The sequence below is a fragment of the Pseudomonas sp. JUb42 genome, from assembly GCF_024807945.1.
GTDB lineage: Bacteria > Pseudomonadota > Gammaproteobacteria > Pseudomonadales > Pseudomonadaceae > Aquipseudomonas.
Genome location: NZ_JANUFD010000001.1, coordinates 633,170 through 690,641, shown reverse-complemented (window position 1 = coordinate 690,641; position 57,472 = coordinate 633,170). Strand labels below are relative to the sequence as shown.

The 57,472-nt window shown below is 60.3% G+C and carries 51 protein-coding genes and 4 tRNA genes (2 of these 55 cut by a window edge); 23 read left to right on the top strand and 32 right to left on the bottom strand.

Going from position 1 to position 57,472, the window contains the following annotated elements; translation table 11 throughout:
* From M2401_RS03255 to M2401_RS03225, 7 genes are all read right to left on the bottom strand, one after another.
* Window positions 1-830, bottom strand: the 5' portion of a protein-coding gene (locus M2401_RS03255) for a type II and III secretion system protein family protein (protein ID WP_259099514.1). It extends 493 nt beyond the left edge of the window; only the first 830 of its 1,323 coding nucleotides appear in the window; it begins with the start codon at window positions 828-830; the stop codon falls past the left edge of the window.
* Window positions 827-2,962, bottom strand: coding sequence for a type III secretion system export apparatus subunit SctV (gene sctV / locus M2401_RS03250; protein WP_259099512.1), 2,136 nt, complete (start codon window positions 2,960-2,962; stop codon window positions 827-829). Before sctV ends, M2401_RS03255 begins: the two co-directional genes overlap by 4 nt.
* Window positions 2,959-3,297: a M48 family metallopeptidase gene (locus M2401_RS03245; RefSeq protein WP_259099510.1), complete on the bottom strand. Its 339-nt coding sequence runs from the start codon at window positions 3,295-3,297 to the stop codon at window positions 2,959-2,961. Before M2401_RS03245 ends, sctV begins: the two co-directional genes overlap by 4 nt.
* Complete coding sequence (locus M2401_RS03240; protein WP_259099508.1) at window positions 3,294-3,488, bottom strand: hypothetical protein; 195 nt, start codon at window positions 3,486-3,488, stop codon at window positions 3,294-3,296. Before M2401_RS03240 ends, M2401_RS03245 begins: the two co-directional genes overlap by 4 nt.
* Window positions 3,485-3,844, bottom strand: coding sequence for a hypothetical protein (locus M2401_RS03235; RefSeq protein WP_259099507.1), 360 nt, complete (start codon window positions 3,842-3,844; stop codon window positions 3,485-3,487). Before M2401_RS03235 ends, M2401_RS03240 begins: the two co-directional genes overlap by 4 nt.
* Window positions 3,845-3,918: 74 nt before the next feature.
* Window positions 3,919-4,851, bottom strand: coding sequence for an FHA domain-containing protein (locus tag M2401_RS03230; RefSeq protein ID WP_259099505.1), 933 nt, complete (start codon window positions 4,849-4,851; stop codon window positions 3,919-3,921).
* Window positions 4,852-4,938: 87 nt separating this feature from the next.
* Complete coding sequence (locus M2401_RS03225; protein WP_259099503.1) at window positions 4,939-5,100, bottom strand: hypothetical protein; 162 nt, start codon at window positions 5,098-5,100, stop codon at window positions 4,939-4,941.
* A gap of 596 nt (window positions 5,101-5,696) precedes the next feature.
* On the opposite strand from M2401_RS03225, the gene M2401_RS03220 reads away from it, so the two are divergent.
* Window positions 5,697-9,134 (top strand): hypothetical protein, encoded by a 3,438-nt coding sequence (locus tag M2401_RS03220; RefSeq protein ID WP_259099500.1) that lies wholly within the window; start codon window positions 5,697-5,699, stop codon window positions 9,132-9,134.
* 328 nt (window positions 9,135-9,462) lie between these two features.
* Here the strand turns inward: M2401_RS03220 and M2401_RS03215 are convergent, their stop codons facing one another.
* The 6 genes from M2401_RS03215 to M2401_RS03190 form a co-directional block, all read right to left on the bottom strand.
* Entirely contained in the window at window positions 9,463-10,347 is an 885-nt protein-coding gene (locus M2401_RS03215) for a hypothetical protein (protein WP_259099498.1), read from the bottom strand.
* An 86-nt stretch (window positions 10,348-10,433) separates the two neighbouring features.
* Window positions 10,434-10,709: a bacteriocin immunity protein gene (locus tag M2401_RS03210; RefSeq protein WP_259099899.1), complete on the bottom strand. Its 276-nt coding sequence runs from the start codon at window positions 10,707-10,709 to the stop codon at window positions 10,434-10,436.
* 2 nt (window positions 10,710-10,711) lie between these two features.
* Window positions 10,712-12,640 (bottom strand): S-type pyocin domain-containing protein, encoded by a 1,929-nt coding sequence (locus tag M2401_RS03205; protein ID WP_259099495.1) that lies wholly within the window; start codon window positions 12,638-12,640, stop codon window positions 10,712-10,714.
* A 389-nt stretch (window positions 12,641-13,029) separates the two neighbouring features.
* Window positions 13,030-14,010 (bottom strand): ABC transporter substrate-binding protein, encoded by a 981-nt coding sequence (locus M2401_RS03200; protein WP_259099493.1) that lies wholly within the window; start codon window positions 14,008-14,010, stop codon window positions 13,030-13,032.
* 26 nt (window positions 14,011-14,036) lie between these two features.
* On the bottom strand, window positions 14,037-14,861 hold the full coding sequence (locus tag M2401_RS03195) for an ABC transporter ATP-binding protein (RefSeq protein ID WP_259099489.1): 825 nt from the start codon (window positions 14,859-14,861) through the stop codon (window positions 14,037-14,039).
* A 2-nt stretch (window positions 14,862-14,863) separates the two neighbouring features.
* Entirely contained in the window at window positions 14,864-15,724 is an 861-nt protein-coding gene (locus M2401_RS03190; protein WP_259099487.1) for an ABC transporter permease, read from the bottom strand.
* A 246-nt stretch (window positions 15,725-15,970) separates the two neighbouring features.
* Between M2401_RS03190 and M2401_RS03185 the strand changes: the two genes are divergently transcribed.
* The gene (locus M2401_RS03185) at window positions 15,971-17,059 is read left to right on the top strand and encodes an LLM class flavin-dependent oxidoreductase (RefSeq protein WP_259099485.1); all 1,089 of its coding nucleotides are present in this window, start codon (window positions 15,971-15,973) and stop codon (window positions 17,057-17,059) included.
* 205 nt (window positions 17,060-17,264) lie between these two features.
* On the opposite strand, the gene M2401_RS03180 is transcribed toward M2401_RS03185, so the two are convergent.
* On the bottom strand, window positions 17,265-18,170 hold the full coding sequence (locus tag M2401_RS03180; RefSeq protein ID WP_259099484.1) for a LysR family transcriptional regulator: 906 nt from the start codon (window positions 18,168-18,170) through the stop codon (window positions 17,265-17,267).
* A gap of 233 nt (window positions 18,171-18,403) precedes the next feature.
* Between M2401_RS03180 and M2401_RS03175 the strand changes: the two genes are divergently transcribed.
* The 10 genes from M2401_RS03175 to M2401_RS03130 all read left to right on the top strand — a co-directional run bounded on the left by M2401_RS03175 (window position 18,404) and on the right by M2401_RS03130 (window position 30,846).
* On the top strand, window positions 18,404-19,012 hold the full coding sequence (locus M2401_RS03175; protein ID WP_259099482.1) for a cysteine dioxygenase: 609 nt from the start codon (window positions 18,404-18,406) through the stop codon (window positions 19,010-19,012).
* The gene (locus M2401_RS03170; protein WP_259099481.1) at window positions 19,009-20,592 is read left to right on the top strand and encodes a rhodanese-related sulfurtransferase; all 1,584 of its coding nucleotides are present in this window, start codon (window positions 19,009-19,011) and stop codon (window positions 20,590-20,592) included. The genes M2401_RS03175 and M2401_RS03170 overlap by 4 nt, the downstream gene beginning before the upstream one ends.
* A gap of 112 nt (window positions 20,593-20,704) precedes the next feature.
* A complete protein-coding gene (locus M2401_RS03165) occupies window positions 20,705-21,586 on the top strand; it encodes a TauD/TfdA family dioxygenase (RefSeq protein ID WP_259099479.1) in 882 nt (293 codons plus the stop codon).
* Window positions 21,587-21,727: 141 nt separating this feature from the next.
* Entirely contained in the window at window positions 21,728-24,199 is a 2,472-nt protein-coding gene (locus tag M2401_RS03160) for a TonB-dependent siderophore receptor (protein ID WP_259099477.1), read from the top strand.
* Window positions 24,200-24,489: 290 nt separating this feature from the next.
* Window positions 24,490-25,467: an ABC transporter substrate-binding protein gene (locus M2401_RS03155; RefSeq protein ID WP_259099475.1), complete on the top strand. Its 978-nt coding sequence runs from the start codon at window positions 24,490-24,492 to the stop codon at window positions 25,465-25,467.
* 43 nt (window positions 25,468-25,510) lie between these two features.
* Entirely contained in the window at window positions 25,511-26,863 is a 1,353-nt protein-coding gene (locus M2401_RS03150) for an LLM class flavin-dependent oxidoreductase (RefSeq protein ID WP_259099473.1), read from the top strand.
* Window positions 26,860-27,546 (top strand): peroxiredoxin-like family protein, encoded by a 687-nt coding sequence (locus tag M2401_RS03145; protein ID WP_259099469.1) that lies wholly within the window; start codon window positions 26,860-26,862, stop codon window positions 27,544-27,546. The genes M2401_RS03150 and M2401_RS03145 overlap by 4 nt, the downstream gene beginning before the upstream one ends.
* Window positions 27,547-27,738: 192 nt before the next feature.
* On the top strand, window positions 27,739-28,902 hold the full coding sequence (locus tag M2401_RS03140; RefSeq protein ID WP_259099466.1) for an acyl-CoA dehydrogenase family protein: 1,164 nt from the start codon (window positions 27,739-27,741) through the stop codon (window positions 28,900-28,902).
* A 279-nt stretch (window positions 28,903-29,181) separates the two neighbouring features.
* Window positions 29,182-29,997: a protein-glutamate O-methyltransferase CheR gene (locus M2401_RS03135; protein ID WP_259099464.1), complete on the top strand. Its 816-nt coding sequence runs from the start codon at window positions 29,182-29,184 to the stop codon at window positions 29,995-29,997.
* A 186-nt stretch (window positions 29,998-30,183) separates the two neighbouring features.
* Entirely contained in the window at window positions 30,184-30,846 is a 663-nt protein-coding gene (locus M2401_RS03130; RefSeq protein WP_259099463.1) for a response regulator transcription factor, read from the top strand.
* Between the two features lie 33 nt (window positions 30,847-30,879).
* On the opposite strand, the gene M2401_RS03125 is transcribed toward M2401_RS03130, so the two are convergent.
* The 6 genes from M2401_RS03125 to M2401_RS03100 all read right to left on the bottom strand — a co-directional run bounded on the left by M2401_RS03125 (window position 30,880) and on the right by M2401_RS03100 (window position 34,822).
* Window positions 30,880-33,156 (bottom strand): molybdopterin guanine dinucleotide-containing S/N-oxide reductase, encoded by a 2,277-nt coding sequence (locus M2401_RS03125; protein WP_259099462.1) that lies wholly within the window; start codon window positions 33,154-33,156, stop codon window positions 30,880-30,882.
* Window positions 33,157-33,181: 25 nt separating this feature from the next.
* Window positions 33,182-34,153 carry an ABC transporter substrate-binding protein gene (locus M2401_RS03120; RefSeq protein WP_259099460.1) on the bottom strand — a complete coding sequence of 324 codons (972 nt, stop codon included), beginning with the start codon at window positions 34,151-34,153 and terminating at the stop codon, window positions 33,182-33,184.
* A 258-nt stretch (window positions 34,154-34,411) separates the two neighbouring features.
* Window positions 34,412-34,487 (bottom strand) — tRNA-Gly (locus M2401_RS03115).
* A 3-nt stretch (window positions 34,488-34,490) separates the two neighbouring features.
* Window positions 34,491-34,566 (bottom strand) — tRNA-Glu (locus tag M2401_RS03110).
* Window positions 34,567-34,666: 100 nt separating this feature from the next.
* Window positions 34,667-34,742, bottom strand: a tRNA-Gly gene (locus M2401_RS03105).
* A gap of 4 nt (window positions 34,743-34,746) precedes the next feature.
* Window positions 34,747-34,822: transfer RNA gene (locus tag M2401_RS03100), tRNA-Glu, on the bottom strand.
* Window positions 34,823-35,121: 299 nt separating this feature from the next.
* On the opposite strand from M2401_RS03100, the gene M2401_RS03095 reads away from it, so the two are divergent.
* A complete protein-coding gene (locus M2401_RS03095) occupies window positions 35,122-35,880 on the top strand; it encodes a hypothetical protein (RefSeq protein ID WP_259099459.1) in 759 nt (252 codons plus the stop codon).
* Window positions 35,881-35,932: 52 nt separating this feature from the next.
* Here M2401_RS03095 and M2401_RS03090 read toward each other — a convergent pair whose 3' ends face one another.
* Both M2401_RS03090 and M2401_RS03085 read right to left on the bottom strand, forming a co-directional pair.
* Complete coding sequence (locus M2401_RS03090) at window positions 35,933-36,415, bottom strand: GAF domain-containing protein (RefSeq protein WP_259099457.1); 483 nt, start codon at window positions 36,413-36,415, stop codon at window positions 35,933-35,935.
* A complete protein-coding gene (locus tag M2401_RS03085) occupies window positions 36,412-37,302 on the bottom strand; it encodes an ATP-binding protein (protein WP_259099455.1) in 891 nt (296 codons plus the stop codon). The genes M2401_RS03090 and M2401_RS03085 overlap by 4 nt, the downstream gene beginning before the upstream one ends.
* An 85-nt stretch (window positions 37,303-37,387) precedes the next feature.
* Here M2401_RS03085 and M2401_RS03080 point away from each other — a divergent pair, with 85 nt between their 5' ends.
* Window positions 37,388-39,724 carry an ATP-binding protein gene (locus M2401_RS03080; protein ID WP_259099454.1) on the top strand — a complete coding sequence of 779 codons (2,337 nt, stop codon included), beginning with the start codon at window positions 37,388-37,390 and terminating at the stop codon, window positions 39,722-39,724.
* 101 nt (window positions 39,725-39,825) lie between these two features.
* Here the strand turns inward: M2401_RS03080 and M2401_RS03075 are convergent, their stop codons facing one another.
* Together M2401_RS03075 and msrB are read right to left on the bottom strand one after the other, a co-directional pair.
* On the bottom strand, window positions 39,826-40,308 hold the full coding sequence (locus M2401_RS03075) for a glutathione peroxidase (RefSeq protein ID WP_259099452.1): 483 nt from the start codon (window positions 40,306-40,308) through the stop codon (window positions 39,826-39,828).
* A gap of 114 nt (window positions 40,309-40,422) precedes the next feature.
* Window positions 40,423-40,818, bottom strand: a complete 396-nt coding sequence (msrB, locus tag M2401_RS03070) for a peptide-methionine (R)-S-oxide reductase MsrB (RefSeq protein ID WP_259099451.1) — start codon at window positions 40,816-40,818, stop codon at window positions 40,423-40,425.
* Between the two features lie 192 nt (window positions 40,819-41,010).
* On the opposite strand from msrB, the gene M2401_RS03065 reads away from it, so the two are divergent.
* Entirely contained in the window at window positions 41,011-42,222 is a 1,212-nt protein-coding gene (locus tag M2401_RS03065; protein WP_259099449.1) for a pyridoxal phosphate-dependent aminotransferase, read from the top strand.
* 237 nt (window positions 42,223-42,459) lie between these two features.
* Window positions 42,460-43,347, top strand: coding sequence for a protease HtpX (gene htpX, locus M2401_RS03060; RefSeq protein WP_259099448.1), 888 nt, complete (start codon window positions 42,460-42,462; stop codon window positions 43,345-43,347).
* A 102-nt stretch (window positions 43,348-43,449) separates the two neighbouring features.
* On the opposite strand, the gene M2401_RS03055 is transcribed toward htpX, so the two are convergent.
* Window positions 43,450-44,115, bottom strand: coding sequence for a thiopurine S-methyltransferase (locus M2401_RS03055; protein ID WP_259099446.1), 666 nt, complete (start codon window positions 44,113-44,115; stop codon window positions 43,450-43,452).
* 103 nt (window positions 44,116-44,218) lie between these two features.
* Between M2401_RS03055 and M2401_RS03050 the strand changes: the two genes are divergently transcribed.
* Window positions 44,219-44,986 (top strand): class III extradiol ring-cleavage dioxygenase, encoded by a 768-nt coding sequence (locus M2401_RS03050; protein ID WP_259099444.1) that lies wholly within the window; start codon window positions 44,219-44,221, stop codon window positions 44,984-44,986.
* 92 nt (window positions 44,987-45,078) lie between these two features.
* On the opposite strand, the gene M2401_RS03045 is transcribed toward M2401_RS03050, so the two are convergent.
* A complete protein-coding gene (locus M2401_RS03045) occupies window positions 45,079-46,791 on the bottom strand; it encodes a DEAD/DEAH box helicase (RefSeq protein ID WP_259099443.1) in 1,713 nt (570 codons plus the stop codon).
* A gap of 381 nt (window positions 46,792-47,172) precedes the next feature.
* Between M2401_RS03045 and M2401_RS03040 the strand changes: the two genes are divergently transcribed.
* Window positions 47,173-47,964 carry a crotonase/enoyl-CoA hydratase family protein gene (locus M2401_RS03040; RefSeq protein WP_259099441.1) on the top strand — a complete coding sequence of 264 codons (792 nt, stop codon included), beginning with the start codon at window positions 47,173-47,175 and terminating at the stop codon, window positions 47,962-47,964.
* Here the strand turns inward: M2401_RS03040 and M2401_RS03035 are convergent.
* Window positions 47,961-48,716 (bottom strand): spermidine synthase, encoded by a 756-nt coding sequence (locus tag M2401_RS03035; RefSeq protein WP_259099440.1) that lies wholly within the window; start codon window positions 48,714-48,716, stop codon window positions 47,961-47,963. The genes M2401_RS03040 and M2401_RS03035 overlap by 4 nt on opposite strands.
* Window positions 48,717-48,988: 272 nt before the next feature.
* Between M2401_RS03035 and M2401_RS03030 the strand changes: the two genes are divergently transcribed.
* The gene (locus M2401_RS03030) at window positions 48,989-50,335 is read left to right on the top strand and encodes a class II 3-deoxy-7-phosphoheptulonate synthase (protein WP_259099438.1); all 1,347 of its coding nucleotides are present in this window, start codon (window positions 48,989-48,991) and stop codon (window positions 50,333-50,335) included.
* Window positions 50,336-50,406: 71 nt separating this feature from the next.
* Here M2401_RS03030 and M2401_RS03025 read toward each other — a convergent pair whose 3' ends face one another.
* Both M2401_RS03025 and M2401_RS03020 read right to left on the bottom strand, forming a co-directional pair.
* Complete coding sequence (locus tag M2401_RS03025) at window positions 50,407-51,612, bottom strand: winged helix-turn-helix domain-containing protein (RefSeq protein WP_259099436.1); 1,206 nt, start codon at window positions 51,610-51,612, stop codon at window positions 50,407-50,409.
* Window positions 51,613-51,660: 48 nt separating this feature from the next.
* Complete coding sequence (locus M2401_RS03020; protein WP_409033875.1) at window positions 51,661-51,894, bottom strand: DUF1127 domain-containing protein; 234 nt, start codon at window positions 51,892-51,894, stop codon at window positions 51,661-51,663.
* A gap of 97 nt (window positions 51,895-51,991) precedes the next feature.
* Between M2401_RS03020 and M2401_RS03015 the strand changes: the two genes are divergently transcribed.
* A complete protein-coding gene (locus M2401_RS03015) occupies window positions 51,992-52,846 on the top strand; it encodes a LysR substrate-binding domain-containing protein (protein ID WP_259099433.1) in 855 nt (284 codons plus the stop codon).
* A gap of 4 nt (window positions 52,847-52,850) precedes the next feature.
* Here M2401_RS03015 and M2401_RS03010 read toward each other — a convergent pair whose 3' ends face one another.
* Window positions 52,851-53,597 (bottom strand): sulfite exporter TauE/SafE family protein, encoded by a 747-nt coding sequence (locus M2401_RS03010; protein ID WP_259099431.1) that lies wholly within the window; start codon window positions 53,595-53,597, stop codon window positions 52,851-52,853.
* 213 nt (window positions 53,598-53,810) lie between these two features.
* On the opposite strand from M2401_RS03010, the gene M2401_RS03005 reads away from it, so the two are divergent.
* The 3 genes from M2401_RS03005 (at window position 53,811) to M2401_RS02995 (ending at window position 56,105) form a co-directional block, all read left to right on the top strand.
* Window positions 53,811-54,284: a MarR family winged helix-turn-helix transcriptional regulator gene (locus M2401_RS03005; protein ID WP_259099430.1), complete on the top strand. Its 474-nt coding sequence runs from the start codon at window positions 53,811-53,813 to the stop codon at window positions 54,282-54,284.
* A 357-nt stretch (window positions 54,285-54,641) separates the two neighbouring features.
* Window positions 54,642-55,061 carry an organic hydroperoxide resistance protein gene (locus M2401_RS03000; protein WP_259099428.1) on the top strand — a complete coding sequence of 140 codons (420 nt, stop codon included), beginning with the start codon at window positions 54,642-54,644 and terminating at the stop codon, window positions 55,059-55,061.
* 24 nt (window positions 55,062-55,085) lie between these two features.
* Window positions 55,086-56,105, top strand: a complete 1,020-nt coding sequence (locus M2401_RS02995; protein ID WP_259099427.1) for an alpha/beta hydrolase — start codon at window positions 55,086-55,088, stop codon at window positions 56,103-56,105.
* A gap of 265 nt (window positions 56,106-56,370) precedes the next feature.
* Here M2401_RS02995 and M2401_RS02990 read toward each other — a convergent pair whose 3' ends face one another.
* Together M2401_RS02990 and earP are read right to left on the bottom strand one after the other, a co-directional pair.
* Window positions 56,371-56,940 (bottom strand): elongation factor P, encoded by a 570-nt coding sequence (locus M2401_RS02990; RefSeq protein ID WP_259099425.1) that lies wholly within the window; start codon window positions 56,938-56,940, stop codon window positions 56,371-56,373.
* A gap of 88 nt (window positions 56,941-57,028) precedes the next feature.
* Window positions 57,029-57,472: the 3' portion of an elongation factor P maturation arginine rhamnosyltransferase EarP gene (earP, locus tag M2401_RS02985; RefSeq protein WP_259099424.1), read on the bottom strand. The gene runs 690 nt beyond the window's last position; 444 of the gene's 1,134 nt are visible here — the last part of the coding sequence; its start codon lies beyond the right edge, outside the window — the gene reads right to left on this strand; the stop codon is at window positions 57,029-57,031.

Sequence of the window (57,472 nt, the reverse complement as noted above, 5' to 3'; positions counted from 1 at the left end):
ACCGGCACGGCGACTTCGCCACCGGCAAGGAAGCTTGCGGTCTGGCCGGTCATGGCGGTGATATTGGGTTCGGCGAGAATCTCCAGGATGCCGTTACTTTGCAGGGCTTCGAGCATCGCATCGATATTCAGGTTGCCCGAGGCCAGCCCGGCGCTCACCACGTTCGATGCGCCGCTGGCGGCATCGGCCGCCAGGGCACCACCGGTCAGCAGGCCGAACGAGAAGGTGCCGTTATTGAACAGGGCATTCCAGTTCACCCCGTAGCGCAGCAGCTCCGAGCGCGAGACTTCGGCAAAGCGCACACGGATGTTGACCTGGGCCGAGCCGCTGTATTCGGTGCTGTTCAGGGCCGGTTGCATGCCCTGCCCCTGTACGCTGAGCAAGGCATTGAGATCGGTGGCTTCGCCGACATCCTGCACCGTGCCCTTGGCCACCAGACGATTAACGGCGGCGCTGATATGGGCGCTGCTGTCCGGGTGCAGATCCTTGAGCGGGCGGCTGACGCCCTGACTGCTGCTGTTCACCGCCAGATTCAGCGAGGCGACCTGCTGGCCATCGCTGCCCAAGGCGATCAGGCTGGTCTGGCCCGGCGCCTTGCCGAAGATATAAATCACGCCGGGGGACACCACTTGCAGGTCGGCCACCCCTGGCTCGGCCACCAGTACCGACTCTACCGGCGCCTTGAAATGCAGGATGCGCCCCTCGCCGGAGGCTAGATCCAGCGTGGCATTACTGCCTTTGGCGATGTCCTGGGCAACGGCCAGCAGCGGCAAAAAAGTCGCCAGCAGACCCAGATAACGGATGACGCGCACGGCGGAAAAACAGGTCATGAAGCATTCGCCAGAGAAGAAGGAGTCGGAGTAGCGGAACGCTGCGGTGCATCACTGAGGCTGACGGTGCCAACGGCCTGCAGGTTGTATTCCCCCGCCAGCTCGCGGAACGACAGCACCGCCAGCTCGATCTCGCCGCGCACGATCAGGCGGCGCAGGGCGCGGCGCAGTTCCGGGTGAGCCAGCAGTACGGTGCGGCGGTCATCGGGCAGGCGCTCGCAGATATGCCGCAGCTGCACGAGTACGGCGCGGCTGGTCTGCTCCGGGATCGAGTCGCGGCTACCGTCCTGACGGCGCAGGCTGGAGCGCAGTTGTTCTTCCAGAGCGGGCGCCAGGACAAAGGCGCTGATCACCCGATTGCGATCGGCATACTGATGACTGATCTGCCGTGCCAGAGCGGCGCGCAAGTGTTCGGCCAGGCGCGCGGCATCCACTTCGCGGCCGCCCCACTCAACCATGGCTTCGAGCAACGCACGCTGATTGCGGATCGACACACCTTCAGCGACCAGGCAACGCAAGGCTTCGGCCACCCGTTGCAAAGGCACGCTGCGCAACACTTCCTTGACCAGTTCGCCGTAGTTGCCTTCCATGCGCTCGAGCAACGCACGGGTCTCCTGAATGCCAAGGAAGTCGGCGGCATAGCGGCGCAAGGTACGCTCGAGCACGGCGCGCAGGATCTCGTCGGGGAACAGAAAGCCGACCCCGGCCTCTTCCAGGCGCGCTTGATGATGCCTTTCGATCCACTGCCCCGGCCGCTGGCTCAGGGGTGAGTCGGCTTCCAGCGCCGGGATATCCAGCAACTGCGCGTGCACCGGGTCGTCCTTGAGCAACAGGCAATCCACCGGCAGCTCGCCTTCGCAGACCGGCACGCCTTCCAGCTCGATAACAAAGCGCTGGGCTGCGGCCTTGCGCTCGGTATAGATCTCGGCCTCGGGCACCTCAATACCCAGGTCGCCGCGAATCTCGTGGCACAGGGCCTCGATGCGTTGGCGCAGAGGCTGCTCCGGTGCCGATGCGGCCAGCCCCGGTCCGAGGATCAGCAGCAGGCGGCAGTCCAGAGGCTTAATCAGCAGCGGTGCCGATTCGACCGTTTCGTATTCGTGCACCTCGCCCGGCGCCTCTTCCACCACGGCTTGCAGCGGTTGCACCCTCTGCCGCCGCCACATGAAAAACGCCGAGGCACCGAGGATCGCCGCCAGGCCGATAAAAACCAGCGCCGGGAAGCCAGGCAGCAGGGCGACACCCAGCAGGATAAGTGCAGTCAGGCTCAGGGCGCGATGACTGGCGCCCAGTTGGGCCAGGATCTCAGTGCCGAGGTTGCCTTCGGTGTTATCGCTGTTGACCCGGGTCACCACGGTGCCCGCCGCCACGGAAATCAGCAGCGCCGGAATCTGTGCGATCAGGCCATCGCCCACGGTCAGTAGCGAATAGGTATGTACCGCCACGCCGAAGGGCATGTCCCGCTCAAGCATGCCGATCAGCATGCCGCCAAGCAGGTTGACCGCGAGGATCACCAGACCGGCGATGGCATCGCCCTTGACGAATTTCATGGCGCCGTCCATCGCGCCGAACATCTGGCTTTCCCGCTCCAGCCGCGAACGCCGACGCCGCGCTTCCGGCTGATCGATATCGCCGTTGCGCAGGTCGTTGTCGATGCTCATCTGCTTGCCGGGCATGGCGTCCAGAGTGAAACGTGCCGCCACTTCCGCGACTCGCTCGGCACCCTTGGTGATCACCACGAACTGCGCCACGGTGATGATCAGGAACACCACCAGCCCCACCACTACCTGCCCGGCAATCACAAAATCACCGAACGCCTTGACGATATGCCCGGCGTTGCCGTCGAGCAGGATCAGGCGCGTGGTGGTGATGGACAGGGACAGACGAAACAACGTGCTGAGCAGAATCAGCGGCGGCAGCGCCGAGAACTCCACCGAGTGGGAGATGTAGAAGGCGACGATAAGGATCAGAATGCTCAGCGCGATGTTCAGGCCGATGAGCATGTCGACCAGATAAGTCGGCAGCGGGATGATCATCATGACGATGGCCATCAGCATAAAGGCGACGATAATCACGTCGGTGCGCTGTGCGGCTATGCGAGCCAGGCCGTTGAGCCGGTTCATCAGGTTCATGCCGCCGCCCTCCGCGCCGCCAGATAGCGCTTGAAGCACTGCCGCGCCTCTTCCGTGCGTGCGCCGCGCCACAGGGCCCGGCTGCGCAGCAACAACAGGCTGCTGGACTCGCCTTCCTGTTCGGCCAGACGGTCCAGCGCATTAAGGGCGCGTTCGGCATCACCGCTGTCGGTAAAGGTCATGGCCAGGGTGCGCAGCAGTGTGCTGTCCTCGGGGGCCATTTGCACGGCGATCAACAGCATCACCAGGGCACGCTGGGCCTGGCCGCTGCGGCGATACAGATCGCCCATGCCCTTGAGCAGTTCGATGCAGTCCTGATCGTCACGCGCGGTCATTGCAGAACCCCTTGTGGCAGCAAAAAAAACAGATAGCCCTCTGAAATAAATGGTTTTTTGTGGGAGTGAATTCCTTCGCGAATGGGGTAGTACAGTCGATACATCGCTGTCGCCTGAAATACCGCTTTGGCGAATGAAGTCACTCCCCCCTGCCAAGTGTTCGCGGCTCCTGTGCCGAAGAAGATGCTCATACCTGCACCTCGGCACGCTGCTGTTCCAGACTCTGGCGCATATGAATTTCCTCGCGAATCAGGTCTTCAGCCAGGGTCTTGATCTCAGGCTCGGCATCCAGCCCGGGCAGGACTTCGTCCAGCAAATAGTTGAGAATTTCCAGTGAGCGCGTGCTGCCGAACAGCTCCGGGCTGACGCCTTCGCTGCTGCCCGCCTGCTCGACATCGCCGCGCAACGAGCGCCGCGCCACGCCCTCGCGCTTGCTCAGCACCGCCTCGAAGCGCGCGCTCTGGCGCGCAACCACCGGACGAATGCTCTCGACCGCGGCCGTCTTGTCGGTAGGCGTGGGCAGTAAGGGGCGCGGATCGACTCTCATCAGGCAAGGCTCAGCTATTTGGATTCACAAAATGTGGACCTGCCCGTAGGAGCGGCGTGCCGGTTCCACAGTCATCACAGGGTCAACGTAAACCGCTCTTCACCCCTGGCCAAAATCACCTGGTTGTTTTCGATGCGCTCCAGCATCCAACCATCGGCCAGGGCCGCGCCGGGGTACAGGCGGCGGCCGCTGTCGTTGATCACGTACGGATTGGTGCCGAACCACACTGCCTGGAACCGCACCCGCGGCTTGGCGATTTCGCTGTGCTGGGTGACGTTGGCCTGGAGCAGCACCTGCTGGCCGAACTGTTGGTCATAGGCCTGTTGCAGGGCGATCCAGCGCGATTTTTGTGTTGGGTCGTAGGCGCCTTCGGCGATCAACTGGCCGCCCGCCTCGCTGACCCGGATACCCTTGAGGTCGGCGGCAGAGAGTTGCTGATCAAGCCAGATATGCGCCTGGGCTGGCGTGTTGACCGGCACCTGAGGCACGCGGGTCGGGGCGCTGACAACCAGTGCCGCCGGGGCGATCGGTTCGCTGCGAAAGGCAAAGGCGCCCACGCACAACACCATCAGCACCAAGGCCAACAGCCAGTGCAATTTGCTGCGCCAGATCGAGGCCTGTGCCGCAGCGGGCGCGCGCTCGGGCGAGCTGCTGTCCAGACGCAGGCGCGCGTCGCCCAGGCCGATTTGCAGCGGCAGGCGGGCACGATGGCCATTACCTTTGGGGATGCGGGTTTGCTGCCCGTGCAGGTCGACGACAATCAGGTCGCCACCCAAGGCTTCGACGGCCACGCGGCCATCGACGAAGCGCAGCACCATATGCCGTTCGGCGATACCGGCGTCGCTGAGAATGAGATCGGCGCTGGAGGCGCTGCCGACAATGTAAACGGCACTGTCCAGAGTCAGATTGACGCCTTGGTGCAGGCCATGGGTGATGCTGAGCACGGGTGCGCTCTCGCCTGATGCCGAGGAACGGGGCACCGAGGTCAAGGAAATAAGGGCTGTCATGGGCGGATTACCATCAAGGGGTCCACAGGCATCGCCAACTCAGCGGCAGGATATGCGGGCCGCAATGGCGCAGCCCGCATGACAACATCAGTTCTGCGGACGTTGTTTGGTTGCATCGAGCTCAGCTTTCTTGGCTGTGGTCAGCTCGGTGATCTTTGCTGACTTCTCGATTGCCATGTTGAAAGTGGCTTCCATTTTGGCGATGGCTGCATCGGCGCCGCCGGAGCTTACTGGAGGAACATCACTCATTTTGGAACTCCTTGATGGGGATGGGGGTGAAGGTATGAAAACTTCAAACGCCACAGCGCAGCGCATTGAAAAGTTGTGCGAGCAACGAATATCGATGAATAACCTGGCATGGCTGACATCGCTGTTTTGCACGGATCAATAGTAGGCAGGGGCAATTGTTTGATGCTGTGAAAACTTGTGAAACCTTATGAGCAGGCTGGGAACACGGGATTAACAAGTTTTCCAACACAGACAAGAATACTTCGCAGACGAGACTTTTTATTCTGTGCCATTGAACTTTTTGTCTATTTCTTAAACCACACAAGCCATATGACCTGCACACCGCCCTTCAACGCTACAAGCCTTATAAATCAAGGATTGCATGATAGGCACAAGGTCTGTTTCGCAGTTGTGAAATGTTGCGAAAACTCAGCAGGGCCATGTGTTTTTTCCCTGCCGGACTGATAGTGTCCGGCAAGTTCCGGCACCTTCGTGAACAGCCGAATCAATAAAAACGTGCGACACATCACACTATTAAATAAAGACGCCGACAGCAATAACGACGTCATAAAACAACTACGCCCCTGCCCCAATGGTTACATCAGGAGTTCAATCGTATGTCGACCCGCCCCTTGACCAACACGCCCGACACCCAACCGTTGACCCGGGCGGCGGTGATACCGAAAACCCTGTTCACTACCTTACTCAAGAGCAGCGTAGAGAAAGCCGATCAGTACCGACCGGCCACGGCCGACGAGAAATCCCCGGCCTTGAAGGATCTCAAGTCCATCGAAAAACCGGGCACCGTGGCCGCCGATACCGTGCGCTATGTCACCGAGGACGGCGACCATGTGATGGTCAGCAAATCCACCAACCCCAAACTGTATCAGCAGATCGTCGACGCTCAGCCGGCCCTGCAAGGCATCAAGGACAGCGTCGGCGAAGGCTATGAATTGACCGCCCCGGATGCCACGGCGCCAGAGACACTGGGGGCTTACAAGTTTATCGGCCCGCCGGACGAGAAAGGTCCGGGGCTGATCCGTTATGTGACCGAGGACGGCAAGTCGTTCATCGTTTCCGAGCAGGAAAATCCCGAGCTGTTCAAGCAGGTGTCGGCGGACTTCAAAGCCCTGTCCGGGATCAACGCCAGCGAAGCCGACGGCTACGTGCGGGTCGGTGCCGATCAGCAGGCGCCGGAAAAACTCGGCGATTACCAGGCGGTTGGCCCGGCCGAAGAAATGGGTCCGGGGGTGGTCCGTTACGTCACCCAGGACGGGCAGAAATACGTGGTCTCCGAGCGCGACAACCCCGAGCTGTATCAGCAGGTGACCGGCGCTTACGACAGCCTTTCCGGCCTGACCAGCAGCGAAGCCGATGGCTATCGCCGTGCCGGTGACAACGAAGTCTGGCCGCCCTACAGCGGCATCACCGTCGGCCCGGTGGACGAAGTCGGCCCTGGCCTGATCCGCTATGAGACCGGCGACGGCGAAAAAGTCGTGGTGGCCAAGGACGACAATCCAAAACTGTTCGAATACCTCGCTGGCCTGCACGAGGTCATCACCGACCCGGCCAAGTCCGGCGATATCAATACCGCCCTGAATAACGGCGCGACCCTGGCCGACGCCAACACGCCGATTCCGACCCTCAACGACTTCAAGAACTTCAACTGGACCATCGGCCAGGAAGGCAACACCCTGACCTATGAAACCCACGACGGGCAGAAAGTGGTGGTGTCCAAGGACCTCGCGCCGGAGCTGTTCAAGGCCGCGACCACCGCCAACGACACCTGGTCGAAGATCCACAGCAGCGAGGCCGAAGGCTACAAGCTGGCCGGGCCGGATGATTTCCTGAAGAACAAGGACATGACCTTCGGCTCACCGGACGAGCTGGGCGACGGCCTGATTCGCTATGAAACCGACGAAGGCAAGGTGATCGTCTCCAAGGAACTCAGCCCGCAACTCTATGACGATGTCGTGGCCAAGTGGGAAGCCTCCACCGAAGGCGCCGTCGACGACACCCGCAGCAAACACGATCTGCCGCCTGCGGACGAACTGGACGTGCTTAACCTCAAGACCGGAGTCAAGGCCGACGACAAAGACGACTCGTCACCGGAATTGACCGTCAGCGAATTGGCCACCAAGGAGCTGCTGGACACTTACCGTGAAGGCGTCAAGGACGGTTCCATCGCCAAGGACGATCCGCGGGCCAAGCTGGTCCGCGCCCTGGAAGCCCAGGCGGCCTACCAGAACGGTCGCGGCCTGACCGGCTACGAAGAAGAGCCCGGCGCATTCGGCGGCACCTGGCGGGTGTTCGATGACAAGCAGACCGAGCTGTCTTCGGCCGACATGCACGACATCATCGACGGCGGCAAACTCCAGGAGCAGATCACCACGCTGTTCTCCGATCCCACGGTGCAGGCCGATTACAAGGGCAAGATGGACGATGCGATCAACCGTATCCCCAATAAAGACGAGGTCAAGCAGAAGCTCCTCGACCTGACCAATAACCCTGAATACGTGGCTTATCTCAAGGACCTGCAAAACCAGGGCAAGGCTCACGAAGCTCAGGAAGACCTGAGCAATACCCTGACGTCGCTGTCGATGTTTGACCAGGACGCCGCGACCAAGGCCGCCCAGTCGATCCAGGCCGACGGCCTGACCAGCGACCTCAACGACCTGATCGGCGACCCGAGCAAGATCAGCGACGAGAACAAGGAACTGGCGACCAAAGACCTGTTCGGCCTGCTCAAGGGCGTGCTCAAGGGCGAGCTGTTGGACATGCCGCGGCGCACCCAGGAAGTCATCGAGAAATTCCTCGAAGAAGGCATGCAGGGCAAGGAGAAATCCTCGGCCGTGACCAAGGCCCTGGAAGAACTGGGCGAGGTCTACAAGACCAATGGCAGTATCAGCGAGGCCGACCTCAAGACTGCTCTGTCCAAACCCTACATTCCGATTGCCGATCGCGGGGCCCTCGGCGAAGTGTTCAGTGCGCTCAATACCAAGGGCATCCTCGGCTCGCTGGGCGCGGGCGTCACCCTGTTCTCGGGGATTTACCAACTGGTCGGCGACGGCGGCAAACTCGGTGAAACACCGCTGCAACGCCTGTCCATCGCCAAGGACTTCCTCAGCTTTGCCGGGTCAGGCAGCCACTTTGTCCGCCTCGGCGACAAGATCGGCGAGCTGATGGGCAAAGGCGGCATGGTCGACTTCCTCGGCCTGGACAAGACCCTGCCGGAAATCTGGGGCAAAAACGGCGTGCAGGGCGACAAGTTCGAACTCAAGGTCAGCGATCTGCCGGAAGCGACCAAGGCCAAGATCAGTACAGCCCTGGACTCAGTACCCGGCGCCAAGCTCGGCGACCTCTCGGATATTCTTGGCGATGGTGCCGGTAACGCGGACGCAGCTAATAAGGTCTACGGCGGCATCACCCAGCGCCTGGACGACGCGGTATCCAGCGCCAGTGGCGCCAAGCTGGCAGCGGGCAAGGCTGGCAAGATCGCCGGTTCGGTGATCAAGGTCCTCGGCCCGGCCACGGATATCGTCGGCGGCTTTGCCGATATCGTTCTCGGTGCCTTCACCATCAAGAGCGGCATCGAGTCCGGCGACCCCCTGGCCAAGGCCGCAGGCGGCCTGCAGATTGCCGGTGGCGCCTTCGGTGCCTCGGCGGGCGTACTCGGCGCCGCAGCACTGGTCGGCGCCGGTTCCGCCGCCGCCCTCACCGGGCCGTTCTTCCTGGTCGGCGTGGTGCTGGCGGTGGTGGGCGGGATCATCGGCTACTTCGTCGATCACAACAAAAAACAGAAGGCCAGCGAGAAGGAAAACGACTGGTACCGCGACCTCGCCGCCGACGGCCTGCTGCAATCGGATTGGGCCGACAAGGTCGAATACGCCCACTACTCGATCCACAGCTACGGCGACCGCGAAGCCCCGGACGACGACAGCCTGTTCCGCTTCCAGAGCGCCGAATGGCAACACTTCGACGAGACACCGCAGAAAGGCGGCTCATCGAGTAATCGCCTGGATGAGGATCTGCATGTGGATTACGACAAGAAATAGCGGGTGACGGAGACAGCCCCGTGAGAGCGAACGCGGTGTATCCGATGCACCGCGTCGAGGCCTTCGCGGGCAAGCCCGGCTCCAACCAAACCACCCAAACCTGTGGGAGCGAGGCCTGGCCGCGAAGAATATGACGCGGTGTATCAGATGCACCGCGTCGAGGTCTTCGCGGGCAAGCCCGGCTCCAACGAAACCACGCAAACCTGTGGGAGCGAGGCTTGCCCGCGAAGAATATGACGCGGTGTATCAGTTGCGCCGCGTCAACCGCTCCATCACCAACAAGTTGGCTCCTACATGTGAGGTGGTGCGCCTGATACACCGCCTCTCATCAAGCGCCGGTATAGCGCAGTTCAGCCAATACAGCCGGGTTCGAAGCCCCCGCCTGAGCACTCAACACGCCGGCAAACGCCAGAACAGCTCGCTCGATATCCTTTTGCAGCTCAAGCACAGCCTTTTCGACTTCCGCGCTCATTTTGGGCCCTGCCACCACGTGAACAACCGACCTCGTATCGCCACGACCCTCAACGGAGGTCTCTGCCGATGGCAACGAATCAGTGGGCCCAGCTTCGACAGCCGTTTCGCCCACCGCCTGCTCCAGCGCCTCACGGGCTGCCTGCAGCGCCTGCTCCTCAGCCTTGCGTTGAGCCAACGCCCTGGCGGCTTCCTCGATCTGCCGCTGAGCCAGTTGCAGGGCGGCTTCTTCTGCACGTCGGCGAGCCGCCGCTGCCTCTTCGGCCTGACGTTGCGCCAACTGACGTACCGCTTCCTCGGCCTGAAGCCGGGCTCGCTCGCGCGCAGCCTCCTGCTCAGCTCGACGCCGGGCCTCCTGACGCTCCTGCTCTTCCAGCCGAGGCTGAAGGCCAGCCATTGCATCGCGGAACTGGGTCAGGAAGCGGATGCACTGCAAAAAGAAGTTGGCATTGACCGTCATCGAGTAGAAATCTGTCGCGCCATGCCCCGGCAGGCTGCGCAGTTGCATCATGTTTTCGACGTCGGCCTTGCTGGACTGAACATTGCCCCACATGAACTGCACGTTTGCCACATGGGCAGGATCAAGCCCGGCATGCTTGGCGCCAATCAGGTGATTGGCCATCGCCCAATAACGCGCGACAATTTGAACCGGGGAGATTCCTTGGGTCGAACCCACATAAGCGTGGAGTTCGCCCTGCAGGAAATTAGGTAGTTGGTGCAGATGGTGATTGAATTCTTCCATGATGGATAACTCTCTTGAAAATTTAGTGTGATGGTATTATGGCCTGCCGGCTTTACACTTAGTCAGGCAGGCCTTATTAAGATAATTCAGGAAGCTTTAAACCCGGGTTTGCCATTTTGTGCTCGCCACTCTTTTACTTCTTTGAGGATGCCTTCAGGGCTGTCCTCCTGGCCTTCGCGGGGGTAGAAAATCACATCGGACTTCGCAGGATGTTCTGTAATCGCCACAAAATACTTTACAAACTCTATAGTAGATTTCTCGTGCTCCTTCCCTTCCAAATGGTTTCTGCCGTAAGAAAAATGATTGAGAAGTTCAAGAAACTCAAACTCAGTGTAATCAGTTATTTTTTTGCTGAAATCAATATTCAAGGTCGTTCTCCAGGCTTATGTGTATCAATATGTTGCTTGGGCGCCAACACAACAATATTATCCATATCGTAGACAGCCCCGCCGTTTTTAATCCAGTGTTGGTGATGAATTTCGAATTTAACTCGATTACCCACTTGATCAACCATTGGCGCAAAAGGAGCGTTACCCTTGCTCATTTCATCCAGATTATATCTGTCGAACTGCCTACTCAACTCTGGATCTCTAGCGACGGCACGCCAAATAGCCTCGCGCTGTCGATCAAACGTGCTAAATCTCTGCCCTCGCAACTGATCGGCGATTTGAGATGGAATAGCGGCGCCCTCCTTTGAAAGATTGTCGCCCAACCAGGTACCCGAAACTGGCTTCCCATAACCACTGGCAATACCCGGTGTATTCCGTGGAGTATTGAACAGTAAATAACTGTTCGGCAATCCAGAGCCAGGAGGAGAGATAAGAATATAGTCATCAAAACCCCGAACAACCTCCGGATAGACCTCCAGCTCCGGTACAACAGGTGATACGGATACCCCCGGATCCACTGGCAACTGCGGCGCCTGGGTCGGCGTACTGGTCGAGCTGTCCTGGGGTCTGGCAATCGGCGTCCAGACTAGAGCGGGCTCGGTTTCGCCATCACGAATGAATTCGTAAGTATTATTTTCAGCGTTCCAGGTAAACGACCTGACGCGGACCTTGCTACCGACCTCGACGCCGTCGGCAGCGACCCATTGCGCGACGCCGTCTTCTGCCAGGTGCAATCGATGGGGAACATTGACCGAGCCATTTCGGCTGGCGACAAACTCAAGATCCAGGCCATCCGTGAGATCGAGCTGGCTAAGCGGAACACCCAACACCGGCGGGGGTAATTCGCCGTTACCCAGCTTGGGCGAGTAAGCGGCCAGCATCAGCGGGCTGCGACTCAGCGCACGCGTTGCAGAACGCAGGAACTGCTGCCTGGCAATCTGTGAGGCCTGTCCCCAGACACTTCCCATTCCTGCCGTTGCCGGAGCGGCGGCAGGGGGTGCGATGACGGCCCAAAGACGCGAGGCATCCGCTGCCGGTCGTTGCGGCGGGATCGAAGAGATACCCTCTTCGGCCATCTTTTCGGCCAACTGCGCATGCTGTGCGGACAGCTCGGCAGACTGGCTTTCCAGTAGCGCTATCGCTTCGGCAAGCAGCTTCGCTTCATGGGCATGGGTCGCAGACTCCAGCCACGATTGATGCAGTTGCTGGGCAGTGTTGGAGTCGACGTTACTGCGCGCTTCAAGATGGTTTTTATACTGTTCCGCTGATTGCAGGACAGGCTCCCCGCCATTGAACGCCTGGACAATACTGTTGCTTTTTCGAAGTTCGTCTCGCTTGGAATTAACCAGATAATTGATATGCGCTTTTTGCCGGACAATGTGCGTCAGCCGCTCTTGACCGCTTACAGGTGTATTTAAGGGATCGACAGCAAGATTGATTTCAGACTGAATCGCACGAGACAAATCTGCAGACTTTTCTGCATAACGCTGTTCCAGCTCACTCTTTTGCGTTTGATAACTACGGGTCAGACTTTCGACCCGTTGCCCATGCCTGATAATCGCTTGTTCTCGTTCAGCCTGAGCGCGGGCTGCCGCTTCTGCACGAGCTTGAGCTTCAGCCCTTGCACGCGCCTCGGCATCCGCTCTGGCTTGTGCTTGTGCCTGTTCACGTGCAGCTTGTTCTGCTTGCTCTCTACGCCGGGCTTCATTCCTTTTACGTTGACGTTTGCGCTTTTTCTTCGATGACCCTCCAAAACCACCACTAAATCCGCCTCCGCTCGGGGTGATAGTCCAATTTTTGCTACCGCCGCCTCCGGGACGTCCTGTGGATGATGGTTTATCGGGACCAGGCGTAACAATGATCGGGGGAAGTTCAATCGGCCCTTTATTTCCATTACTGCTCATACATACCTCCTTTTTTGTATGCGAGGCAGCAATGTATCCAAGGTATTAAAACTATCTGATATATATAGTTACCCCATTGATAAAATAAAAAATCGCTGCCATTTAATGGACAGCGATCTTTTAAATATCGGGATATTTTTAATCATCCACAGATATGGACTACAACTCTTTCAGATGAAGATATAATCGGAGGCGCAAGCTAACTTGTTCGCGAATGAACGACGGGAGATTCAGATACACCGCAGTGAGGTCTTCGCGGCCAAGCCCGGCTCTAACGAAACCACGCAACCCTGTGGGAGCGTGGCTTGCCCGCGAAGAATATGACGCGGTGTATCAGATGCACCGCGTCGAATCATTCGCGGGCAAGCCCTCGCGCCCACAGATCGCGCTTATTTTGCAAACGCCTCCCTGTCCACCAACTTCGCCACATCCACCGCGTTGGGGAAGATTTTCTTTTCGACGAACAGGTCATCCACGCCTTGCAGTGCCTTGATATCCCGCTCTTCCACCGGCAGCAGTGCTTCCAGCCCCCAGCTATGCAGGCGTTGTGAAACCGGCAGAGGGATATCGTTGGTCTTGGCGAAGATTTTTGCGTATTCGTCGGGGTTGTTGCGGGCCCAGTCGAAGGCCTTGGCCATGCGTTGCAGGACGTCGTTGAGGGCCTGGCGGCGCAGGGCGTCGCTGAGGACGGCATCGGAGGCGGTGATGAAGGTCAGGCCGGTGTTGATGCCTTCGCCGCTGATCAGGACCCGCGCCCCGGCTTCTTCGGCGAAGGCCTGATAGATGCCGAAGGTCGCCCAGGCCTCGATCTTGCCCGCATTGAATGCCGACAGGGCGTCGGTAGGCAGAACGAAGCCGATCTTCACGTCATTCTCGTTGACCCCGGCATTGGCCAGGGCGCGTATCAGCAGGTATTGGGAAATGCTGCCCCGGGCCGAGGACACCACTACGTTGCGGCCCTTGAGGTCGGCGACGCTGTGGATCGGCGAATCCTTGGGCACCAGAATGGCGATGCTGCGCGACTGACTGCGCCGTACCGCGACGATCCGCAGTGGCGCGCCGCCCGTGGCCGCCGCCAATACCGGGGTGTCCCCCGCCGGCGCCAGGTCCACCGCTCCGGCGCGCAGGGCTTCGAACAGCGGCGCCGCACCCTGGAAGTTGGCCCATTCCACTTGATAGGGCAGGCCATCAAAGGCATGGGAGGCCTCGACTATGGTGCGCAGGCCCTTGGCCTGATCGCCGAGGATCAGCTTGACCCCGGACAGATTGGCGTTGGCGGCCGGTTTATCGCCTCCACCTCCGCAGCCAGTCAGGGAAAACAACACGGCAGACAGCAGAACGATGGAGCGAAAAACCGGGCGAAGCAGCATCAGGGCACATCCTTGGCAGAAAGTAATCAACGAGCGTTGGCAATCCGTCGCAGTGGTTGCGACGCGGGTTCTGTCTGTACTTCAGGCGTGATCGGTTCGACGCCATGGGCGGCGGCAGTCTGTACGCCGAGCAGGCCCAGCAGGCGCGAACGAATGGCCTGGAACCCGGCCTGGCCGCTGTCACGCTGGCGCGGCAGATCGATATGCACTTGATCGGCAATCCGGCCCTGGTCGAGAACGATGACCCGGTCAGCCAGCAGAATGGCTTCGTCGACATCGTGGGTTACCAACAGCACCGCCGGGGTGTGCTTGCGCCACAGATCGATAATCAGTTGATGCATGCGGATGCGGGTCAGGGCGTCGAGGGCGGCGAAGGGTTCGTCGAGCAACAGCAGTTTCGGTTCACGCACCAGGCCACGGGCCAGGGCCACGCGCTGGGCCTCGCCACCAGACAGGGTGGCCGGGAAAGCGTTGAGGCGATGGGCCAGGCCCACTTCGGTCAGCGCTTCCAGGGCACGCGCCTTGGCATTGCCGATGCGCAGGCCCAGCACCACGTTGCGCCAGGCACTTTTCCACGGCATCAGGCGCGGCTCCTGAAATACCGCCGCCCGAGCCAGAGGCACGCGCAATTGGCCGCTGTCGATGCTGTCCAGCCCGGCCAGGGCGCGCAGCAAGGTGGTCTTGCCGGAACCGCTGGCGCCCAGCAAGGCGACGAATTCGCCCGGTGCGATATCCAGATCGAGGCCGTCGATCACCCGTTGCGTGCCGAACTGGCGCACCACGTTGCGCAGTTGTACCGGCGCCGGCGTTGCAGGCAGTGATTCGGGGTGCAGAAGGTCAAGAGCAGCCATGTTCAATTCCTCACGAAAGTCGGGCGCCAGGCCAGGGCGAAACGCTCCAGCGTGCGAATGATGCCGTCGATCACCAGGCCCAGGACGCTGTAGATCAGCAGGCAGATAACAATGACGTCAGTGCGCATGAAGTCGCGGGCGTCACTGGCCAGGTAGCCGATGCCCGCAGTGGTGTTGATCTGTTCGACGAACACCAGGGCCAGCCAGGAAATCCCCAGGGAGTAGCGCAGGCCGACAAAAAATGAGGGCAACGAGCCCGGCAGGATGACGTGCCAGATCAGTTCGCGCCGGCCAAGCCCCAGGGTGTTGGCGGCCTCGATCAGCTTGGGGTCGATATTGCGGATACCGGCGAACAGATTGAGGTACACCGGGAAGGTGGTACCGATGACGATCAGCGCCACCTTGGTGAACTCGCCGATGCCGAACCAGAGAATGAACAGCGGCACCAAAGCCAGAGAGGGAATGGTGCGCAGCATCTGCAACGGTGAATCCAGAATCACCTCGCCCTTCTTCGACAGACCGCTGATCAGCGCCGCGACCACACCGATACTGACACCGATGCTCAGCCCCAGCAGCGCCCGTTGCAGGGACACCCACAGGTGTTTACCCAGTTCGCCGGAAATGATCATCGACCAAAGCGTGCCGCCAATCTGCGACGGGGCGGCGATCACGCGACTCGGCAGCAGACCGGTCTGGGAGGCCAGCTCCCAAAGCAGGAGCAGCACGAGGGGGCTGATCAACCGCACGATGAAATCCGGCGCGCGCCAGCTGCGTTGCCGGGCCGCGCGGGAGGCGGCGGACTGTTCGGTCTTGTTGACGGTGAGGAACGCCGACGAATCGGGATCGAGGGTGGTTTCAGACATGAAGACATCCTTTCTTGGCGGGCCGGGCTGCCCATGAATCCATCCTATTCATATAAAAAACCTCCGTGAAATTCTATTTAGGAATAACCTAATAGTTAATTTTGTTGATCATGCGCAATACATAAAATGCATATTTTTTATAATTAACTTAGACCTAAATAGAATTTCACAGCTTCGCGCGCAGGTCCTATGGTGCTGCCATACCGCGATGACGTACTGCATCGCAGCCACGCAAGGAGCCTTCTTATGAGCGTCGAATTCATCGGTTACATCGCCACCCAGCACAGCTCGGAAATTCACCCGCGCAGTGGCCCGACCGTGCAGCCGGAGTATGTCGAGAAAGTCGCCCGGGCCCATGAAGAGGCCGGTTTCGACCGTGCGCTGGTGGCCTATCACTCCAACAGCCCGGACAGCGCGTTCATTGCCGCCCATGCCGCCAGCGTCACCACGCGCCTGAAATTCCTCATCGCCCACCGCCCCGGTTTCATCTCACCGACGGTTGCCGCGCGACAATTCGCGACCCTGGATGTGTTCAATGGCGGGCGCACGGCGGTGCATATCATTACCGGTGGCGACGATCAGGAACTGAAGGCCGATGGCAGCTATATCGGCAAGGACGAGCGCTATGCCCGCAGCGATGAATACCTGAGCGTGCTGCGCCAGGAGTGGACCAGCGACAAGCCCTTTGATCATCAGGGCACCTACTACCAGTTCGAGGGCGCGCATTCGGCGGTGAAGTCGCCGCAGTTGCCGCATATCCCGCTGTATTTCGGCGGTTCGTCGGCTGCGGCGATTGCCGTGGCGGGCAAGCACGCTGATGTCTATGCGCTGTGGGGCGAGACCTACGAACAGGTGCGCGATATCGTCAAGCAAGTACGCGCCGAGGCTGCCAAGCACGGCCGCACGGTACGTTTCAGCCTGTCATTGCGGCCAATCCTCGCTGATACCGAAGAAGCCGCATGGGCCCGCGCGCAAAGCATTCTGGAGCGAGCCAAGGCTCTGGCAGAAAGCAACGGATTCGTGCGTCGTGAACCGCCGAACGAGGGTTCGCGCCGCCTGCTGGCCGCTGCCGCCCAGGGCTCACGCCTGGACAAACGTTTGTGGACCGCAATTGCCGGGCTGCTGGGCGCCCAGGGCAACTCCACCTCACTGGTCGGCACGCCGGAACAGGTCGCTGAAGCGCTGCTGGACTACTACGACCTGGGCATCACCACCTTCCTGATTCGCGGTTTCGACCCGCTGGAAGATGCCATCGACTATGGCCGCAAACTGATTCCGCTGACCCGGGAACTGGTGGCGCAGCGCGAGCGTGAGGCGAAAGAAAAAGTGGCCTGATATCGACGTCTTCGACGCAGCACCGTGGTGCAGCGAACATTTGGCATGGGCGCCAGAGAAAATCCTGTGGGAGCGAATTCATTCGCGAATAGGCCAGTACATCCGATACATTTCTATCGCCTGTAAGAGGGCTTTAGCGAATGAATTCACTCCCACAAAGCTCCAGTGAATGTGAAAGTTTTGCGTTGTTTTATAAGAGTGAAGCTTATGCCGCATCCCGCTCCTGCTTCAACGACTGCGCCACCAGACTGCCGAACGATGACACCGGCCCTTGCAGGTTGCCGAGGAAGCGTGGGTAGATCAGCCACAGGTCCATCACCGGCTTGAAATCCTTGACCGGCATCGCCGCCAGCAGATGGCGGTGGGCGCTGCGTTCCAGCAGTGGCCGAGGCACCAGGCCCAGCCCCATGCCGTCGGCCACCAGACCCAGTTGCAGCTCGGTGCCGAAGGTTTCCAGATTGACCTTCAAGGTCAGGCCCTGGTCGGACAAGGTCCGCTGCAGCCCTGCGCGAAAGCCGCAGCCATCGGGGTTAAGCACCCAGCCCTGGCTGTAGCAGTCAGCCAGTTTGACCGGCTTTTTCGGCAGCGCATCCTTGGCGCAGACCACTACCAATTCCATCTTGCCGATGGACTCACCGATGATGTTTTCCGGAAAGATCTTGCCCGCAGGAAACAGCGCCGCCGCCGCATCCAGCTCGCCATTTTCGATCTTGCCGATCAGATGACTGCCCCAGCCGGTGACCACCTGGGCGCGCAGGTCGGGGAACTGGCCGCGCAGGTATTTCAGAGCATCGAGCAGCACCACATCGCCGATGGTCTGGGGCACGCCAAGACGCAGCAGGCCGCTGGGCGGGGTATCGCTGGCCACCAGCTCACGCAGGGAATCCATCTCGCGCAGGATCGCCAGGCATTTCTGATACACCTGATGGCCCATGGGCGTGGGCTTGAGGGGCTTGGTATTGCGATCGAACAACTCGACCCCCAAGGCCTGCTCGAAATTCTGTACGCGACGGGTGATGGCTGGCTGCGTCAGGTCCAGGGACTCTGCCGCATGACTGATGGACTGGCAGCGAATCACCGCCACAAAGGCGTCGATATCATCGATTTTCATTCGGACCGCACATAAAAATATAAGGAAGACATAGGCAAAAAGCATAGTGAGATTTGCGTGATCTGAACAGCAGGATGCTGCAATTCAGTGCATCTTCCAGGCGGCTCTGCATTGAAACGGCGATAAAAGCGTTTTTCGTTATAACCTAATCATTAAAAAATAGCATATTAACGACGCAGATTATGTTTAGATCAGTCCATGCACTATCAGCACATGGACACGTAGGACTCGACATGACCCAAGCCCGACACCCGGAACGCCTGCGGGCCTTTATTGGCGCCCTGGCTGAATTGATCGACAGCAACCCCCGCGAAGGCGACCTGCTGCACCGCGGCGGCAAGCTGCTGGGGCAACTGGTCAGTTTTGATGACTGGCTGCCCGAAGAATTCGCCATTGCTGACCCGACCCGTTATCAACAATTTCTGCTCCACGCCGACTCGCGCCAGCGTTTCTCGGTGGTGAGTTTCGTCTGGGGGCCGGGGCAGTCGACGCCCATTCATGACCACCGGGTCTGGGGCCTGATCGGCATGTTGCGCGGCGCCGAATATTCCCAGGGCTTTGCCCGCCACGAGAACGGCCGCCTGGAGAAGGAAGGCCCGGCCATTCATCTGCTGCCCGGCCAGGTCGAGGCGCTGTCACCGCGCAGCAACGATGTGCACCAGGTCAGCAATGCCTTCGATGATCAGGTATCGATCAGCATCCATGTCTACGGCGCTAACATCGGTGCGGTACGCCGCGCGGTCTATCAGCCCGACGGCAGCGAGAAACTGTTTATTTCCGGCTATTCCAACGCCTTTCTCCCGAACATCTGGGACTTGTCCAAAGAGAGCCAAGCACAATGACGACACACGCAACCCGATCCTTCGCAGACATTCGCGCAGCCCTCTTGGCCAAGGCAGAAGTGGCTCTGGTCGATGTCCGCGAAGAAGCGCCTTTTGCCGAAGACCATCCGTTGTTCGCAGCCAATATCCCGCTGTCGAAACTGGAGCTGGAAGTGCTCTCGCGGATTCCGCGTAAGGACACCGCCATCACTGTCTATGATAATGGCGAAGGCCTCGCTCCCCTGGCCGTGCAACGCCTGCACGGGCTGGGCTACAGCGATGTGAAACTGCTCGAAGGCGGCCTGCAGGGCTGGCGCGAGGCCGGTGGTGAGCTATTTATCGACGTCAACGTGCCCAGTAAGGCCTTTGGCGAACTGGTCGAGCATCATCGTCATACGCCGTCCCTGGCCGCCGAGGAAGTGCTGGCCCTGATCGAATCCAAGGCCGATGTGGTGGTGCTCGATGCCCGCCGCTTCGACGAATACCAGACCATGAGCATTCCCACCGGGGTCAGCGTGCCCGGTGCCGAACTGGTGCTGCGCGCCCGTGAACTGGCGCCGGATCCCAAGACCCGTATCATCGTCAACTGCGCCGGGCGGACCCGCAGCATTATCGGCACCCAGTCCCTGGTCAACGCCGGGCTGCCCAACCCGATCAACGCCCTGCGCAACGGCACCATCGGCTGGCTACTGGCCGGTCAGACACTGGATTACGGCCAGGCGCGGCGCTTTGGCGAAGTCAGCGAAGACACCCGCCAGCGTGCCAGTGCCGATTCACGTCTGGTCGCCAACAAGGCCGGTGTGCAGCGCGCCAGCCATGCCGATCTGCAACGCTGGCAGGGCGAGGCCGCACGCACGACCTATCTGTTCGATGTGCGTACCCCGGAAGAATTCGCCAAGGGCCACCTGCCAGCCGCGCGCTCGACTCCTGGTGGCCAACTGGTGCAGGAAACCGATCACTACGCCAGCGTGCGTGGTGCCCGCATCGTGCTGGTGGATGACGACGGCGTACGGGCCAATATGTCGGCCTCGTGGCTGGCGCAACTGGGCTGGGAGGTGTTCGTGGTCGATGGCCTGCAAGCCCCCGACTTCAGCGAAACCGGCGACTGGAACGCACCGATTCCGACGCCGCCCCAGGTCGAGGAAATCAGCGCCCAGACCCTGGCCGACTGGCGCAGCCATGGCGGCGTCGCAGTACTGGATTTCACTACCAGCGCCAACTACGTCAAGCAACATATCCCCGGTGCCTGGTGGACCCTGCGTGCCCAGCTCAAGGATGCGCTGAACACCATCCCCAAGGCCGAGCGCTATGTACTGACCTGCGGCAGCAGCCGTCTGGCCCGTCTGGCCGTGGCCGAAGTGGAAGCCTTGACCGGCAAGCCGGTGTTCTTGCTCAAGGACGGCACGCCGAGCTGGATCAAGGCTGGCTTCGAAGTGGAGAGCGGCGAAAGCCATCTGGCTTCGCCACGCATCGACCGCTATCGCCGTCCGTATGAAGGCACCGACGCGCCACGGGAAGCCATGCAGGCCTACCTGGACTGGGAGTTCGGCCTGGTCGAACAACTGGGCCGCGACGGCACTCATGGTTTTAACGTGATCTGATCCTGGCTTCACCGGACGCGGACCGCAGGGTTCGCGTCCAGACAAACTTCCCTACCCGACCCCTCTCAAGGCGGAGGTTATTGATTAACAAAAACGAGAGGTTTCACCCACCATGTCCAACGTTCTCAATCTGCAAACCAACGCCCTGCAAGCCCCTGAACTCCAGGTCACCCGCCTGGAACCTACCATCGGCGCCGAAATCGCCGGCATCGACCTCAGCCAACCGCTAACTTCTGCCCTGCGTGATGAATTGCGCGCCCTGCTGCTCAAGCACAAGGTGCTGTTCTTCCGCGACCAGGACATCGACACCGAACAGCAGATCGCCTTTGCCAAACAATTCGGCGAGCTGTACGTGCACCCCACCACACAACAGAACGACACCAGCAAGCCCCAGGCGCATCTGATCCAGGCCGAAGACGCACGCAAGCTCTACGGCCCGCGCACCAGTGGTCGTTGGCACACCGACACCAGCTGGCTGCTGCAGCCGACCCTGGGCGCAGTCCTGCGTGCGGTAGACCTGCCGGAAGTCGGTGGCGATACCCTGTGGGCCGATGCCGGTGCCGTGTATCGCGATCTGCCGGAGGACCTGCGCGCGGAAATCGACGAGCTGTATGTGGTGCATGACTTCAAGAAATCCCTGGATCAGGTCGGCTACGACTACCCGATCCTCGCCCATCCATTGGTGCGCACCCATCCGGAAACCGGCGAAGACACCCTCTTCATCAACTTCTCCCAGAACCCTTCGGTGATCGGCTGGGAGCCGGAGCGCAGCAAGGCCCTGGTCGACCGGCTGTTGAAGGCGTTCAGCAAGCCGGAGCATCAGGTGCGCTTCAAGTGGCGCAAGAACTCCATCGCCTTCTGGGACAACCGCTCGACCCTGCACTACCCGGTCTACAACTACGGTGACTACCCCCGCGTCATGGAACGGGTGTTGATCGCCTATGACGATATTCCGCATCGGGTGAAAAAGCCGATCTCGTCCAGCAACGCCTGACAGGGGACCCATGTGGGACCGGCTTTAGCCGGGAAGACGTATTCCCGGCTAAAGCCGGTCCCACATTGATCACCCCACACCCCCGCATTCAAAAAATCAGAACCCATCGTTATCAACCTCCTTGAACAAGGACGTTACCCCATGCGTGCAAGAAAACTGCGCTACACCCCGGATTACATGGCGTGGGCGGCCGTCGGCCTGTTGGCGGGCAGTATTACGGTCCATGCCGCCGACAAGGACGAGCAGACCCTCAATACCGTAGTCGTCACCGGCAATCGCGGCGGTGCGCCGCGTACCGTGGCTGACAGCCCGTCGCCGATAGACGTGATCAGCGGTGAGCAATTGCAGGCCACCGGCAAGGTCGGCCTGAAGGAAGTGCTGTCACGCCTGCTGCCCTCGTTCAACCTGCCGGCCATCAACGGCGGCGGCACTTCATGGTCGGTGCGCGGCGTGACCATGCGCGGGCTGTCGGGGGATCAGGTGCTGGTGCTGGTCAACGGCAAGCGCCGCCACAATACCGCGCTGATCAACAACCTGGCGCGGGTCGGCACCGCTGCCGTGCCGGTCAACCTGGACCTGATCCCGGTGTCGGCCATCGACCATATCGAAGTGCTGCGCGACGGCGCGTCGGCGCAATATGGCTCGGATGCGATTGCCGGGGTGATCAATATCATCCTCAAGGAAAACGACAGCGGCGGCAGCGCCGAAACCAGTTTCGGCCGCTATGGCAGCGGCGACGGCGATACCATCCACCAGACCTTCAACTACGGCCTGCCCCTGGTCAACGACGGCTTCCTCAACCTGTCCCTGGACAGTAATGAACAGGAGCCTTTCGACCGTACCGGCAGCGCCACCGGCTCGCTTTATTCCTCGGCCGGGCGCCCGGACAGCCGCGACCAGACCACCGACCGTCATGGCTGGAACCCCAGCTACGGCCTGGGTCGGGAGAAGGTCACCAACGGCAGCTACAACCTGGAAATCCCCCTGCAGGATGACCTCAAGCTCTACTCCTTCTCGACCTTCAGCTACATGGAAACCACCAAGGTCACGGGCAACTATCGACCCAACGAAATCACTTCCCTGGCCGGTGACCCGAACACGCCCTACCCCGACGGTATCCACGCGCAGCGACGCAACCGCACCATAGATTTCCAGGTGGCAGGCGGCGTGAAGGGCGAGGTCGGCGGCTGGAACTACGATGCCAGTTCGACCTGGGGCGAAGACAATTCGACCCTTAACGCCAATAACACCCTCAACCCGTCCCTGGGACCGACCAGCCCGACCTCGTTCAACCTGGCCACGCAGATCTTCGATCAGGTGACCAACAACCTGGACTTCAACCGCAGCTTCGATATCGGCCTCAAGCATGCCCTGCAAACCTCCTTCGGCTTCGAGCACCGCTTCGAGCGCTATGAAATCGAGGCCGGGGATTACGCCAGCTACACACCCGGCAGCTATGTGCTGCCCAGCGGGCCGTTTGCCGGGACCACGCCGCTGCCGGGGCTGGCCTCCTATAACGGCACCAGCAAGGCCGACGCGGGCAGCATGAGCCGCAATAACGTCGCCAGTTACTTCGATCTGGGCCTGGACCTCACCGACAAGTGGTACGTCGGCGTCGCCGGCCGTTACGAGCACTACACCCAGGATATCGGCAGCACCTGGAGCGGCAAGTTCTCGACCCGCTACGAAATCCTGCCGGGCCTAGCCCTGCGCGGCACCATCAACAATGGCTTCCGTGCACCCTCTCTGGCCCAGACCATTTATGCCTCATCGACCTTTACCTCGGCGGGGGTGGTCAACGGTCAGCAACTGTCGGTACCGGTCAAGGTGCTGCCGGTTGACAGCGCCGAAGCCAAGGCGCTGGGTGCGGAAAAACTCAAGCCGGAGAAGTCGCTGAACTACAGCTTCGGCCTGACCTTCGAGCCCTTGGATAACTACCGCCTGACCACCGACTTCTACCAGATCGGCATTCGCGACCGCATCGTCTCCACCAGCCTGCTGGGCGGCCCGGCGATCTCCCAGGTACTGGCCGCCAACGGCCTGCCGCCGTCGCTCTACGCCCAGTACTACACCAATGCCGTGGACACCCGCACCCGCGGTCTCGATGTGGTCAACGAGTATCACCAGCAGCTCGGCGAATGGGGCCAAGTGCGCTGGAGCGCCGCCTATAACTGGAACCAGACCAAGATCGAGAAGTTGCAGGACAACCCATCGGCCCTGGCCGGGCTCGGCTCGCAATACCAGCTGTTCGATCGCCGCCTGCAAAAAGACCTGACCGTGGCCACGCCGCAGTCAAAACTGATCCTGGCCTCGAACTGGAAGCTCGGCGACTTCGATACCAACCTGGCCGTGACCCGTTTCGGCAGCTATATCGAAGGCGACAACAACCCGGTCAACGACCGCAAGTACTCGGCCAAATGGATCACTGACCTGGATGTGGCCTACAAGCTCAGCAAGCAACTGACCGTAGCCCTGGGCGGCAATAACCTGTTCAACGTCTACCCGGACAAGAAAGGTATCCAGGACTGGAGCGGCGCCTATAAATATGGACAGTTCTCGCCGTTCGGGCTGGGCGGGTCGTATTACTACACGCGGTTGGCGTATGCGTTTTAAGCGTTGAAAGCCGAATGTGTGGGAGCGGATTCATCCGCGAAGGCTTCGTTGAAGGCGATCAAGACGCATAGAATGTACTGGCCTCTTCGCGGAAGAATCCGCTCCCACAATGCAAAGTAAATACATAATATTTATATTAAACATCTACAAAATCACAAAAACACATCATTAGCTTATAACCAAAAGATACTTCACAAGCCTTTCTTATAGGAATACTTTCAAACCCAGACCGACCCCTTCTCCAGGCGGAGGCCGCCAGCACCCCTCTTATCGCCTGGAGATACACCCTTATGTCGCGCCTTTTTTCTCTCAAACACCTGTTGCTGGGCAGCCTGCTCGGCCTGAGCCTCAGCCAGGCGGTCCAGGCGGCCGATCTGCAACCGCTGCTGGTGGCCAACCAGAAGCAGAGCATCAAGGTGCTGCTGCAAGTCTCCGGCGAGCTGAAGAACGTTCCTTACGAGATTCAATTTTCCGAATTCCCCGCTGCCGCGCCTCTGGGCGAAGCCTTGAATGCCGGGGCCGTGGATGTCGGGGGCCTGGGTGATGCGCCCTATGTGTTTGCCTACGGTGCTGGAGCGCCGTTGAAAGTCGTCAGCATCGTGCACATGGAAGGCCGTTTTACCACGGCAGTGCTGGTGCCCAAGGACTCGCCGGTCCAGACTCTGGCTGATCTCAAGGGCAAGCGCATCGTCACCGGCCGTGGCTCCATCGGCCACTTCCTGGCGATCAAGGCCTTGCGCAGCGCCGGCCTGCAGACCAGCGACGTCAAGTTCGTCTACCTGCTGCCCAGCGAATCGCGCCTGTTGCTGGACAACGGCGATGCCGACGCCTGGGCGACCTGGGACCCTTACACCACCATCGCCATTACCCAGAGCCAGGCTCGGGTCATAGCCAGCGGCAACGAACTGCTGACCAACAACCTCTATTTCGCCGCCACCAGCAAAGCCATCGAAACCAAGCGCGTGCAACTCGATGACTTCGTCGCCCGGGTCGAGCGCGCCTACAACTGGGCCAATACCCACCCCGAGCAATACGCCGCCGCCCAGGCCCAGGTCACCGGCCTGCCAGTGGACGTGCACGTCGCCATCGACAAAGCCACGCACATGCAGCGCGTGGATATCGACGACACGATCATCAAGGGTCTGCAAGAGACTGCGGACATCTACCAGCAGGAAGGCATCGTCACGAAAAAGATCGACGTCTCTCAAGGCTTCGACAAGAGCTTCAACGCCTCGCGTGCCCGGGTTGCCCAGGCAACCGCTCAATAAACCCACCGTCAGTGAATGACCTACAAGATTCAGGAGCACGATCATGAGTAAGCAACGTCAATTGAAACTGGGCGCCATGGTTCATGGTGTCGGGCACGGTTGGGGCGAATGGCGTCACCCTGACGCCCTGGCCGATGCCAGCGTCAATTTCAACTTCTACAAGCAGCAGGCACGCCTGGCCGAAGCGGCCAAGTTCGACTTCGTGTTCATCGCCGACAGCCTGCATATCCACGAAAAATCCAGCCCGCACTACCTCAATCGCTTCGAGCCGCTGACCATTCTCTCGGCCCTGGCCGCAACCACCGACAAAATCGGCTTGGTGGCCACCGTGACTGTCAGCTACACCGAGCCGTTCCAGGTCGCCCGCCAGTTTGCCTCCCTGGACCATATCAGCGGCGGTCGCGCCGGCTGGAACGTGGTGACGTCCTGGCTCAGCGGCACCGCCGACAATTTCGGCAAGGCCGAGCATCCGCCCCATCCCGTGCGCTACCGCATCGCCAAGGAGCATGTCAGTGTGGTCAAGGGCCTGTGGGATTCCTGGGAAGACGACGCCTTCGCCCGCAACAAACAGACCGGCGAATTCTTCACCCCCGGCAAGCTGCATGCACTGAACCACAAGGGTGAGTTCTTCTCGGTCAAGGGACCACTGAATATCTCCCGCTCCAAGCAAGGCCAGCCGCTGATATTCCAGGCCGGCACCTCCGAGGACGGACGCAACTTCGCCGCTGAATATTCGGACGCCATCTTCGTCCACGCCGAATCCCTGGAAGAGGCACAGGCCTATTACGCCGACCTGAAAAAACGTGCCAAGGGCTTTGGCCGTGACCCGCAGGACCTGTCGATTCTGCCGGGTATCCGCCCTATCGTCGGGCGTGACGAAGCAGAGGTGGAAAGCCGCTATCAGCAGGCCGTGGAACTGGTCAGCATCGAAGACGCCATCGTCGCCCTGGGTCGCCCGTTCAATGATCACGATTTCAGTAAATATCCACTGGATGAGCCCTTCCCGGACCTCGGCGACCTGGGCTCCAACAGCCAGCGCGGCGGTTCCGACCGCATCAAGCAACTGGCGAAAGAGAACGGTCTGAGCCTGCGCGAAGTGGCCCTGCATTTCTCCCGGCCCAAGCGCGACTTCGTCGGCACCCCGGAACAGGTCGCCGATGCCATCCAGACCTGGTTCGAACAGGGTGCGGCGGATGGTTTCATCATCAACTCACTGCTGCCGGACGGCCTGCAATTCTTCACCGAGCAAGTGGTCCCGTTGCTGCAAAAGCGCGGCCTGTTCCGCAGCGAATACGCCGGTGCAACCCTGCGCGAACATTTCGGCCTCGAAGTGCCGGTCAACCGCTACGCCCAAAAGCACGAAGCTGTCGAACAGGCCGAGGAGGCACTGGCATGAGTGAGTCGCTCAATAAACTGCTGGCTGATCTGCACGCCGACCGGGTTGCCAACTGGGCGCCGCAAGCGCTCAAGGTCAATATCGATCAGCGCCAGCATCTGGTCGATACCGCCGATCCCGCGCAGTGGATCAAGACCGGCGATGTTCTGGATACCTTCGAATTGCTCAAGGTCGAGGGCGGCACCCTGACGCGCGAACAGCTCACGGCCAATGGCCCGGCGGTGCTGGTGTTCTTCAGGTTTGCCGGCTGCCCGGCGTGCAATATCGCCCTGCCGTATTACCAGCGTCGCCTGTTCCCGACCCTCAAGGCCTGGGGCGTGCCGCTGGTAGCGATCAGCCCGCAGGTGCCTGAGAAGCTGATCGAGATCAAGCTGCGCCACTCTCTGGAATTGCAGGTCGCCAGCGACCGCGACAACCAACTGGGACGGCGCCTGGGAATTCTCTACAGCTTCGACGAAGCCTCGCGCCAGGCGGCTCTGAGCCGTGGTGGCGGCGGCATCGGCGAAGTGACCGGCACCGGCACCTGGGAACTGCCGCAACCGACGCTGCTGGTACTGGATCGCGATGGCCGCGTGGCCTTTGTCGAAGTCAGCCCGGACTGGCTGGTACGGACCGAGGCGGATGGTGTGTTGCGGGTGGTTGAGCAGCTGCTGGCCGATTCTGCGCCTGCTGTGGCGGTCTGAGGTTGCAAGGCCTGCTCCGGAAACCGGGACAGGCCCGATTCATTGTGGGAGCGAATTCATTCGCGAAAGCGGTGTTGCCGGCGATAGAAATGTGTCGTCTGTAAGGTCCCTATTCGCGAATGAATTCGCTCCCACGGAATTCGCTCCCACGCGCCACTTTCTGATTCATGTAATTCCCAAGGACCTCATCCAATGAGCCTCTCCACCCTACGCCACATCGACACCGAACCGGAATCCGCAGAGGCCTTCAGCGCCCGCCTGGCCACTCTCAGTGCGACCCTGGCCGAAAGCGCCGAACGCTATGACGTCAGCGGCGAATTCCCCTACGACAATTTCCGCCTGCTGCATGAACACGGCCTGCTCGGCCTGACCGTCCCGCAGAGCCTGGGCGGTGGCGCGGCGGATCTCGGCCGGGCGCAACAGGTGATCCGCGCGGTCGCCCGGGGCGAGCCGTCCACGGCGCTGATTCTGGTCATGCAATACATCCATCACGTACGCCTGCAGGACAGCAAGAGCTGGCCCCAGGACCTGCGCCTGCAAGTCGCCCGTGAGGCCGTACGCGATGGTGCCCTGATCAATTCCCTGCGGGTCGAGCCGGACCTGGGCACACCGGCCCGCGGCGGCCTGCCCGGCACCATCGCCCGGCGCACACCTGAAGGCTGGCGCATCAGCGGCAGCAAGATCTACTCCACCGGCAGCCATGGCCTGACCTGGTTCGCCGTATGGGCGCGCAGCGACGATGCCGACCCGCTGGTCGGTGCCTGGCTGGTGCACAAGGACAGCCCCGGCGTAAGCATCGTCGAAGACTGGGACCACCTGGGCATGCGCGCCACTTGCAGCCATGAAGTGGTGTTCGACGACGTGTTGGTGCCCCTTGAACACGCGGTCAGCGTCAGCCCGTGGAGTGCGCCACAGGCCGAGCTGGACCCGGCGGGCATGCTGTGGATGTCGGTGCTGCTGTCGTCGGTCTATGACGGCGTCGCCCGCTCGGCACGGGACTGGCTGGTGCAGTTCCTGCAAAACCGCAAGCCTTCCAACCTCGGCGCGGCGCTCTCGACTCTGCCGCGCTTCCAGGAGGTGGTCGGTGAGATCGATACCCTGCTGTTTGCCAACGACACCTTGCTGCAATCGGCGGTTCAGGGCCTGACCCCACCGGCCCACGCCGCACAGGTCAAATACCTGGTGACCCTCAACGCGATCCGCACCGTGGAACTGGCCGTCGAAGCCGCTGGCAACCCCGGCCTGTCACGCAGCAACCCACTGCAACGGCATTACCGCAACGTGCTGTGTGCACGCATTCACACGCCGCAGAATGATGTGGTGCTGTTGTCTGTGGGCAAGGCAGCGCTGAATTGAAATGAGATTCCGTAGGACCGGCTTTAGCCGGGAGGACACCCTCGCGGCTAAAGCCGGTCCTACTGATCGGTATTTACAGCACGGCAACACCGGGTCAGATGCCAGCGTACAATCCTCCACAATTACTTCCCAGGCGATAACCCCCGTGGCTTAGGGGTTATCCCGATATTGATATCAAAAAGCTATCGCTATCATCCGGCGATCTTGGACAACGGATCGATGCGGGATGCAGAGTTATCGTGTAATCAGCGTTGGCATCATTGCAGCCGGGAGGCGCTGATGCCCGATGCCCTGAAGATGATGCCGATACTGGATGACCACGCCTTCCAGCGCTTGCAGACATTGCTGATCAGCATCAGCGGGATCCTCCTGACCGCCAACAAACGCAAGCTGGTAGCCAGCCGTCTGGGCAAGCGTGTGCGGCATTTTCGCTGCGCCAGCTTCAGCCAGTACCTGGACCTGCTCGAAGACCCGGCGCATTTCGACGAACAGCGTCTGGTGCTGGATCTGCTGACTACCCACGAAACCTATTTCTTGCGCGAGCACACCCATTTCGATTTCCTCGGCTGCTGGCTGCAACATCAGCAGCGGCCCTTAAGGGTCTGGAGTGGGGCCTGTTCATCCGGCGAAGAAGCCTACAGCCTGGCCATGGTGCTCGGCAGCCACGCGCGCCATCACGACTGGTCGATCCTGGCCAGCGACCTCAGCTACACCCTGCTGGCGAAAGCGCGCGCGGCCATCTACGACATGACCCAGGCCAAATACCTGCCCGAGGACTGGTTGCAGCGCTACTGCCAGAGCGTTTTCGTGGACGGCAACCTGTGCCTGCGCATTTGCGATGAGCTGCGGGCGCGGGTGCAGTTTCGCCAATTAAATCTGAGCCAGCCGCTGGATATCGACTTCGAGCAATTCGACGTGGTGTTCCTGCGTAACGTCCTGACCTATTTCAGCCAGGAAGAAAAGCCGCGCATTGCCCGGCGAATCGTCGACCAGATGCATCCGGGCGCGCTGTTGTTCATCGGCCACGCAGAAAACATTTATGACCTGAATCTGCCCGTACGCCTGACCCACCCGTCAGTGTACGAACGCCTGTGATCAGCGCCACCCGATCCCGGTCACTCAAGGCCTTCTAATCCCACCAGGCGCGATTTCGCTGCCGGTCCGGGACAGCCACTCAGGCGCCCCCCGCATCACCGGGACAGCTCGCCTCCAGGGAAAACAAAAAAACCTGGCTGCCCTTAACGGCGGCTACTCCCTCCCCTGCGATACGGATCTGTACTTATGCTTTGCCGAATATTGCTCGCCGATGACTACCCCTTGTTTCGGGCCGGGCTGCGAGCGCTTCTGGAAAACCGCAATGGCTACGAGATTGTCGGAGAGGCAGACGATGGCCATAGCGCCATCGAACTGGCTTCACGGCTCTTGCCGGATATCGTCCTGCTGGATATGTCTCTTGAGCGCAGTTCAAGCGTAACGGCGCTCAAGGAGCTATCGATCCATGCCCCCGACAGCAAGGTACTGATGCTGTCGACCCACACCGACGCGGGCTTCGTCATGAAATGCCTGAAGCTGGGCGCCCACGGCTACCTGCTCAAAAACGCCACGGTGCCGGAACTGGACATGGCCCTGCAGGCGCTGCGCGGCGGCGGGCAATACCTGTCACCGGCAGTGATCCCTCTGGTGGTCAGCCAGGCCGTGCGCAAAAGCGTGCCGCTGCCCGCGAGCACCGACGGCAGCCCCGGCACCCTCACCGAACGGCAGATAGAAATCCTGCGCCTGATCGCCAGGGGCGAGTCGACCCGTTCCATTGCCACCGGCCTGGGCCTGAGCGTCAAGACTGTGGAAGCCCATCGCTCCCAGGTCATGCATCGTCTGCGCATCTACGACATTGCCGGGCTGGTGCTGTTTGCCGTACGCGAGGGCATCATCCAGGTCAATGACTGACCCGGATGATGCCCTGGGCCAGGGATGGCCGACTTACCGCTGCTGCAATACCGGCGGCTCAAAAGCACTGATCGGCGGCAGTGCCTCATGCCATTTGACGATCTCCACCGTCGCGGTCTGGGCGCTGCATCCCTGGGAGAGCAATGACGCGCCAATATCCGCCGTGACCATATTGGGATTGCCGTGCTTGTCCAGGCTGCCGCTTTGCCCTGCCACCAACGGGTCGAACCAGGCGCCAGTGGCGATCTGCACGACGCCGGGACGAATGTTCTCCGAGACAATGACGCCGGCGAGAAAGGCGCCACGATCATTGAAAACCTTGACCACATCGCCATCAACGACCCCTCGTGCCTGGGCATCGAGGGGATTAAGGGTCAGGGGCTCACGCTGCTGGATTTTCGATGCGCGACTATACGAGCCGTGATCGTATTGACTGTGCAGGCGGGTTTTCGGCTGATTCGACAGCAGGTGCAGTGGCGCTTCAGGCGAAGGCTTGTCGAGCCATACCGGATGGCCAGGGCAATCGGCATAGCCAAAACCGGCGATGCGCTCGGAAAATATCTCGATGCGCCCCGATGGAGTCGGCAGCGGATGGGCGTGCGGGTCATCACGAAAAGCCTTGAGCAGGATGGTATCGGTCTGCGGATAGGCGATCTCGAACAAGCCATCGCGCCAGAACTGATCGTAGTCCGGCAACTCGACGCCGAAATCTTCGGCACGGCCTCGGGACTCTTCATAGATGGCTCGCAGCCAGGCCTCGGCATCGCGGCCCTCGGTGAAGCTTTCGGCAAAATCCAGACGTGTCGCGAGATCGGCAAAGATCGAATAATCGTCACGGGACTCGCCCACGGGCGCGATGGCCTGCTGCATGGCGATCATGAAGCGGTCCGAGGCAGAACTGCCGATATCGTTGCGCTCCAGTGCCGTGGTCGCGGGCAGGACGATATCGGCGTGTTTGGCCTGGGCGGTCCAGTATTGCTCGTGGACGATGATGGTTTGCGGGCGTTGCCAGGCGCTCAATAGACGGTTGAGGTCCTGATGATGGTGAAAGATATTGCCGCCCGCCCAGTACACCAGACGGATGTCCGGATAGTGACGACGCTGGCCGTTGTAATCGAAAGGCGCGCCAGGGTTGAGCAGCATGTCGGTGACCCGCGCCACCGGGATGAAATCCTTGACCGGGTTGCTGCCTTGGGAAAAGCGCGGCCCGGAAAACGCCTTGCGCCCACTGCCAGTATTGTTCATGCAGCCATAGCCCAGACCGAAACCGCCGCCGGGCAAGCCGATCTGACCCAAGAGTGCGGCCAGGGTCACGGTCATCCAGAACGGTTGCTCGCCATGTATCGAGCGTTGCAATGAATAGGCGATATTGATCATGGTGCGTTTGCTGGCCATACGGCGGGCCAGTTCGACAATCTGCGCAGCAGGGATATCGGTCAGGGCCTCGGCCCATTGCGGGGTCTTGGCCTGACCATCGCTCTGCCCGAGCAGGTAATCGCGAAAGCGTTCATAGCCGACGGTGTAGCGCTGAACGAACGCCTCATTGTGCAGGCCTTCGCTGATGAGCACGTAGGACAGCGCCATCATCAGAGCCGTGTCACTGCCCGGTCGTACCGGCAGCCATTGGTTCTGCTTCGGCCCGATCAGGTCATCGCGCAACGGGCTGATATTGACGAACTGCACCCCGGCCTCGGACATGCTGTCCAGGGCGTTGCTCAGCAGGTGTTCACTGGCGCCGCCGGGGCTGGTCTGGGCGTTCTTGGCCGGCAGGCCGCCGAAGGCGACGAACAGCTCGCAGTGTTCGGCCAGGTTTTTCCAGGAAGTATGGGCGGCCAACAGCCAGTCCATATTGCCGACAATATGCGGCATCAGCACGCGCCCGGCGCCTAGGCTATAGCTGTCGGTGCTGTAGACATAGCCGCCAAAACCGTTGAGAAAACGATGCAGCTGGCTCTGGGCATGATGAAAGCGCCCGGCGCTGCCCCAACCGTAGCTGCCGCCGAAAATCGCCTGGTTGCCATGTTGCGCCTTGACCCGGCGCAGCTCGCCGGCGACCAGGTCCAGGGCGACGTCCCAGGACACTTCGACAAACGGCTCCTGACCGCGCAGCTGCGGGCTACCGCCCTGCTGTTCGAGGAAACTGCGGCGCACCGCCGGGCGCATGACCCGGGTCGGCGAGGTGATCGCCTCGGCGACCGAATCACCAATGGGCGAAGGGTCCGAATCCCACTCGACCGGCTTGAGGGCCTGCAACTTGCCATCGACCACCTGCGGGCGATAAGCGCCCCAGTGCAATGAAGTGAACGTCATTGGAACAGCTCCGACGGGGCGATGATCAGCGTGACACCTGAGCGCCAGCCTGCCCCTGGGCCTCAAGCGACTGGCTGAAAGACTGATCGAAGACTTTATCTGCCGAGTAGGACTTCGTCAGTCCGGTGCCGCTGAAAAAGTCGATGGTCTGCTGCGCACCAGCAATGACCTGGGCCGTTACCGGCACGATAACGATCTGCGAGCGGGCAAACCACAGGCGCGCCACTTCAGCGTCAGCCTTGGTCAAAGCCGCCCAGGCGGTCGCATAAGTGTCGGTGTTTTGCGCATTGCTCACCGACCAGGCGCGGGCAGCCTGCAGGCGTTGCAGGAAATCACTGATCTGCGCGTGCTTGTCCTTGATCGACTTGTCGTTGGCGACAATGAAACTCTGCGCCGGAATCAGCCCCTTGGCGGTGGTAAGAATGCGCGAGCCCTGGCGCTCCTGCTGGGTGACATAGGGGTCCCAGGTGGCGATGGCGTCCACCGAACCGCCGTCCAGGGCGTGAGACGCATCCAGTGCGCTGAGGTAGCGGTAGTCCACGGCATCACGGGCGACACCGGCCTTGTCCAGTGCGGTCAACATCAACTGCTGGCTCCACGAGCCTTTCCAGATCGCGACCTTCTTGCCCTTAAGGTCGGCCAGGGTCTTGATCGGTGAATCCTTGGGCACGACGATGGCCACGCCGTCCAGGTTCTGCCGGGTCACACCAACCACCTTGATCGGCGCACCCAGGGCACCGAGAAACAGCACCGGCGCGTCGCCCAGCAAGCCCACATCCAGGCTGCCGGCATTGAGGGCTTCGGCAACCGGAGAGCCCGCAGTGAATTGCTTCCACTCCAGGGTGTAAGGCAGGTCCTTGAGCACACCCGATGCTTCCATGACGGTGCGCGCACTGTAACTTTGGTCGCCGACGACCAACTCGGCAGCGTTCGCAGACAGGTGCGTGCCGAGAGCCAGAATCAGGCTGAGCAGAAGGGTTTTGCGGGGGATCAACATATATAGATAGCCTGCGCGAGCTCACAGGGAGCCGGATCACTTGAAGATTCCGGGTCCGCTCGTGCGGTGGCCGACTGTACGCCAGCCTTGCGACAACAGTCGTTCAGCGGCGGTCGTTAACCGTAGCATCTTGCTGATTATAAAAATAATGCATTTTTGTTCTATGCAAATATCGAAGATTCATCGGAGGCTGATTTGATTTCGATAAAACGCAGACAAATAAAAACGCCGCTCTATTGAGCGGCGTTTTTATATAAATGGAGCGGGAAACGAGACTCGAACTCGCGACCCCGACCTTGGCAAGGTCGTGCTCTACCAACTGAGCTATTCCCGCAAATGGCGTCCCCTAGGGGACTCGAACCCCTGTTACCGCCGTGAAAGGGCGGTGTCCTAGGCCACTAGACGAAGGGGACGCTGCCCGGAACATATGGTGATGTTCCAGAGTTCAAAACCCGACCAATGATCGTGTTCTGATTTCACTACAATCCTGCCCGAAGACAACATTGTTAAATTTGGAGCGGGAAACGAGACTCGAACTCGCGACCCCGACCTTGGCAAGGTCGTGCTCTACCAACTGAGCTATTCCCGCAATGTGGCGTCCCCTAGGGGACTCGAACCCCTGTTACCGCCGTGAAAGGGCGGTGTCCTAGGCCACTAGACGAAGGGGACACACGTACAACATTCACTACTTACTGCGCTACGCTGTGTGCTTTACGCTGTAAGTGGCGCGCATTCTATGGATGGATTGGGGGGTCGTCAACCCCCATCTGAAAATTTATTTAAATCAATGACTTCACCGCCTTCTGGGATTTTCAGGCATATAGATGAAGGATTCTGTTAACCGTCACCTGCATGACGTCAATTAGTTGCGAACTCCGACAGGTACATCTATGCGCAATAGTGCTTAGCCACTACACTCGCGCAATACACTTGGATTAAAAGAAGAGGTTAGCGCGGTGACACCACTCATGATCACACTGATGGTAGTAGCTGGCATCGCACTCCTGATCGCGATCGGCTACTTGAACCACGTCGCTGAGAACAACAAGGTCGAGAAGGCCAGGAGCAAACTGGAACTCACCGACCGACTGCGTCGTTGCGGCGAAATCTCGGAGACATTCCCAGGGCAACTGGTGACGCCGGCACTCAAGCTGCTGATGACCCGCCTTGAGCTTAATGTCATCCAGCGCATGCAGAACATGGACAAGCACAACGACCAGCTCAAGTCGCGCGCGGCCGAGCTGTCCGAACTGGTGGCCAAGGGCGAAGGCATCCCGGTGAATAACCCGCCGAGCCCGATCCTCACCGAAGCCAAGGCCAAGGACGTGCGCTTCCTGCTTGAAGCCCTGCATGGCCAAGTCACTCGCGCCGCCCATGACGGCTTCCTGATGACCAACGAAGCCAAGCACTGGATTCGCGAGATCCGCAATATCCTGGTCATGCTGCACATCGAGTTCTTCAATAACCTGGGCCAGGCGGCGCTGAGCAACGATCAGCCCGGTCAGGCGCGTCTGGCCTTCGAGCGTGGCGTGCAGTACCTGCGCAACCAGCCGGACCCGGTCACCTATCAGCAGGCGCTGATCGCCATGGAAAAACAACTGGCCCGCGCCAACTCCATGGTCCTGACCAACATTGCGCCGACCGAAGACGACGAAAACGCCCTGACCGAAGGTCTGAAGGCGGACGACTCCGAATCGGAATGGAAGAAAAAGGTTATCTACGACTGATAAGCCACGCGGCGCACGACCATCCGGTCCTGCGCCGCGGTCAATGACCGACTCAGCAGTCGGTCAGACGCAGAAAGATTTCTACCAGCTTTTCCACTCCCGCCTGATCCTCCTCGCTGAAACGCCCTACGCTCGGGCTGTCCAGATCCAGCACACCCAGTAGTCGCCCATCCTTGATCAACGGCACCACCAGCTCGCTGTTCGACGCGCTGTCGCAGGCAATGTGCCCGGCAAAGGCGTGAACATCTTCAACGCGCTGAGTCTGCCGGGTTGCAGCGGCCGTGCCGCAGACACCGCGACCGATAGCAATGCGTACGCAGGCGATCTGCCCCTGGAACGGTCCCAACACCAGCTCTTCATCGCGATTGAAATAGAAACCGGCCCAGTTCAGATCATCCATCTGGGTATAAAGGAAAGCCGAGAACTGCGCGGCGTTGGCGATCAGATCGCGCTCGCCGGCCAGCAACGACTCCAATTGCGCCGTCAACAGGCCATAGCCGTCCAGCCCCTTGCCACTGGCTTGCAGATCAATCATTGCGGTTGCTCCAGCAGTTTCAGGCCAACCCAATAGCGGGCGAACTGATAGGCACAGCGGCCGTTGCGATTACCGCGCCCGGTGGCCCAGCGCACGGCCAGGATGTCCAGTTCCTCGTCGCGCTGCCAGCTCAGGCCGGCCTTGGCGGCCAACTGGCCGATCCAGTGTTCGACCACATTGAGGAAGTGTTCCTGGGTGAAGGGGTAGAACGACAGCCACAGGCCGAACCGGTCGGACAGGGCGATCTTGTCCTCGACCGCCTCACTTGGATGCAGCTCGCCGTCGACGTGTTTCCAGTTCTCGTTGTCGCTTTCCTTTTCCGGCACCAAGTGGCGACGGTTGGACGTGGCGTACAGCAAGACGTTGTCTGGCGCCTGTTCCAGGGAGCCATCGAGCACACTCTTGAGTACGCGGTAATCACCCTCACCCGACTCGAAAGACAAGTCGTCGCAAAACAGCACGAAACGCTGCGGCAGCTTCTGCAAGGCCTCGACCACCCGCGGCAGGTCGCCCAAGTGGTCGCGCTCGATTTCGATCAGGCGCAGGCCGTCGGCGGCGTGTTCGGCCAGCAGCGCGCGAATCAGCGAGGATTTGCCGGTGCCGCGTGAACCCCAGAGCAGCGCGTGGTTGGCGGGCATGCCGTCGAGAAACTGGCGGGTGTTGCGGCCCAGTTGCTCGCACTGGCGGTCAACGCCGATCAGGTCCGACAGGCGCATGTCCAGGCTGACTTCCAGCGGCATCAAGTAACCGGTACGGCCCTCGCGAACCCAGCGCGCGGCCAGGCTCTCGTTCCAGTCGATGGATTCACGCTGAGCGGGTAGCAACGGCTCCAGGCGCGCCAGAACGGATTCGGCACGCTCCAGAAAAGCATTCAATCGAGAGTCCACTATGTCTCCTTGGATTTAACTTATTAAAGGCTGGGCCCATCAGCTATGCTTGCCCCGCAATGGACCCCGGAAGTGGCAGTGCATCATGGATATCGCATTCACCAACCGACTGTCATACAAGCAGGCGCGCACCACGGTGCTGGTCGGCTTCGTTCTCGGGACATTACTCAGCCTGGTGCAGATTGCCCTCGATTATGCCAGCGAAGACGCCTCCATCGATCGTGAAATTCGCGCGCTGCTGCAAATCAGTCACAACACCGCATCACGTATCGCCTACAACATCGACGCCGAACTGGCCCAGGAACTGACCCTGGGGCTGCTGCAATCCCCAGCCGTGGTCGGTGCGCGCCTGAGCGACAACAATAATGTGGTGTTATCCAGTGTCGAGCGGCCTTTCGCCCAGAGCCGCTACCGCATGGTCAGCGACTTCCTGTTCGGTGAAAGCCGCCAGTTCGAAGACATCCTGCACCTGGACCACATGCCCACCGAATTCATCGGCAGCCTGCGCCTGAACGTCGACACCTACACCTTCGGCAGCCGTTTCCTCAAGCGCGCCCAGATCACGCTGATCAACGGTTTTGTGCGCAGCCTGGCCCTGGCCGGCATTCTGTTGATCATTTTCTACGTCAACCTGACCCGGCCGCTGGTGGAAGTGATCCGCTCCCTGAGCAAACGCGACCCACGCGACCCAAGCCAGGCGCCCCTGCCCTGCCCGCCCAGCCACGAAAACGACGAGATCGGCGTACTGGTGCGGGTGGCCAATCAACAGTTCGAGAACGTCACCACCGAGTTCATTCGCCGGCGCGAAGCCGAAGACCGCCTGACCGATCACCTCAATGAACTGGAAGACATCGTTTCCGCCCGTACCACCGAGCTCAAGGCCAGTAACCTGCGTCTGAGCCAGTCCAATGAAGAACTGCAGATCGCCCGCAGCACCGCCCTGGACATGGCCCATGCGCGCTCGGCGTTCCTGGCCAACATGAGCCATGAGATTCGCACGCCGCTCAATGGCCTGCTGGGCATGCTCGCGCTGTCCATGGACGGGCCTTTGAACGCCGAACAGCGCCAGCAACTGTCGATCGCCCACGACTCGGGCAAGGTCCTGGTGGAACTGCTCAACGATATTCTCGACCTGTCCAAATTCAATGCCGGGCAACTGGAAATGGAGCGTATCCCTTTCGACCTCGGCAGCCTGATCGAGGACACCGCCAACCTGCTGTCGCAGAACGCCGCCCCCAGCGTCGAACTCACCTGCCTGATTGCTCCGGACTTTCCGGCCATGGTCCTGGGCGACCCAACGCGGGTCCGGCAGATTGTCAGCAACCTGCTGTCCAATGCCCTTAAATTCACCCGCAGCGGGCGTGTCGATGTACGCCTTGAACATGACAACCAGGCGGATCGGGTGCGTATCGAAGTCTGCGACACCGGTATCGGTATCGCCCAGGATGCCCAGGCGCGGATTTTCCAGCCCTTCACCCAGGCTGAAGCTGCGATTACCCGCCAGTTTGGCGGCACCGGCCTGGGCCTGGCGCTGACCCATAATCTGTGCGAGGCGATGAATGGCTACCTGAGCATTCAATCCCAGACAGGCCTGGGCAGCCGCTTCTGTGCCGAACTGCCGCTGCCCGTACACCAGCCGGCCTGCGCGACACCCTTACTGCGCGGTCGGGTGGTGGTGGTCAGCGCCGCAAACAGCGGTCTGTCGGAGCTACTGGGCAGCCTGCTGCCCGCCTGGGGTATCGATTACAAACGCTGGGGCCGCGATGAGCACTCCCCCGGCCTGCAAATGGATGGCCTGCCCGATCTGTTGATCACTGACTGCCCCGAATGCCTGCTCGGCATGCGCCCAGGCACCAACGTGCCGATCCTGTTGGTCACCGCCTATGGCAACTTCATGCCCGGCGACCAACTCAGTGCCTTGGCCCCGCTCCAACAGCAGGCTCGCCCACTGGCACGCAATACCTTGTACCAAACCCTGAGCCGGGTCCTGCATGAGGTCGAGCCCACGGCCATCGAGGTACCGCCGGAAGCCTTCACCCCGCTGCGCCGCTCAAATATTCTTCTGGTGGAGGACAACCCGGTCAACCAACTGGTGGCCAAGGGCATGCTGAGCAAGCTGGGCTGCGATGTGACGGTGGCCAGTCATGGTGTCGAAGCCTTGGATTGCCTGGAAAGCAGCGCATTCGATCTGGTGCTGATGGACTGCAACATGCCGGTGATGGATGGCTACGAAGCCACCCGGCAGATTCGCCGCAGCGGCCGCTGGCCCGACCTGCCGATCATCGCCCTGACCGCCAACGCCATGCCCGAGGAACGGGAGCGCTGCCGTGCATCGGGCATGAGCGATTACCTGGCCAAACCGTTCAGGAAGGGAGAATTGATCCATTTGCTGGATCAGTGGATACCGGTGACACAGACATAGATCATTTGTGGGACCGGCTTTAGCCGGGAAGGCATCAGTACAGCCAATACCTATCAGGCGTCTGAAATATCGCTTTCCCGGCTAAAGCCGGTCCCGCCCGATCAGAGCAACGCCTCGATCTCTTTGCTCAGATCTTCCGGCTTGGTCAGCGGCGCAAAACGCTTGACCAGCTTGCCATCCTTGCCGATGAGGAACTTGGTGAAGTTCCACTTGATGCGTTCAGAACCCAGCACGCCGGGAGCGCGCTTTTTCAGCTGGACGAACAGTGGGTGGGCGTCACTGCCATTGACGTCGATCTTCTTGAACAGCGGGAAGCTGACACCGAAATTCAGTTCGCAGAACTCGGAAATCGCCCCTTCGTTGCCCGGCTCCTGCTTGCCGAACTGGTTGCAGGGGAAGCCCAACACCACCAGGCCCTTGTCCTTGTAGTCCTGCCACAATTGCTCAAGACCCTTATATTGCGGGGTGAAGCCGCACTTGCTAGCGGTATTGACCACCAGCACGGCCTTGCCAGCGTAATCCGCCAGGGTCTTTTGCTCACCCTTGATGGTGGTGCAGGGAATGCTCAGCAGGATGTCAGTCATGGCGGCGCCTCGTGCATACAGAGATGTAGCGGATGAAGTTAGCGCGCAATTTAATCGCGCGCACTCCAATTCTTGAAACTGATGTAGACCGATAAGCGCCGACGCAGGCAGAACTCAGGCTCGCGGCACCAGATCCAGGCATACCGAGTTGATGCAGTAACGCAGGCCGGTCGGCGGCGGGCCATCAGGGAATACGTGACCCAGGTGGGCGTCGCATTTTGCGCAGACCACTTCGGTGCGGATCATGCCGTGGCTGATATCGCGCATCTCGACCACCGCGCTGCCTTCCAGCGGCGCATAGAAACTCGGCCAGCCGCAGCCGGAATCGAATTTGGTCGAGGAATCGAACAGCGCCTCATTGCAGCACACACAATGATAGACGCCGTCGGTCTTGGTGCTGTTGTACTTGCCGGAGAACGGGCGTTCGGTGGCTTTGAGGCGACAGACGTTGTACTGCTCGGGATCGAGCATGGCGCGCCATTCTTCCAGGGTCTTGTCCAGCTTTTCCACAGGTACACCTCCGAATCCGAAAAAGCCCGATCTGTATCTTCTCCACAGATCAGGTGGCACGTATGATTGCGCCTCGTTCGACGCCAGTCTGTCACCCACATTTGCGGTACACAAACCCATTTTCAAGGCGTCAAGTTCGACGAGCTGCATTTTCAGTCAAGCGCGGCCCGTCCATTTTCAGGATCAATCACCATGCAGGTCAGCAAATCGAACAAGCTCGCCAACGTCTGCTATGACATTCGCGGGCCAGTGCTCAAGCACGCCAAACGCCTGGAAGAGGAAGGCCATCGTATCCTCAAGCTGAATATCGGCAACCCGGCGCCCTTTGGTTTCGAAGCGCCGGAAGAAATCCTGCAGGACGTGATCCGCAACCTGCCGACCGCCCAGGGCTACAGCGACTCCAAGGGTCTGTTCAGCGCGCGCAAGGCAGTGATGCAGTACTACCAGCAGAAGCAGGTCGAAGGCGTCGGCGTCGAAGACATCTACCTGGGCAACGGCGTTTCCGAACTGATCGTGATGTCCATGCAGGCGCTGCTCAACAATGGTGACGAAGTCCTGATCCCGGCCCCCGACTACCCACTGTGGACCGCTGCGGTCGCGCTGGCCGGCGGTAATCCGGTGCACTACCTGTGCGACGAACAGGCCAACTGGTGGCCGGATCTGGCCGACATCAAGGCCAAGATCACGCCGAACACCAAGGCCATGGTCATCATCAACCCGAACAACCCGACCGGCGCCGTCTACTCCAAAGAAGTGCTGCTGGGCATGCTCGAATTGGCCCGCCAGCACAACCTGGTGGTGTTCTCTGACGAGATCTACGACAAGATCCTCTACGACGAAGCCATTCACATCAGCACCGCGTCCCTGGCGCCGGACCTGCTCTGCCTGACCTTCAATGGCCTGTCCAAGTCTTATCGGGTCGCCGGTTTCCGCTCGGGCTGGCTGGCGATTTCCGGGCCCAAGCACAACGCCCAGAGCTATATCGAAGGCCTGGATATCCTGGCCAACATGCGTTTGTGCGCCAACGTACCGAGCCAGCATGCCATCCAGACCGCCCTGGGCGGCTACCAGAGCATCAATGACCTGGTCCTGCCACCTGGGCGCCTGCTGGAACAGCGCAATCGCACCTGGGAGCTGCTCAACGACATCCCTGGTGTCAGTTGCGTGAAGCCCATGGGCGCGCTGTATGCCTTCCCGAAAATCGATCCGAAGGTCTGCCCGATCTTCAACGATGAGAAATTCGCCCTCGACCTGCTGCTCTCGGAAAAGCTGCTGATCGTGCAAGGCACGGCGTTCAACTGGCCATGGCCGGATCACTTCCGCGTCGTGACCCTGCCGCGAGTGGATGATCTGGAACAGGCCATCGGTCGTATCGGCAACTTCCTCAAGTCGTACCGCCAGTAATATCGCGACCTCCCCTGCCGCTTCCTGCGGCAGGGGACAGCCCGACACCGAATGAAAAACCTTTCATGTTCCGGTGCCCGACGGCTTCAGGCCTGGAAGCGTTGATGCATAACGACTTCTGCAGAATCCTGTGCATACGACACAGTTTGAAATAGTCCCTCTATTGAATAGCCGGGGGCATCACCTTATATACCCCCCATCGCGTTACATATCCGTCACCAGGAGAATTTCCCAACCATGATGCGCATCTTGCTGTTTTTGGCCACTAACCTGGCGGTCGTGCTGATTGCCAGCATCACCTTGAGCCTGTTCGGCTTCAACGGGTTCATGGCAAAAAATGGGGTCGATCTGAACCTCAACCAGCTGCTGGTTTTCTGCGCCGTCTTTGGTTTCGCAGGCTCGCTGTTCTCGCTGTTCATCTCCAAGTGGATGGCAAAGATGAGCACCGGCACCCAGATCATCACCCAACCGCGCACCCGTCACGAACAATGGCTGTTGCAGACCGTTGAGCAACTGTCCAAAGAAGCAGGGATCAAGATGCCTGAAGTGGGTATCTTCCCGGCCTATGAGGCTAACGCCTTCGCCACCGGCTGGAACAAGAACGACGCACTGGTCGCAGTCAGCCAGGGTCTGCTGGAGCGCTTTTCACCCGATGAAGTGAAAGCGGTGCTGGCCCACGAGATCGGCCATGTCGCCAACGGCGACATGGTGACCCTGGCGCTGGTACAGGGCGTGGTCAACACCTTCGTGATGTTCTTCGCCCGCATCATCGGCAACTTCGTCGACAAGGTGATCTTCAAGAACGAAAACGGCCAGGGCATGGCGTACTACATCGCGACCATCTTCGCCGAACTGGTTCTGGGTGTGCTGGCCAGCACCATCGTCATGTGGTTCTCGCGCAAACGCGAATACCGCGCCGACGAAGCCGGTGCCCGCCTGGCCGGCACCAACGCCATGATCGGCGCCCTGCAACGCCTGCGTTCGGAACAGGGCGTGCCGGTACAGATGCCCGACAGCCTGACCGCCTTCGGCATCAATGGCGGCCTCAAGCACGGTCTGGCCGGCCTGTTCATGAGCCATCCGCCGCTGGAAGAGCGAATCGAGGCGCTACGCCGTCGCGGTTGAGGCTTCAGTCAAAAGAAAGGGCGACTACGGTCGCCCTTTTTTGTCGGTCAGATCTTATGATCTTGGAATGATAGGTGGGAGCCGACTTGCTGGCTCCCACAATTACCTGTGCCCAGCTCGAATAATTCGATACACCTGCTCATCCAGCCGACTCGCCCCACGCTGCACGAACTTGGCGTTTTCCTGCAATACATCCTGGGAATCAATCAACTCGACCTGCCAGTCCTCGTCCAACAGACGCGTTACCTCGGCGCGATCAACGGCAAATGGCGGGCCGTCGATTTCTTCCTGTACATAATCCAGGGTCACCAATAGCCCACGGCAGTCCACCCCCAGCAACCGGGCAAGCTGCCTGGCATAACGCCTGCGCATCTCCTCAGGCAAGGCAATCAGCGCCGCCCGATCATACAGCCCCGTGCAGACGCCGATATCTGCCAAAGTCAGACCGAAGAAGTCGCCACACCAGATTTCGCAACGGTCATCACGATAGACCTTGAACTCGCCACGCGTGTCGATCACAGGCTGGACACCGCGCTCGGTGAAATAGGCTTCAGCCGCCGCCTCGGCCAGTTCGACACCGACCACATACAGTCCCTGCTCGCTGAGCCAGGTCATATCGACACTTTTGCCACAGAGCGGCACTAACACACGTGTGCCAGCCGCCAGTTGCAGAATCGGCCAGAACCGTTGTAGATAAGGATTGACCTCGGCCTGATGAAAACCGATCTGACCCGTCGCCCAACGTGAATGCCAAAACTCCGGCTGCATGAAACCTCCCGATAATTCGATAAATAGGCACTAAAACTTATATTAGATTTAGATCAATGATCTGCCTGAAGATGGCTTCATGTTATCTCTCAGGATACCCCTCATGTTTCCCAGCCTGTTTATTTCCCATGGTTCACCCATGCTTGCCCTGGAACCTGGCGCAAGCGGCCCGGCCCTGGCCCGTATTGCTGCCGGAATGCCGCGTCCACGGGCTATTGTGATTGTCTCGGCACACTGGGAAAGCCAGGAACTGCTGGTCAATGCCAATCCACGTCCCGAAACCTGGCATGACTTCGGCGGCTTCCCGCCGGAACTCTTTGCCGTGCAATACCCGGCTCCGGGCTTGCCTGAGCTGTCCAGCGAAGTCGTGGAACTGCTGACCAAGGCTGGCCTGCCCGCACGCCTGAACAGCCAGCGGCCCTTTGATCATGGCGTCTGGGTGCCGTTGTCGCTGATGTATCCACAAGCCGACATTCCGGTGGTTCAGGTGTCTCTGCCGAGCCGTCAGGGCCCGGCCCTGCAAAGCCTGGTCGGCAAGGCCCTGGCCAGCCTGCGCGAGGAAGGCGTACTGCTGATCGGTTCCGGCAGCATCACCCACAATCTGCGCGAGCTGGACTGGCAGGCTGGCCCGGAAAGCATTGAGCCCTGGGCAGGAGAGTTTCGTGACTGGTTCGTCGAGAAGCTCGGCGCCGACGACGAAACCAGCCTGCACGACTACCGCCGTCGCGCGCCCAATGCCGTGCGCAACCACCCGAGCGACGAGCATTTGCTGCCGCTGTACTTTGCCCGCGGTGCCGGTGGCGAGTTCAGCATTGCCCACCAGGGCTTCACCATGGGTGCGCTGGGGATGGATATCTATCGATTTGGTTGAAACAAACGATGATCCAACGTAAATCTGCAGGCAAAAAAAATCCCCGAACCAGTCGGGGATTTTTTTGTTCAGACCATCAGCTCAATCGCTGATCAGTCTTCGCGATAACGACGCAGTTTCAGCTGCTTACCGGCAACGCGGGTGTCCTTGAGCTTGGTCAGCAGACGCTCGAGGCCATCTTCCGGCAGCTCGACCAGGCTGAAGCTGTCACGGACCTGGATACGGCCGATTGCTTCGCGGGCCAGGCCGCCTTCGTTGAGGATTGCACCCAGCAGGTTCTTGGCAGCGATACCGTCACGCGCGCCCAGCGCGGTACGGCAACGAGCACGGCCTTCAGCCAGTGGCATCGGGGCGCGACGTTCGCGGTCAGCGCTGCTGCGCTCAGGACGATCACCGGAGCGCTCGCCAGTACGTTCACGCGGAGCGCTGTTCGGCACCAGTGGACGTTCTTTCTCGATGGCTGCCAGGGTCAGGGCCTGACCGTTGGTAGCCTTGCGCAGCAGGGCAGCGGCCAGGGCACGTGGGGTGCAGCCGATGTCAGCGGTCAGGCGATCCAGCAGATCACCGTGAGTCGCTTCAGCGTCAGCAACCAGCGGCGCGAGGCTGTTGGTCAGTTTCTTGATGCGGGCATCGAGAACGGCCTGGGCATCGGGCAGACGTACTTCGGCAACTTTCTGGCCGGTTACGCGCTCGATCACTTGCAGCATGCGACGCTCACGCGGCGTTACCAGCAGCAGGGCGCGACCTTCGCGACCGGCACGACCGGTACGGCCGATACGGTGAACGTAGGACTCTGGATCGTAAGGCATGTCCACGTTGAATACGTGGGTGATACGCGGAACGTCAAGACCGCGAGCGGCAACGTCGGTAGCAACCACGATGTCCAGGCGACCGTCCTTGAGGGAGTCGATCACGCGCTCACGCTGGTTCTGGGCGATGTCGCCGTTCAGCGCAGCGGCTTTATAGCCACGGGCTTCCAGGGCGCTTGCCAGGTCCAGGGTCGCTTGCTTGGTGCGAACGAACATGATCAGGGCGTCGAAATCTTCGACTTCCAGCAGGCTCAGTACAGCCGAGGTCTTCTGGTCAGCGTGAACCAACAGGTGAGCCTGTTCGATCGCGGTAACGGTCTGGGTCTTGGTCTGGATCTTGACGTGCTTCGGGTCACGCAGGTGGCGTTCGGCGATTGCACGGATCGACTGCGGCAGAGTGGCCGAGAACAGAACGGTCTGGCGGGTTTCCGGCATGGCCTTGAAGATGACTTCCAGGTCGTCCATGAAGCCCAGCTTGAGCATTTCGTCGGCTTCGTCCAGAACCAGGTGGTTCACGGTGGCCAGGACTTTTTCGTCACGGCGCAGGTGATCGCACAGGCGGCCTGGTGTAGCGACGACGATTTGCGCGCCGTTGCGGATTGCTTTCAGTTGTGGGCCCATCGGCGCGCCGCCGTAGACAGCCACAACGGTAACGCCCGGCATTTGCTTGGCGTAGGTTTCGAAAGCGGTGGCCACTTGCAGGGCCAGCTCGCGGGTCGGCGCCAGGATCAGGGCCTGAGGCTCGCGCTTGCTCGGGTCAATACGATGCAGGATAGGCAGGGCGAAGGCGGCGGTTTTACCGGTACCGGTCTGCGCCTGGCCGATCATGTCGTGGCCGGCAAGAATAATAGGGATCGATTGCTGCTGAATGGCCGAAGGCTCTTCATAGCCGGTCGCAACGACGGCGGCAACAATGTTCGGGTGAAGTTCGAGAGCGGCGAAGCCGCCGAGTTCCTGGGTCATGGGTCTGCCTCTAGTGCATCCGCAAAGACCCATGCTACAAAGCTGCGCGTGCCGTGTAAGACCCTTGGGTCACCCTGGCTGCTTTGTCGGCGGGGATTTGCGAAAACGTTTTGATGAATGGATCGCCAAGGATAGTTCGCGTAGCGAACGAGCAGCCGAAGATGGCTTCGGGAAATGCATACCTGGACGAGGGCCTGTTAAGACCGGCGCGCACTATACCGGAATTGCGCAGAAAAGTGAGCCTTTTTTTAAAGTTTCATGAACGGCAGCAGCAGGTGTAACAGGCTTTGCGCAAATCCATGCCAGTGTCTATTTTGCAAAAGGCCCGGTAGCACTGGTGATGCAGCTTAAACGTTTCATCTTTTCAGTCAGGCGTTGCTCTCCCGTCCTACATCAGCGCACAGGGATTCCGACATGACCTCCTCCGTAAAAGGCCGCGTCAGCCGTGAACGGCATGATCACATCATGCTTATCGGGCTGGACCGCGTGGCCAAGCGCAATGCCTTCGATCTTGAGCTGTTGAACCAACTGAGCCTTGCCTATGGCGAGTACGAACGGGATGACCAGGCCCGGGTCGCGGTGATCTTCGCCCATGGCGAGCATTTCACCGCAGGCCTGGACCTGGGCGAAGCCGGACCGGCCCTGAGTCATGGCTGGAAAGTCCCCGAGGGCGGCTACGACCCCTGGGGCACCGGCGCCGGGCCGAGGGTGAGCAAACCGGTGATAGTCGCCGCTCAGGGTTACTGTCTGACTCTGGGTATCGAGCTGATGCTGGCCTCGGATATCAACCTGTGCAGCAGCAATAGCCGCTTTGCTCAGTTGGAAGTCCAGCGGGGGATCTTCGCCTTTGGCGGCGCGACCCTGCGCCTGCATCAGATCGCCGGCTGGGGCAATGCCATGCGCTGGCTGCTGACGGGGGATGAATTCGATGCCCACGAAGCCTGCCGCATGGGCCTGGTGCAGGAGGTGCTGGCCAGCGAGGACCTGCTGCCCTACGCCCTGCAACTGGCCGCACGCATTGCCGAACAGGCGCCCCTGGCGATTCGCGCGACCATTGAGTCCTCGCGCCAGGCGGTGCTGGAAGGCGAGGCCAGTGCGGCGCAACAACTGCCGCGCCTGATCAATCAACTGATGAATACAGAAGACGCCCGGGAGGGTCTGCTGGCCATGCAGGAGCGCAGGCCAGCGGTCTTCAGCGGGCGTTAAGTAGCCGGGCGAATCTGTTTGATTAGCGGCAGCAGCGAATAGCCCAGGCACGGGGCCAGGGTTTCGGCGCGTTCGGTGAGGGCGGCGAAGTCCAGATCCTGCTCCAGGTCAGCGGGCACGATCAGGATGACGTTGCCCTCCTTCACCGGCAGCTCCCAGTAGTGGCGGTGATAAAGGCCGCGCAACAACGCCGCGCCCAGAGGCTTGCCATCGTCGGCGGCCCACTGGTTGATCACCAGCCAGCCGCCGGGGTTCAGGCGCTTCTGACAGCCTTCTAGGAAATTCCAGGCCAAGTGACCAACACCAGGGCCGACATCGGTATAAAGGTCGACGAATATCAGGTCGGCCGATTCCGCCGTCGGCAACAGCTCAAGGGCGTCGCCGATACGGATATACAGGCGCGGATCATCGTCCAGGCCCATGTATTCGATGGCCAGGCGCGGCACGTCGGGACGCAACTCGATGGCCTCGACATCTTCCAGGGGCAGGAACTTGAGGCAGGCCTGGGTCAGGGTTCCGGCACCCAGGCCGAGGAACAATGCGCTGTCCGGCAGTTCATGGCACAGCGCGCCGATCAGCATGGCCCGGGTGTAGTCGTACTCCAGCCAGCTGGGATCGGCGGTAAAAGTGCAGCTTTGTTCGATGGCATCGCCGAATTCGAGGAACCGGTAATCGTCCACTTCCAGTACGCGAATCATGCCGAAAGCGTCATGCACCTCGGCCAGGATCCGCTCTACACGTTCCTCGGTCATTGCCTGTTCATCCCTCATCAAACAACTCATAAGAATCTGAAATAAATGGATTTGTGTGGGAGCGAATTCATTCGCGAAAACGGCATTTACAGATGATGAAAATGCATCGACTGCCCCGGCCTTTTCGCAAATAAATTCGCTCCCACCCCCGCAGCGTCATAGGCAGCGGGCGCACAATCCGGCAAGCCTGCACTGTTCTGCGCGCCTGCGCCAGTCGGGCCGTGAACTGCTAACATGCCGGTCCGATTCCGCCGATCTTCGAGTTCAGCACAATGAGCCAACCCTGGAGCCCCGACAGCTGGCGGGCCCTGCCTATCCAGCAGCAGCCGCAATACCCCGACGCCGCCCATGTCCTGCAGGTCGAGCAGACCCTGGCCAGCTATCCGCCACTGGTGTTCGCCGGTGAAGCCCGGGAGTTGCGCCGGCAGTTCGCCGAGGTCACCCAGGGCCGCGCCTTCCTGTTGCAGGGCGGCGACTGCGCCGAGAGTTTCGTCGAGTTTTCTGCGGCGAAGATTCGTGACACCTTCAAGGTGCTGCTGCAAATGGCCATTGTCATGACCTTTGCTGCCGGTTGCCCGGTAGTCAAGGTCGGGCGCATGGCGGGGCAGTTCGCCAAGCCGCGCTCGGCCAATGATGAAACCATCGACGGCGTGACCCTGCCCGCTTATCGTGGCGATATCGTCAACGGCATCGGTTTCGACGCCAAGAGCCGCGTGCCGGACCCGGATCGTCTGCTGCAGGCCTACCACCAGTCCACCGCGACCCTGAACCTGCTGCGCGCCTTCGCCCAGGGCGGTTTTGCCGACCTGCATCAGGTACACCAATGGAACCTGGACTTCATCGCCAACTCGGCCCTGGCCGACAAGTACAGCCAGTTGGCCAATCGCATTGATGAAACCCTGGCCTTCATGCGCGCCTGCGGCCTGGACACCTCGCCGCAACTGCGCGAGACCAGCTTCTTCACTGCCCACGAAGCCCTGCTGCTGAACTACGAAGAAGCCTTCGTGCGCCGCGACAGCCTGACCAACGATTACTACGATTGCTCGGCACACATGCTGTGGATCGGTGACCGCACCCGCCAGCTGGACGGCGCCCATGTCGAGTTCCTGCGCGGGGTGAACAACCCGATCGGGGTCAAGGTCGGTCCGAGCATGAACACCGATGACCTGATCCGCCTGATCGATATCCTCAACCCGAGCAACGATCCGGGCCGCCTCAACCTGATCGCGCGCATGGGTGCGAACAAGGTCGGCGACCATCTGCCGCAGCTGATCCGCGCGGTCGAGCGCGAAGGCCGCAAGGTGCTGTGGAGTTCCGACCCGATGCACGGCAATACGATCAAGGCCAGCAGCGGCTACAAAACCCGGGATTTTGCGCAGATCCTTGGCGAAGTGAAGCAGTTCTTCCAGGTGCACCAGGCCGAGGGCACTTACGCCGGCGGTATCCATATCGAGATGACTGGGCAGAACGTCACCGAATGCATCGGCGGCGCCCGACCGATCACCGAAGATGGCCTTTCGGATCGTTATCACACCCATTGCGACCCGCGAATGAATGCCGATCAGTCGCTGGAACTGGCGTTCTTGATCGCAGAGACGCTGAAACAAGTGAGGCGTTGAGGAGCAGCTCTAAGCCTCAAGCTGCAAGCGGCAAGAAAGAGCACCATCGCCCTTCGCTTGCAGCTTGAGAATCACAACTGCCCCACCAGCCTCCTCCCGCTCTCGCGCTGACAGTTAACCTGAATCTCGACCAGCCCCAGCCAATTCGCCAGCTCGCGCAACTGGCTGGCCAGGGCCTGCACCCCCTCCTCGTCCAATCCGCTTTGTTCCTCATGCACCGCATGCACCGCCAGGCGTCCGGCCACCCGTTCGGCGCGCAGGTCGACCCTGGCGGCGATACGTTCGTTGTGCAGGAAAGGCAGCACGTAGTAGCCGTAAACCCGTTTGTGCTGGGGCGTGTAGATTTCCAGGCGATAGCGGAAATCAAATAGCCGCTCGGTGCGCGCCCGTTCCCAGATCAGCGAGTCAAAAGGTGAAAGCAAGGCGCTGGCCGCCACTTTGCGCGGCACAGTGAATTGCGGCAGACAGAACGCCGGTTGCCGCCAGCCTTCGACGCTGACGACCTGCAGGGCGCCCATCTCTACCAGTTCGGCCAGGGCGATGCGGCTGGGCAGCGGGTCCTGGCGGAAATAGTCGCGCAGGTCCTTTTCCGTACCGACGCCCAGGGCCGTGGCGGCATGCAGCAGCAAGCCCCGTTGCGCTTCGGCTTCGGCCACCTCGGGATGGTCCATGATCGAGGCAGGCAACACGCGTTCGGGCAAGTCGTACAGCCGTTCAAAGCCCCGGCGCCCGGCCACGGTGACTTCACCGGCGGCGAACAACCATTCCAGTGCGTGCTTTTCCGCGCTCCAGTCCCACCAGGGTCCGGCGCGTTCCTGTCGTGTGCTCAAGCTGCCCGCGCCCAGGGCACCCTGCTCACGCACCGATTGCAAAACCCGGGCAATCACCGGCTGCTGCTCACGACCGAACCGCGCCATCTGCTGATAGATGCCCTCGCCCTGAGCGGCCCGGCGCATGCGCCAACGCAACAGCGGATACAGTGCCATGGGCAGTAACGAAGCCTCGTGGCCCCAGTATTCGAACAGCGCACGCTGACGGCCCTGGCTCCAGGCGGCCTGGTCGAGGAGGTCCTGAGGGTAGTTGCCCAAGCGGGAAAACAGCGGCAGGTAATGGGAACGGACCAGAGCATTGACCGAGTCGATCTGCACCACGCCAAGGCGTTCGATCAATTGCGTGACATGGCGGGCCTTGATCGGCCCTGCTGTGGCCTTGCGATTGAAGCCCTGGGCAGCCAGGGCCAGGCGTCGGGCCTGTTTAAGGGAGATGGATTCAGGCATCGGGTACTCCTGTTCAGTCCTTCAAACTACCCGATGCCTGCCACGCTGTCAGCGCTTCATGGGGTCATCCCAGAACGGCCGCTCGCTCTCGCTCTGAATATCGGCCCGGCTCAAACCGAGGTCTTTCAGCGCGCAATCATCCAGGCCCGCCAGTAACTGACGCTGGCGATGCAACTCGTACCAGCGCCGCGCATGACCTGCTATCGACTTTATGAGTCGTTCAACCGAAAGCTCCCGAGGGAGCGTCTTGACCACCAATACATAACCTTTTTGACCTTTCATCATCTTGCCCTCCAAGTGGGGATGACTAAAGTCTCTTCCTCGGCGTAGGATTCATCCAACGAATGTTTCTTATGCGACCCATCTGGGAGATTGATGAGTGGCGCTTTATCCAAGTATCGACAGCGAACTGCTGCGCACCTTCGTCGCCATTGCCGAAAACGGCGGCTTCACCCGTGCAGGCGAAGTGGTCAACCGCACCCAGTCGGCGGTGAGCATGCAGATGAAACGGCTCGAGGAAGACGTCCTGCAACGCCCGCTATTCCAGCGTGACGGGCGCAACGTCAACCTCACGGCTGAAGGCCAGGTGCTGCTGGGTTATGCCCGGCGCATCCTCAAACTGCACAGTGAGGTGTTCAACACCCTGCGCGATCCGCATATGGTGGGTTCGGTGAAGATCGGTTCGCCGGACGATTACGTGATGCGCTTTTTGCCCGGCATCCTTTCCCAGTTTGCCCGGGCCTACCCGTTGATCCAGGTGGAAGTGCATTGCGAGACGTCATCGCAACTGCTGCTGCGCAAGGACCTGGACCTGACCATTGTCACCCGCCGGCCCGGCACCGAGATCGGCCAGATCCTGCGTCAGGAACGTTTTGTCTGGGCCGAGGCCGCAGGCTTCTATCCCCACGAACAGACGCCCATGCCCCTGGCCATGTTCAATACCGATTGTTTTTGCCGGGAATGGGCGTGCAACGCACTGGATACGGTGCAACGCGAGTACCGCGTGGCCTACACCAGCGCCAGCCTGTCGGCGATCATGGCCGTGGTCAGCGCTGGCCTTGCGGTCACCGCACAACTGGAGAGCCTGATCACCCCGGACCTGCGCATCCTCGGCGAAGTCGAAAACCTGCCGCAGCTGCCCCAGGCCAGCATCGTGCTGCTGCGTAATCCACAGAATCCTTCGCCGATCACCGATTGCCTGGCGGATTACATCGCCGAGGGTTTCAAACTCTGAGCCTTTAAACCCTGAAGACCAGCATGATCGCGCAGACCACCAAAAACACACAGAACGACGCCCGAAGGGTGCGTTCTGGCAGGGTATGAGCCAACTTGACGCCCCAGCTGATACTGGCCAGGCCACCCAATGCCAGTGGAATGCCCAAAGCCCAGTTGACGTGACCGTGCAGGGCGTAGGTGGTCAAGGTGATCGTCGTGCTCGGCGCTGCCAACGCCAGGGCCAGGCCTTGGGCTGCCACTTGGGTTGAGCCGAAAATGCCGGTGAGGATAGGCGTGGCAATCACCCCGCCGCCGACACCGAACATGCCCGCCGTCACCCCGGAGCCTACGCCTAACAGCCACAGCCAGTTGCCATGGCGCAGTTGTGGTCCGGCATCGCCTTTGCGCCAATACATCTGCACCAGATTGAACACTGTAAGCACCAGCAGGAAAGCAATAAAGCCGATGCGCATACTCTGGGCATTCACGCCCACCGCCCACAGTGAAGTCAGCCAGGACACAATAAAACTCGGCACGATCAGCATCATCGCGTTGCGCAGGGAGATGGGATTGCGTTGGTGATAGCGCCACAGCGCCAGCAAGACATTGGGCAGCACCATCAACAGCGCGGTGCCTTGGGCCAGTTGCTGATCCAGACCGAACAACACACCCAGCGCCGGAATCGCCACCAGCCCGCCGCCAATACCGAACAGTCCACCCAAGGTGCCCATTGCAGCACCCAACAAAAAATCCAGAACAATTTCGATCACGCCACATCCCCACTCCGACTATGCAGCGCATGCTACGCAGTCTCGGCGAACGAGCAAATGCGCAGCGCAACTCAATCGCTCAACGAATCGTGAAGGGGGGATTCATCAACCGTGAACGTTGCCATCTGCACCGCTCGTAGAATTTATCTGGCGCATTAAAGATAGCGGCACTAAATTAAGCGGTAACGAATGTTGACCAAGAGGTCCACTTAAATGAACACCGATGACAGCGGCCACGCCGCCCCGCTGGAAAAATGTGATGCCCTGATGCTCGACAATCAGCTGTGCTTCGCCCTTTACTCCACCTCGCTGATGATGACCAAGGTCTACAAGCCGCTGCTCCAGGAGTTGAACCTGACCTACCCGCAATACCTGGCCATGCTGGTGTTGTGGGAAGAACAGGGTCTGACTGTAGGCGATGTCAGCGCACGCCTGCTGACCGATCCGGGCTCCCTGACGCCCCTGCTCAAGCGCCTGGAAGCCGAAGGCCTGATCAGCCGCACCCGCAGCAAGGAAGACGAGCGCGTGGTGTTGCTCAACCTTACCGAGCAAGGCCGCGCCCTGCATGAAAAAGCCAAGCGCATCCCCCACTGCATCCTCGGCGCCAGCGGCCTGACCATCGAGCGCCTGCAAGAGATCCAGGGCGAGCTGATTGGCCTGCGCAGCAATCTGCAGGATTCGCTCTGAGTCTGCTCGCCGCTCCTGGATTGAAATGGCATGTCTGGGACCGGCTTTAGCCGGGAAGACGATATTCAAGGCTATGGACATCTAACGGACGTACCGGCCTCTTCCCGGCTAAAGCCGGTCCCACACCAATCCTGCCAACCCCCCGACGAACGGTCATGCCCTCGCTGACGCCGTTGTAAACCAAGGCTTTCACCCTCGCTAAAACCTCCTCCTCTCCCCCCTTCAAAAGCTTCGGGCAAAACTTTTTTTAAAAACTATCTTGCGCGCAAACTATTAGCGCGATACATTTGCTTCACACCAGTTAGCACACAAACATTTAGCGCAACACATAACCCATACATACTACGAGGTAACGCCATGAACACTCTCTATACCGCTGTTGCAACCGCTACCGGTGGCCGTGATGGCCGCGCTGTTTCCAGCGACAAGATCCTCGACGTCAAACTGGCTACCCCGAAAGAACTGGGCGGTGCCGGTGGCGAAGCAACCAACCCTGAACAACTGTTCGCCGCCGGCTACTCGGCCTGCTTCATCGGCGCACTGAAATTCGTTGCCGGTCAAAGCAAACGCAGCATCCCGGCTGACGCGTCGATCACTGCCCATGTCGGCATCGGCCAGATCCCTGGCGGTTTCGGTCTGGACATCGATCTGAACATCAACCTGCCAGGTCTGGATCAGGCTGACGCGCAGCAACTGGTCGACGCCGCTCACCAGGTCTGCCCGTACTCCAACGCCACTCGCGGCAACGTTGACGTCCGTCTGCACGTGACTGTCTAAGCTCACCAGCCCAAGGAAACGAACATGAAAACCCTCAGCAAAGTCTTGACCGGCACCCTGCTCGCCCTGTCCATCGGCAACGCTTTCGCCGCGGGCAACCCGGATGTCGAGCACAACACCCAGGCGTTCCTCGATGCTCTGAACTCGGGCACCGGCAAACCGCTTGAGCAGCTCTCGCCCAAGGATGCCCGTGCAGTCCTGACGGGCGCCCAGGCCGGGGTGAAACTGACCCTGCCCAAGGCGGATGTCAGCCAGAAGGTGATCAACGCCGACGGTCAGTCGATCAGCCTGACCATCGTGCGCCCAGCGGGTGTCAAAGGGACCTTGCCGGTTTTCATGTTCTTCCACGGTGGCGGCTGGGTTCTGGGCGACTTCCCGACCCACGAACGCCTGGTCCGTGACCTGGTAGCAGGTTCCGGAGCGGTGGCGGTCTTCGTCAACTACACGCCATCCCCGGAAGCGCACTACCCGACGGCGATCAACCAAGCCTATGCAGCGACCAAATGGGTGGCTGAGCACGGCAAGGAAATCAACGTCGATGGCAAGCGCCTGGCGGTTGCCGGTAACAGTGTCGGCGGCAACATGGCTGCGGTCGTCTCGTTGATGGCCAAAGACAAGGGCACTCCGGCCATCAAGTACCAAGTGCTGTTGTGGCCGGTAACGGATGCCAACTTCGATACCGGTTCGTATAACCAGTTCGCCGAAGGGCACTTCCTGACCCGCAACATGATGAAGTGGTTCTGGGACAACTACACAACGGACGCCAACCAGCGCAACGAGATCTACGCCTCGCCGCTGCGGGCAACCACCGAGCAACTCAAGGGCCTGCCCCCTGCCCTGGTGCAGACCGCCGGTGCCGATGTACTGCGCGACGAGGGTGAAGCCTATGCGCGCAAACTGGATCAGGCTGGCGTGGCGGTCACCGCCGTACGCTACAACGGCATGATCCACGACTATGGCCTGCTCAACGTGGTCAGCCAGGTGCCGGAAGTGCGCTCGGCGATGCTGCAGGCTTCGGAAGAATTGAAGGTACACCTCAAGTAAACCCGACGCCTGAAGCGGAGACGTCACCATGAACTGGTAAATACAGCTGAGTTGAGACTAAAAAGCCCCGCCTGAATTGTTCAGGTGGGGCTTTTTTATTGCAAATGTCCTGTAGGAGCTGCCAAAGGCTGCGGATGGGATACGCCGCTATCGCAGCCTTCGGCAGTGCCTACAAAATCTCATTCCAAACCAATTTACTTGTAGGCACAAAAAAACCCGCACTAATGCGGGTTTCTTGTGTTCCAGCGCTACAAAAAAGCTGTGCTTATTTAGCACGGCCTTTGTAGGAACCGCCTTCACGAGTATCGATCTCGATCATGTCGCCGATTTCGATGAAGTCAGCAACGCTCAGCTCGGTGCCGTTTTTCAGCTTGGCTGGCTTCATGACTTTACCGGAAGTGTCGCCACGAGCCGAACCTTCGGTGTAGTCAACCTGACGCACGATAGTGGTCGGCAGCTCTACGGAAACCAGACGGTCTTCGAAGAAAACGGCTTCGCAGACGTCGGTCATGCCTTCTTCAACGAATGGCAGAACGGCTTCGATGTCTTCAGCGTTCAGCTCGTACATGGTGTAGTCAGTGGTGTCCATGAACGTGAAAGTGTCACCGCTGATGAACGACAGGGTCGCTTCTTTGCGGTCCAGGATCACGTCTTCCAGCTTGTCGTCGGCCGAGTAGACAGTTTCAGTCTTGTAGCCGGTCAACAGGTTCTTCAGCTTGGTCTTCATGATCGCGCTGTTACGACCGGACTTGGTGAATTCAGCTTTCTGAACCAGCCAAGGGTCGTTATCGATCTTGATCACGGTACCGGGTTTGAGTTCTTTACCAGTTTTCATTGCGAATATCCGAAATAGGATGGATTTACTAACAGGCTCTGTACGAAAAGCGGCTTTTCGTACAGAGCCTTGATAACAAGGCCGCGTATCATAGCGAATTTCGATAAAACTGTACCAGCGCCTCGACAAGATCCCGCTGAGAAGCCTGTTCCAGACACCAGTTTTCTGCGTGTTTACGCAAGATTGCCTCGTATTCGCTGATCGCCGGCCAGTGCGCCCGCAGATCATTGCCGCCATTCCAGGCCCTCCAGAATCCACTGAGGCCCCTCGCCGCCGCTTCGGGCAGGCCTTTGAGATAGAGCTCAAGGAAGGCGTCAAGCTTGGCCCAGTGGGCGTCGTCGTCCTGTTCATAGATGTGCCAGAGCAACGGCCGAGCGGCCCATTGCGCGCGCACGAACGAATCTTCGCCGCGCACCACATTAAAGTCGCAACTCCACAGCAGGCGATCGTAATCTTCCTGTCGGACGAACGGCATGACCTGCACGGTCAAGGCTCCGCGCTTTTCGATGGCGCCCGCTCGCAAGCCTTCGAC

Bases quoted from the DNA above. Each gene is read 5' to 3' on its own strand.
- M2401_RS03180 (WP_259099484.1), bottom strand. From the start codon at position 18,170: ATGAAAATCGATGATATCGACGCCTTTGTGGCGGTGATTCGCTGCCAG.
- M2401_RS03165 (WP_259099479.1), top strand. From the start codon at position 20,705: ATGTCCAACGTTCTCAATCTGCAAACCAACGCCCTGCAAGCCCCTGAA.
- M2401_RS03160 (WP_259099477.1), top strand. From the start codon at position 21,728: ATGCGTGCAAGAAAACTGCGCTACACCCCGGATTACATGGCGTGGGCG.
- M2401_RS03135 (WP_259099464.1), top strand. From the start codon at position 29,182: ATGCCCGATGCCCTGAAGATGATGCCGATACTGGATGACCACGCCTTC.
- M2401_RS03230 (WP_259099505.1), bottom strand. From the start codon at position 4,851: ATGACAGCCCTTATTTCCTTGACCTCGGTGCCCCGTTCCTCGGCATCA.
- M2401_RS03125 (WP_259099462.1), bottom strand. From the start codon at position 33,156: ATGACGTTCACTTCATTGCACTGGGGCGCTTATCGCCCGCAGGTGGTC.
- M2401_RS03120 (WP_259099460.1), bottom strand. From the start codon at position 34,153: ATGTTGATCCCCCGCAAAACCCTTCTGCTCAGCCTGATTCTGGCTCTC.
- M2401_RS03175 (WP_259099482.1), top strand. From the start codon at position 18,404: ATGACCCAAGCCCGACACCCGGAACGCCTGCGGGCCTTTATTGGCGCC.
- M2401_RS03145 (WP_259099469.1), top strand. From the start codon at position 26,860: ATGAGTGAGTCGCTCAATAAACTGCTGGCTGATCTGCACGCCGACCGG.
- M2401_RS03245 (WP_259099510.1), bottom strand. From the start codon at position 3,297: ATGACCGCGCGTGACGATCAGGACTGCATCGAACTGCTCAAGGGCATG.
- M2401_RS03220 (WP_259099500.1), top strand. From the start codon at position 5,697: ATGTCGACCCGCCCCTTGACCAACACGCCCGACACCCAACCGTTGACC.
- M2401_RS03185 (WP_259099485.1), top strand. From the start codon at position 15,971: ATGAGCGTCGAATTCATCGGTTACATCGCCACCCAGCACAGCTCGGAA.
- M2401_RS03040 (WP_259099441.1), top strand. From the start codon at position 47,173: ATGACCTCCTCCGTAAAAGGCCGCGTCAGCCGTGAACGGCATGATCAC.
- M2401_RS03075 (WP_259099452.1), bottom strand. From the start codon at position 40,308: ATGACTGACATCCTGCTGAGCATTCCCTGCACCACCATCAAGGGTGAG.
- M2401_RS03240 (WP_259099508.1), bottom strand. From the start codon at position 3,488: ATGAGCATCTTCTTCGGCACAGGAGCCGCGAACACTTGGCAGGGGGGA.
- M2401_RS03205 (WP_259099495.1), bottom strand. From the start codon at position 12,640: ATGAGCAGTAATGGAAATAAAGGGCCGATTGAACTTCCCCCGATCATT.
- M2401_RS03035 (WP_259099440.1), bottom strand. From the start codon at position 48,716: ATGACCGAGGAACGTGTAGAGCGGATCCTGGCCGAGGTGCATGACGCT.
- M2401_RS03215 (WP_259099498.1), bottom strand. From the start codon at position 10,347: ATGGAAGAATTCAATCACCATCTGCACCAACTACCTAATTTCCTGCAG.
- M2401_RS03000 (WP_259099428.1), top strand. From the start codon at position 54,642: ATGAACACTCTCTATACCGCTGTTGCAACCGCTACCGGTGGCCGTGAT.
- M2401_RS03045 (WP_259099443.1), bottom strand. From the start codon at position 46,791: ATGGGTCTTTGCGGATGCACTAGAGGCAGACCCATGACCCAGGAACTC.
- M2401_RS03200 (WP_259099493.1), bottom strand. From the start codon at position 14,010: ATGCTGCTTCGCCCGGTTTTTCGCTCCATCGTTCTGCTGTCTGCCGTG.
- M2401_RS03095 (WP_259099459.1), top strand. From the start codon at position 35,122: ATGATCACACTGATGGTAGTAGCTGGCATCGCACTCCTGATCGCGATC.
- M2401_RS03170 (WP_259099481.1), top strand. From the start codon at position 19,009: ATGACGACACACGCAACCCGATCCTTCGCAGACATTCGCGCAGCCCTC.
- M2401_RS03005 (WP_259099430.1), top strand. From the start codon at position 53,811: ATGAACACCGATGACAGCGGCCACGCCGCCCCGCTGGAAAAATGTGAT.
- M2401_RS03030 (WP_259099438.1), top strand. From the start codon at position 48,989: ATGAGCCAACCCTGGAGCCCCGACAGCTGGCGGGCCCTGCCTATCCAG.
- M2401_RS03025 (WP_259099436.1), bottom strand. From the start codon at position 51,612: ATGCCTGAATCCATCTCCCTTAAACAGGCCCGACGCCTGGCCCTGGCT.
- M2401_RS03020 (WP_409033875.1), bottom strand. From the start codon at position 51,894: ATGAAAGGTCAAAAAGGTTATGTATTGGTGGTCAAGACGCTCCCTCGG.
- M2401_RS03155 (WP_259099475.1), top strand. From the start codon at position 24,490: ATGTCGCGCCTTTTTTCTCTCAAACACCTGTTGCTGGGCAGCCTGCTC.
- M2401_RS03130 (WP_259099463.1), top strand. From the start codon at position 30,184: ATGCTTTGCCGAATATTGCTCGCCGATGACTACCCCTTGTTTCGGGCC.
- M2401_RS03235 (WP_259099507.1), bottom strand. From the start codon at position 3,844: ATGAGAGTCGATCCGCGCCCCTTACTGCCCACGCCTACCGACAAGACG.
- htpX (WP_259099448.1), top strand. From the start codon at position 42,460: ATGATGCGCATCTTGCTGTTTTTGGCCACTAACCTGGCGGTCGTGCTG.
- M2401_RS03055 (WP_259099446.1), bottom strand. From the start codon at position 44,115: ATGCAGCCGGAGTTTTGGCATTCACGTTGGGCGACGGGTCAGATCGGT.
- M2401_RS03190 (WP_259099487.1), bottom strand. From the start codon at position 15,724: ATGTCTGAAACCACCCTCGATCCCGATTCGTCGGCGTTCCTCACCGTC.
- M2401_RS03080 (WP_259099454.1), top strand. From the start codon at position 37,388: ATGGATATCGCATTCACCAACCGACTGTCATACAAGCAGGCGCGCACC.
- M2401_RS03150 (WP_259099473.1), top strand. From the start codon at position 25,511: ATGAGTAAGCAACGTCAATTGAAACTGGGCGCCATGGTTCATGGTGTC.
- M2401_RS03195 (WP_259099489.1), bottom strand. From the start codon at position 14,861: ATGGCTGCTCTTGACCTTCTGCACCCCGAATCACTGCCTGCAACGCCG.
- M2401_RS03090 (WP_259099457.1), bottom strand. From the start codon at position 36,415: ATGATTGATCTGCAAGCCAGTGGCAAGGGGCTGGACGGCTATGGCCTG.
- M2401_RS03225 (WP_259099503.1), bottom strand. From the start codon at position 5,100: ATGAGTGATGTTCCTCCAGTAAGCTCCGGCGGCGCCGATGCAGCCATC.
- M2401_RS02990 (WP_259099425.1), bottom strand. From the start codon at position 56,940: ATGAAAACTGGTAAAGAACTCAAACCCGGTACCGTGATCAAGATCGAT.
- M2401_RS03140 (WP_259099466.1), top strand. From the start codon at position 27,739: ATGAGCCTCTCCACCCTACGCCACATCGACACCGAACCGGAATCCGCA.
- M2401_RS02995 (WP_259099427.1), top strand. From the start codon at position 55,086: ATGAAAACCCTCAGCAAAGTCTTGACCGGCACCCTGCTCGCCCTGTCC.
- sctV (WP_259099512.1), bottom strand. From the start codon at position 2,962: ATGAACCTGATGAACCGGCTCAACGGCCTGGCTCGCATAGCCGCACAG.
- M2401_RS03050 (WP_259099444.1), top strand. From the start codon at position 44,219: ATGTTTCCCAGCCTGTTTATTTCCCATGGTTCACCCATGCTTGCCCTG.
- M2401_RS03065 (WP_259099449.1), top strand. From the start codon at position 41,011: ATGCAGGTCAGCAAATCGAACAAGCTCGCCAACGTCTGCTATGACATT.